Source organism: Vermiculatibacterium agrestimuris, from assembly GCF_943193085.1.
GTDB lineage: Bacteria > Bacillota > Clostridia > Oscillospirales > Oscillospiraceae > Vermiculatibacterium > Vermiculatibacterium agrestimuris.
The window spans coordinates 54,782-97,514 of record NZ_CALPCU010000005.1 but is presented as its reverse complement, the minus strand read 5'-3'; the positions used below and the strand labels follow the sequence as shown (position 1 = coordinate 97,514).

At 58.9% G+C, this 42,733-nt stretch carries 42 protein-coding genes (1 of these 42 only partly in view); 37 read left to right on the top strand and 5 right to left on the bottom strand.

Going from position 1 to position 42,733, the window contains the following annotated elements:
* Positions 1-179: 179 nt before the first annotated feature.
* Positions 180-1,574 (bottom strand): tryptophanase, encoded by a 1,395-nt coding sequence (locus NFR87_RS03035; RefSeq protein WP_251446146.1) that lies wholly within the window; start codon positions 1,572-1,574, stop codon positions 180-182.
* A 224-nt stretch (positions 1,575-1,798) separates the two neighbouring features.
* Here NFR87_RS03035 and NFR87_RS03030 point away from each other — a divergent pair, with 224 nt between their 5' ends.
* The 11 genes from NFR87_RS03030 to NFR87_RS02980 all read left to right on the top strand — a co-directional run bounded on the left by NFR87_RS03030 (position 1,799) and on the right by NFR87_RS02980 (position 13,899).
* Positions 1,799-2,704 carry a LysR family transcriptional regulator gene (locus NFR87_RS03030; protein WP_251446143.1) on the top strand — a complete coding sequence of 302 codons (906 nt, stop codon included), beginning with the start codon at positions 1,799-1,801 and terminating at the stop codon, positions 2,702-2,704.
* A gap of 28 nt (positions 2,705-2,732) precedes the next feature.
* On the top strand, positions 2,733-3,413 hold the full coding sequence (sfsA, locus tag NFR87_RS03025; RefSeq protein WP_251446140.1) for a DNA/RNA nuclease SfsA: 681 nt from the start codon (positions 2,733-2,735) through the stop codon (positions 3,411-3,413).
* A 203-nt stretch (positions 3,414-3,616) separates the two neighbouring features.
* A complete protein-coding gene (locus tag NFR87_RS03020) occupies positions 3,617-3,862 on the top strand; it encodes a ribosomal L7Ae/L30e/S12e/Gadd45 family protein (protein WP_251446137.1) in 246 nt (81 codons plus the stop codon).
* Positions 3,863-3,946: 84 nt separating this feature from the next.
* The gene (gene rpsL / locus NFR87_RS03015) at positions 3,947-4,369 is read left to right on the top strand and encodes a 30S ribosomal protein S12 (protein ID WP_251446134.1); all 423 of its coding nucleotides are present in this window, start codon (positions 3,947-3,949) and stop codon (positions 4,367-4,369) included.
* Positions 4,370-4,563: 194 nt separating this feature from the next.
* A complete protein-coding gene (rpsG, locus tag NFR87_RS03010) occupies positions 4,564-5,034 on the top strand; it encodes a 30S ribosomal protein S7 (protein WP_251446131.1) in 471 nt (156 codons plus the stop codon).
* 16 nt (positions 5,035-5,050) lie between these two features.
* Positions 5,051-7,159, top strand: a complete 2,109-nt coding sequence (gene fusA, locus NFR87_RS03005) for an elongation factor G (protein WP_251446128.1) — start codon at positions 5,051-5,053, stop codon at positions 7,157-7,159.
* Positions 7,160-7,262: 103 nt separating this feature from the next.
* The gene (gene tuf / locus NFR87_RS03000) at positions 7,263-8,465 is read left to right on the top strand and encodes an elongation factor Tu (RefSeq protein WP_251446125.1); all 1,203 of its coding nucleotides are present in this window, start codon (positions 7,263-7,265) and stop codon (positions 8,463-8,465) included.
* Between the two features lie 138 nt (positions 8,466-8,603).
* A complete protein-coding gene (locus NFR87_RS02995; RefSeq protein WP_251446122.1) occupies positions 8,604-9,812 on the top strand; it encodes a right-handed parallel beta-helix repeat-containing protein in 1,209 nt (402 codons plus the stop codon).
* Between the two features lie 141 nt (positions 9,813-9,953).
* Positions 9,954-10,787, top strand: a complete 834-nt coding sequence (locus NFR87_RS02990; protein ID WP_251446119.1) for a mechanosensitive ion channel family protein — start codon at positions 9,954-9,956, stop codon at positions 10,785-10,787.
* A gap of 257 nt (positions 10,788-11,044) precedes the next feature.
* Positions 11,045-11,905 (top strand): MerR family DNA-binding transcriptional regulator, encoded by an 861-nt coding sequence (locus NFR87_RS02985; RefSeq protein ID WP_251446116.1) that lies wholly within the window; start codon positions 11,045-11,047, stop codon positions 11,903-11,905.
* Positions 11,902-13,899: an FAD-binding protein gene (locus NFR87_RS02980; RefSeq protein WP_251446113.1), complete on the top strand. Its 1,998-nt coding sequence runs from the start codon at positions 11,902-11,904 to the stop codon at positions 13,897-13,899. Before NFR87_RS02985 ends, NFR87_RS02980 begins: the two co-directional genes overlap by 4 nt.
* Before the next feature lie 305 nt (positions 13,900-14,204).
* On the opposite strand, the gene NFR87_RS02975 is transcribed toward NFR87_RS02980, so the two are convergent.
* Positions 14,205-14,693 carry a DUF4830 domain-containing protein gene (locus NFR87_RS02975; RefSeq protein ID WP_251446111.1) on the bottom strand — a complete coding sequence of 163 codons (489 nt, stop codon included), beginning with the start codon at positions 14,691-14,693 and terminating at the stop codon, positions 14,205-14,207.
* Between the two features lie 164 nt (positions 14,694-14,857).
* Between NFR87_RS02975 and NFR87_RS02970 the strand changes: the two genes are divergently transcribed.
* The 19 genes from NFR87_RS02970 to trmFO all read left to right on the top strand — a co-directional run bounded on the left by NFR87_RS02970 (position 14,858) and on the right by trmFO (position 34,138).
* Positions 14,858-15,571: a pseudouridine synthase gene (locus NFR87_RS02970; RefSeq protein WP_251446108.1), complete on the top strand. Its 714-nt coding sequence runs from the start codon at positions 14,858-14,860 to the stop codon at positions 15,569-15,571.
* A gap of 129 nt (positions 15,572-15,700) precedes the next feature.
* Positions 15,701-16,792 (top strand): PucR family transcriptional regulator, encoded by a 1,092-nt coding sequence (locus tag NFR87_RS02965; RefSeq protein ID WP_251446105.1) that lies wholly within the window; start codon positions 15,701-15,703, stop codon positions 16,790-16,792.
* 107 nt (positions 16,793-16,899) lie between these two features.
* Entirely contained in the window at positions 16,900-17,592 is a 693-nt protein-coding gene (gene ftsE / locus NFR87_RS02960) for a cell division ATP-binding protein FtsE (RefSeq protein ID WP_251446102.1), read from the top strand.
* Positions 17,576-18,475, top strand: coding sequence for a permease-like cell division protein FtsX (ftsX, locus tag NFR87_RS02955; RefSeq protein WP_251446099.1), 900 nt, complete (start codon positions 17,576-17,578; stop codon positions 18,473-18,475). The genes ftsE and ftsX overlap by 17 nt, the downstream gene beginning before the upstream one ends.
* Positions 18,476-18,492: 17 nt before the next feature.
* Positions 18,493-19,764 (top strand): murein hydrolase activator EnvC family protein, encoded by a 1,272-nt coding sequence (locus NFR87_RS02950; protein WP_251446096.1) that lies wholly within the window; start codon positions 18,493-18,495, stop codon positions 19,762-19,764.
* A gap of 63 nt (positions 19,765-19,827) precedes the next feature.
* Positions 19,828-20,994 carry a S41 family peptidase gene (locus tag NFR87_RS02945; RefSeq protein ID WP_251446094.1) on the top strand — a complete coding sequence of 389 codons (1,167 nt, stop codon included), beginning with the start codon at positions 19,828-19,830 and terminating at the stop codon, positions 20,992-20,994.
* 71 nt (positions 20,995-21,065) lie between these two features.
* On the top strand, positions 21,066-21,758 hold the full coding sequence (locus NFR87_RS02940; RefSeq protein ID WP_251446092.1) for a hypothetical protein: 693 nt from the start codon (positions 21,066-21,068) through the stop codon (positions 21,756-21,758).
* Between the two features lie 119 nt (positions 21,759-21,877).
* On the top strand, positions 21,878-22,354 hold the full coding sequence (gene greA / locus NFR87_RS02935; RefSeq protein WP_251446090.1) for a transcription elongation factor GreA: 477 nt from the start codon (positions 21,878-21,880) through the stop codon (positions 22,352-22,354).
* 31 nt (positions 22,355-22,385) lie between these two features.
* The gene (gene lysS, locus NFR87_RS02930) at positions 22,386-23,882 is read left to right on the top strand and encodes a lysine--tRNA ligase (RefSeq protein ID WP_251446088.1); all 1,497 of its coding nucleotides are present in this window, start codon (positions 22,386-22,388) and stop codon (positions 23,880-23,882) included.
* Positions 23,883-24,197: 315 nt separating this feature from the next.
* Positions 24,198-24,665: a Panacea domain-containing protein gene (locus NFR87_RS02925; RefSeq protein WP_251446086.1), complete on the top strand. Its 468-nt coding sequence runs from the start codon at positions 24,198-24,200 to the stop codon at positions 24,663-24,665.
* Positions 24,665-25,474 carry an apolipoprotein A1/A4/E family protein gene (locus NFR87_RS02920; protein WP_251446084.1) on the top strand — a complete coding sequence of 270 codons (810 nt, stop codon included), beginning with the start codon at positions 24,665-24,667 and terminating at the stop codon, positions 25,472-25,474. The genes NFR87_RS02925 and NFR87_RS02920 overlap by 1 nt, the downstream gene beginning before the upstream one ends.
* Positions 25,475-25,511: 37 nt before the next feature.
* Positions 25,512-25,775 carry a type II toxin-antitoxin system HicA family toxin gene (locus NFR87_RS02915; protein ID WP_251446081.1) on the top strand — a complete coding sequence of 88 codons (264 nt, stop codon included), beginning with the start codon at positions 25,512-25,514 and terminating at the stop codon, positions 25,773-25,775.
* Positions 25,765-25,971, top strand: coding sequence for a type II toxin-antitoxin system HicB family antitoxin (locus tag NFR87_RS02910; RefSeq protein ID WP_251446078.1), 207 nt, complete (start codon positions 25,765-25,767; stop codon positions 25,969-25,971). Before NFR87_RS02915 ends, NFR87_RS02910 begins: the two co-directional genes overlap by 11 nt.
* A gap of 407 nt (positions 25,972-26,378) precedes the next feature.
* Positions 26,379-27,761, top strand: a complete 1,383-nt coding sequence (locus NFR87_RS02905; protein WP_251446075.1) for a TrkH family potassium uptake protein — start codon at positions 26,379-26,381, stop codon at positions 27,759-27,761.
* A 16-nt stretch (positions 27,762-27,777) separates the two neighbouring features.
* Positions 27,778-28,437, top strand: a complete 660-nt coding sequence (locus tag NFR87_RS02900; RefSeq protein WP_251446072.1) for a potassium channel family protein — start codon at positions 27,778-27,780, stop codon at positions 28,435-28,437.
* On the top strand, positions 28,437-29,189 hold the full coding sequence (locus NFR87_RS02895; protein ID WP_251446069.1) for a TrmH family RNA methyltransferase: 753 nt from the start codon (positions 28,437-28,439) through the stop codon (positions 29,187-29,189). The genes NFR87_RS02900 and NFR87_RS02895 overlap by 1 nt, the downstream gene beginning before the upstream one ends.
* Before the next feature lie 64 nt (positions 29,190-29,253).
* Positions 29,254-30,495, top strand: a complete 1,242-nt coding sequence (gene dprA, locus NFR87_RS02890; protein ID WP_251446067.1) for a DNA-processing protein DprA — start codon at positions 29,254-29,256, stop codon at positions 30,493-30,495.
* Positions 30,496-30,518: 23 nt separating this feature from the next.
* A complete protein-coding gene (gene topA, locus NFR87_RS02885) occupies positions 30,519-32,795 on the top strand; it encodes a type I DNA topoisomerase (RefSeq protein WP_251446064.1) in 2,277 nt (758 codons plus the stop codon).
* Between the two features lie 35 nt (positions 32,796-32,830).
* Complete coding sequence (gene trmFO / locus NFR87_RS02880; protein ID WP_251446061.1) at positions 32,831-34,138, top strand: methylenetetrahydrofolate--tRNA-(uracil(54)-C(5))-methyltransferase (FADH(2)-oxidizing) TrmFO; 1,308 nt, start codon at positions 32,831-32,833, stop codon at positions 34,136-34,138.
* On the opposite strand, the gene NFR87_RS02875 is transcribed toward trmFO, so the two are convergent.
* Complete coding sequence (locus tag NFR87_RS02875; RefSeq protein WP_251446058.1) at positions 34,124-34,366, bottom strand: hypothetical protein; 243 nt, start codon at positions 34,364-34,366, stop codon at positions 34,124-34,126. The two genes, trmFO and NFR87_RS02875, sit on opposite strands and share 15 nt — an antisense overlap.
* A 67-nt stretch (positions 34,367-34,433) precedes the next feature.
* Between NFR87_RS02875 and NFR87_RS02870 the strand changes: the two genes are divergently transcribed.
* The 4 genes from NFR87_RS02870 to rnc all read left to right on the top strand — a co-directional run bounded on the left by NFR87_RS02870 (position 34,434) and on the right by rnc (position 36,685).
* Positions 34,434-34,661, top strand: coding sequence for a helix-turn-helix domain-containing protein (locus tag NFR87_RS02870; protein ID WP_251446055.1), 228 nt, complete (start codon positions 34,434-34,436; stop codon positions 34,659-34,661).
* The gene (gene plsX / locus NFR87_RS02865; RefSeq protein ID WP_251446052.1) at positions 34,658-35,701 is read left to right on the top strand and encodes a phosphate acyltransferase PlsX; all 1,044 of its coding nucleotides are present in this window, start codon (positions 34,658-34,660) and stop codon (positions 35,699-35,701) included. Before NFR87_RS02870 ends, plsX begins: the two co-directional genes overlap by 4 nt.
* 76 nt (positions 35,702-35,777) lie before the next feature.
* The gene (locus NFR87_RS02860) at positions 35,778-36,011 is read left to right on the top strand and encodes an acyl carrier protein (RefSeq protein WP_251446049.1); all 234 of its coding nucleotides are present in this window, start codon (positions 35,778-35,780) and stop codon (positions 36,009-36,011) included.
* Positions 36,011-36,685 carry a ribonuclease III gene (gene rnc / locus NFR87_RS02855; protein WP_251446046.1) on the top strand — a complete coding sequence of 225 codons (675 nt, stop codon included), beginning with the start codon at positions 36,011-36,013 and terminating at the stop codon, positions 36,683-36,685. The genes NFR87_RS02860 and rnc overlap by 1 nt, the downstream gene beginning before the upstream one ends.
* 71 nt (positions 36,686-36,756) lie before the next feature.
* Here rnc and NFR87_RS02850 read toward each other — a convergent pair whose 3' ends face one another.
* A complete protein-coding gene (locus NFR87_RS02850; RefSeq protein WP_251446043.1) occupies positions 36,757-37,458 on the bottom strand; it encodes a TIGR01906 family membrane protein in 702 nt (233 codons plus the stop codon).
* Positions 37,455-38,069, bottom strand: coding sequence for a lysoplasmalogenase family protein (locus tag NFR87_RS02845; RefSeq protein ID WP_251446040.1), 615 nt, complete (start codon positions 38,067-38,069; stop codon positions 37,455-37,457). The genes NFR87_RS02850 and NFR87_RS02845 overlap by 4 nt, the downstream gene beginning before the upstream one ends.
* Positions 38,070-38,210: 141 nt before the next feature.
* Here NFR87_RS02845 and smc point away from each other — a divergent pair, with 141 nt between their 5' ends.
* The 3 genes in view from smc to ftsY are tightly spaced (at most 1 nt apart) and all read left to right on the top strand, a layout consistent with a single transcriptional unit that may run on beyond the window.
* Positions 38,211-41,822: a chromosome segregation protein SMC gene (gene smc, locus NFR87_RS02840; protein ID WP_479266839.1), complete on the top strand. Its 3,612-nt coding sequence runs from the start codon at positions 38,211-38,213 to the stop codon at positions 41,820-41,822.
* Positions 41,819-42,076, top strand: a complete 258-nt coding sequence (locus NFR87_RS02835; protein ID WP_251446036.1) for a hypothetical protein — start codon at positions 41,819-41,821, stop codon at positions 42,074-42,076. Before smc ends, NFR87_RS02835 begins: the two co-directional genes overlap by 4 nt.
* Position 42,077: 1 nt before the next feature.
* Positions 42,078-42,733, top strand: partial view of a signal recognition particle-docking protein FtsY gene (gene ftsY, locus NFR87_RS02830; RefSeq protein WP_251446034.1) — the 5' portion only. Its footprint extends 244 nt past the window's final position; only the first 656 of its 900 coding nucleotides appear in the window; it begins with the start codon at positions 42,078-42,080; the stop codon falls past the right edge of the window.

The window sequence follows — 42,733 nt, the reverse complement described above, 5'->3', positions numbered from 1 at the left end:
CAGTTAAGCTCACTTGCGCCGACGATACTTGTCTGGCAACGGACTGGTAAAATAGGTGACGCCAACACAAAGAAGAGACGGATTTTTATTCCGTCTCTTCTTTTTTATAAATAAATACAACAGGCTGGACCGCAAAACAGATTAGCCGTCCAGCCTGTTGCATGAGAGTGGTTATCTGATCACTCTGTTATAGGGGCAAGATGCGCCTGGAAATGGCGGAGAATCGGAGGCTGCCAAGTGATTTTGTATCCGTGCGTGATCTTGGGGGCCCGTTCCTTGATCGCGATCAGTGCATTGGCAACGATGTCAAGGTGGGCCTGGGTATACACCCGCCGGGGAAGGGCAAGGCGGGTAAACTCAAAATCAGCCTTTAATTGTTCGCCGGTATCGGGATCATTCCCCAACATATAGGAGCCGATATCGCAAGTGCGGATGCCAGCTTCCTTGTAAAGCTCAATGCACAACACCTGGGCGGGGAACTCATAATAGGGGATCTGGGGAAAGAGTGCGGCAGCGTCTACAAATACCCCATGTCCGCCTACCGGGGCCTGATAGGCGATTTTGGCACTATCCAGCTTTGACGCCAAATACTCGGCCTGACCAATGCGATAGCGCAGATAGTTTTCGTCAATACCTTCATACAGGCCAATGGCGAGCGTCTCCAGCTCACGTCCAGACAGACCGCCATAGGTCACAAAGCCCTCCGACACGATGCAGTTTGCTTTCAGCTCTAAGATCAAAGGAGAATTTTCATCCTTGATACCAACGAGACCGCCCATGTTGACGATGGCGTCCTTTTTGGAGGACATGGTAAACATATCGGCATAGCTGAACATTTCTCTGACAATATCCTTAATGGAAGTGTTCTGATAGCCGTCTTCATCACGCTGGATAAAATAGGCATTCTCCGCATATCGGGCGGCGTCAATGCTCAAGGGGATCCCATACTTCTTGCACACTTGAGAAACTTCTTTGAGATTTTTCATAGAAACAGGCTGCCCGCCGGCGGCATTGTTCGTAATGGTCATAACCACAAGTCCGATTTTGTCAGCCCCGTGCTTCTGGATGGCCTGCTCCATTTTTTCAATATCCATGTTTCCCTTGAAGGGAGCGCGTTTGGCAGGATCCTTGGCAATGTCGACAACGCAGTCGATCGCCCTGGCGCCGGCCAACTCCACATGGGCCCGGGTAGTGTCGAAGAACATGTTTGAAATGGCAAATTTCCCGTTGCCCAGCAAAAGGGGAAGGAGAACTTTTTCACCGGCCCGGCCTTGATGCACAGGCTGGATATAGCCATAGCCAAAGATATCTTTGCAGGCGTCTACAAGTTTGTAATAGCTCTTGGCGCCGGCGTAGGATTCATCGCCCTGCATAACGCCGGCCCACTGGGCGGAGCTCATGGCAGCTGTTCCGGAATCAGTGAGAAGATCGATGTAGACGTCATCGCTGCGCAGATTGAAGAGGTTATAATGTGCTTGTCGGATCCTTTCTTCCCGCTCTTCCCGGGTAAGCATTTTCAAGGGCTCTACAGATTTAATGCGGAAGGGCTCTGGGATGTACATTGCGGTAGACATGCTGGATACCTCCAAAATTTATTATACCCCGGTTATCTTCAGTGGAAGATGAGCGGGCAGTATTCAGGGGAATAAAGCTGATAATTAGACAGGGGATCTGCCGTTCTTGACTTCACAATATAGATTGCCTATAATTATTTTACGGGAATTTTTATGTTTCGGCCAAGTCCTTTTATTTATAAGCGACATATCAATAAAACGACTAATGATAGAGAGGGAACGCAATGCAGTTACACCAGCTGGAATATTTTGTGGTGATCGCAGACTGTAAAAGTATGAATAAGGCGGCAGAAAAGCTGTTTGTTACACAGTCAAATCTCAGCAAAGCGATGAAAAATTTGGAGGAGGAACTGGGATATCCTGTTTTGAAGCGCAGCCGTCACGGTGTTACAATGACGGAGATGGGGGAAAAACTATATTCCCATGCGAAGGTGATCTTGGAACAGAAGGGGATCATTGACAGCCTTTCGCAGGAAATTCTCTCCCGGACATTGTCTATTGCATCCTATCCCTTCTTTTCTGTTCCACGACTGCTGGGGGAACTATACAGCCAAAGTTCTGGTCACAATAATATCTCCTATCATTTGGTGGAGTGTCGCATAAAAGAGGTCATTGAACGCGTGGAAAACGGCGCTGCAGATATTGGCGTTTTGGTATATAACAGTGAGCAATGCAGGACTTTGAAGCACCAATTAAAGCAAAAAAGGCTGCAATTGACTCAACTTTTTCAAGATTCCTGGTATGTAAATGTGGGCCCCAAAAGTCCTTTGTATAATCGTGACTCTGTTGAACTTCGTGAGCTTCTCTCATACGCTCCGGTTCGGATGCCTGACGATTGCTTTTCCAATCTGACTTCCTGCGTGGAAATAGACGGCGTAAAGTTCCACCAGATAAAAAATACCGTTTTTGTGAATGGATGTGGAGCGATGATATCCTTTTTACAAGATACAACGGTTTTTCGATTGGGGCCTGGAGTCAGCCGCATGGATCTGGAGCGATTTGGGATTCGTAGCATTCCGATACAAAATTGTCAGATTGAGATCTATGTGGGGTGGATATGTAAAGAAGAAAAGGCTCTATCAGCAGATGAGAGAGCGTTTATTCATAAGCTGGAGCAATTAAAGAAATAAATGTGCCCCAGCTTGAAAGGAGACGGGGATGCGCTATCAAAATATCCATAAGGCTATCTTTTTGAGCCGGCCTAACCGCTTCATTGCCAAGGTGCTGCTGAATGGAGAGGAACTCACCGTCCATGTGAAGAACACCGGCCGGTGCAAAGAGCTGCTGGTGCCCGGCTGCACCGTCTACCTGGAGAAGTCCCCCAACCCCGCCCGGAAGACCGCCTTTGACCTGGTGACAGTGGAGAAGGGAGAGCGGCTCATTAACATGGACTCCCAGGCGCCCAACCGATTGTTTGCCGAGTGGGCCCAGGCGGGTCATTTCCTCCCCGGTCTGACCCTGCTCCGCCCCGAGACCACCTGGGGCAACTCCCGGTTCGACTTCTACTGGGAAGCGGGAGAGCGAAAGGGGTTCGTCGAGGTGAAGGGCTGCACCTTGGAGGAGGGGGGCTGGACGTACTTCCCGGACGCCCCCACGGAGCGGGGGGTGAAGCACCTGGAGGAGCTGTTGCTGGCAAAGCAGCAGGGCTACGAGGCGGCTGTATGCTTCGTGATCCAGATGGCCGGGGCGGAAGGATTTTCTCCCAATGACCGTACCCACCCCGCCTTCGGTCAGGCGCTCCGCCGGGCGGCGGAGGCCGGAGTGGAGATCCTGACGCGGGCATGCCATGTGACGCCGGAGGAGGTTTACATAACTGAATCCGTGCCCCTTCGGCTTTGAATAGGTAGTTTACATAACTCTAAAAAGGAGAGTGGGACGTCCGCCGGGGTGGAAATACCGGGCGGAACGTCCCATTTTTGCTCCAAAAGGGCCTGAAAAACGGAAAAATCCTTGACTTGCCAATCACCCTATGCTATAATTCCATTTTGCGTGGGCCTCTTCTCAAGGGAGGAGTGCGCCCATTTCCAGATAGGAGGCCACCCATGTTGACAGAGCTTTCCACACAATGTAAGGTCACGGGCGCCAAGCAGGTCAAGCGGGCGCTGGAGGCCGGCAGAGCTCTGCGGGTGTTCCTGGCACAGGACGCAGATCCCCGGATCACAGAGTCCATCGAAGCCCTCTGCGGAGAAAAGGGCGTGGAGATGGTGCGGGAGTGCTCCATGGAGGCTCTGGGCAAGGCCTGTGGGATCTCCGTGGGAGCCGCTGTGGCCGCCCTGGTGCGGGAATAAGCCCTCTGCTTTGGTTTTAGCGGGATATTTATACTGGTATCTCGTTAAAATATAGAAATCAACCGTAAAGAAAGGAGGAAAACCATGCCTACGTTCAATCAGCTCGTTCGGAAGGGCCGCAAGCAGGCGACTTACAAGTCCAACTCTCCTGCCATGCAGTTTGGCCTGAACACCCTGAAGGACAAGGAGACCGACCTGCCCTCTCCCCAGAAGAGAGGCGTGTGCACCGCCGTGCGTACCTCGACCCCGAAGAAGCCCAACTCGGCCCTTCGTAAGATCGCCCGTGTGAAGCTCACCAACGGCTATGAGGTCACCGCTTATATCCCCGGTGTCGGTCACAACCTGCAGGAGCACTCCGTGGTGATGATCCGCGGCGGCCGTGTCAAGGATCTCCCTGGCGTGCGTTACCACATCATCCGCGGCTCTCTGGATACTCAGGGCGTCTCCGGCCGGATGCAGGCCCGCAGCAAGTACGGCGCCAAGAAGCCCAAGGCCGGCAAGAAGTAAGCGGCGCTTGCTTCGAACCATCAAAAGACCCATTCGCGCGAAACGCGCAAGGCAGTTGTCCTTGCGGAAGCGCTTACCTATATATAGGGGCGTTTCCTGTGAGGCACTGGGACAAGCAGGCACTTGTCTTTACACGGACGGCAGAGCCGTTCGAGTACCTATGAAATCATTCCTATATGAAGGAGGGAAGCAAAGTGCCCAGAAGAGGAAATGTACCCAAGCGTGAGATCCTTCCGGATCCCATGTACAATTCCGTCTTGGTGACCAAGCTCATCAACAGCATCATGCTGGACGGAAAGAAGGGCGTGGCCCAGAAGGTGGTCTACGGCGCCTTTGATATCATCCAGGAGAAGCAGGGGAAGGATCCCCTGGAGGTGTTCACCGCTGGTCTGGAGAACATCATGCCGTCCCTGGAGGTCAAGGCCCGCCGCGTGGGCGGCGCCACCTATCAGGTGCCCATCGAAGTTCGTCCCGAGCGGCGGCAGACCCTGGGTCTGCGCTGGCTGACCAGCTATGCCCGTTCTCGGGGTGAGAAGACCATGAAGGAGCGGCTGGCCGGCGAGATCATGGACGCGGCCAACGGCGTCGGCGGCGCGGTGAAGAAGCGCGAGGACGTGCACAAGATGGCGCAGTCCAACCAGGCCTTCGCCCACTACCGCTGGTAATCGAGGAGTATAGACTATGCCGAGAAAAGTTTCTTTGCATGATACCCGGAATATCGGTATCATGGCCCATATCGACGCCGGCAAGACGACCACCACCGAGCGGATCCTGTACTACACCGGTGTCAACTACAAGATCGGCGAGACCCATGACGGCACTGCCACCATGGACTGGATGGCCCAGGAGCAGGAGCGGGGTATCACCATCACCTCCGCCGCCACCACCTGCTACTGGAAGGGAACCAAGAACCAGTTCCCCCAGACCCGCCTGAACATCATCGACACCCCGGGCCACGTGGACTTCACCGTGGAGGTGGAGCGCTCCCTGCGCGTGCTGGACGGCTCTGTGACCGTCATGTGCGCCAAGGGCGGCGTGGAGCCTCAGTCTGAGACCGTCTGGCGTCAGGCCGACACCTACCGCGTGCCCCGCATGATCTACGTCAATAAGATGGACATCATGGGCGCCGATTTCTACAACGTGCTGCGCATGATCCATGACCGGCTCAAGTGTAATGCCGTGCCCATCCAGCTCCCCATCGGCAAGGAAGAGACCTTCAAGGGTATCATTGACCTGGTGGAGATGGACGCCGACATCTACTACGATGAGATGGGCAAGGATATGCGGGTGGAGGAGATCCCCGCCGACATGATGGAGCTGGCTCAGGAGTACCGCAGCAAGCTGCTGGACGCCTGTGCCGACATCGACGACGAGATCATGGAGCTTGTCCTGGAGGAGAAGGACGTGCCCCAGGATATGATCCGCAAGGCCCTGCGCAAGGGCACCATCGAGAACCTGCTGGTTCCCGTGACCTGCGGAACTTCCTATAAGAACAAGGGCGTGCAGAAGCTGCTGGACGCCATCGTGGATTATATGCCCTCCCCGCTGGACATTCCGGCCATTCAGGGCGTCAATCCCGAGACTGAGGAAGAGGACGAGCGTCCCGCCGACGACAACGCCCCCTTCTCCGCTCTGGCCTTCAAGATCGCCACCGATCCCTTCGTGGGCCGGCTGAGCTTTATCCGGGTCTATTCCGGCAGCCTGACCACCGGCTCCTCGGTGCTCAACGCCACCAAGGGCCAGAAGGAGCGCATCGGCCGTATCCTGCAGATGCACGCCAACCACCGGGAGGATATCGAGGAGGTCTTCTCCGGCGATATCGCCGCCGTGGTGGGCCTGAAGAACTCCACCACCGGCGACACCCTGTGTGATGAGAAGCATCCCATCATTCTGGAGTCCATGGAGTTCCCCGACCCCGTCATCCGCGTGGCCATCGAGCCCAAGACCAAGGCCGGCCAGGAGAAGATGGGCATCGCCCTGATGAAGCTGGCTGAGGAGGATCCCACCTTTAAGACCTGGACTGATGAGGAGACCGGCCAGACCATCATCGCCGGTATGGGCGAGCTCCACCTGGAGATCATCGTGGATCGTCTGCTCCGTGAGTTCAAGGTGGAGGCCAACGTGGGCGCGCCCCAGGTGGCCTACAAGGAGACCATCAAGAAGACGGTGGAGCAGGAGACCAAGTATGCCCGTCAGTCCGGCGGTAAGGGCCAGTACGGCCATGTCCGCATCACTGTGGAGCCCAACGAGTCCGGCAAGGGCTATGAGTTCCTCAATGAGATCACCGGCGGCGTCATCCCCAAGGAGTATATCCCCGCGGTGGATCAGGGCATCCAGGGCGCCATGCTGGCCGGCGTGATGGCCGGCTATCCCGTGGTGGATGTGAAGGTGCACCTGACCTACGGCTCCTACCACGAGGTGGACTCCTCTGAGATGGCGTTCAAGATCGCCGGCTCCATGGCCTTCAAGGAGGCCATGCGCAAGGCCGATCCCATCCTGCTCGAGCCCATTATGAAGGTCTCCGTCATCGTGCCCGACGAGTATCTGGGCAACGTCATCGGCGACCTGACCGCCCGCCGGGGTATGATCCAGGGCCAGGAGGCCCGGCCCGGCGCCCAGCAGGTGGACGCGCTGGTGCCTCTGGCCAGCATGTTCGGTTACGCCACCGACCTGCGCTCTTCCACCCAGGGCCGCGGCCAGTACTCTATGGAGCCCCACAGCTACGTGGAGATCCCCAAGAGCATCGCGGATAAGATCGTGGCCGAGCGGGGCCGCAAGGACGAGGGCTAAAACGCAATTTTGTTGTTGCATTTTCCCTGTCTATACTGTAAAATAATCCTGCGTGTAAAATGTAAAAACACATTATTGTGGAAATTAAGGAGGAAATACTAACATGGCTAAGCAAAAGTTTGAGCGTACCAAGCCCCATGTCAACATCGGCACCATCGGCCACGTCGACCACGGCAAGACCACCCTGACCGCCGCCATCACCAAGTGGCTGTCCCTCCAGGGCAAGGCCCAGTTCGAGGCTTATGACGCTATCGATAAGGCTCCCGAGGAGAAGGAGCGCGGCATCACCATCAACACCGCTCACGTGGAGTATGAGACCGAGGCTCGGCACTATGCTCACGTGGACTGCCCGGGCCACGCCGACTATATCAAGAACATGATCACCGGCGCTGCTCAGATGGACGGCGCCATCCTGGTCATCGCCGCCTCCGACGGCCCCATGGCTCAGACCCGTGAGCACATCCTGCTGGCCCGCCAGGTGGGCGTGCCCGCCATCGTGGTGTTCCTGAACAAGTGCGACCAGCTGGATGATCCCGAGCTGCTGGAGCTGGTGGAGATGGAAGTGCGCGAGCTGCTCTCCAAGTACGAGTTCCCCGGCGACGACATCCCCATCATCAAGGGCTCTGCTCTGAACGCTCTGGTCAGCGATTCCAGCGATCCCGCCGCTCCCGAGTATGCCTGCATCAAGGAGCTGATGGACGCTGTCGACAGCTATATCCCCACTCCCGACCGTAAGGTCGACCAGCCCTTCCTGATGCCCGTGGAGGACGTGTTCACCATCTCTGGCCGCGGCACCGTGGCCACCGGCCGTGTGGAGCGCGGCGTCGTGAAGATGAACGACAACGTGGAGATCGTCGGCCTGATGGACGAGAGCAAGACCACCGTTATCACCGGTATCGAGATGTTCCACAAGATGATGGACGAGGCTCAGGCCGGCGACAACATCGGCACCCTGCTGCGTGGTATCGCCAAGACCGACATCGAGCGCGGCCAGGTCATTGCCAAGCCCGGCTCCATTCATCCCCACACCAAGTTCCGCGGCCAGGTCTACGTCCTGACCAAGGACGAGGGCGGCCGTCACACCCCCTTCTTCAACAACTATCGTCCTCAGTTCTACTTCCGTACCACCGACGTGACCGGCGTCATCTCCCTGCCTGCTGGCGTTGAGATGTGCATGCCCGGCGATAACGTGGAGATGGACGTGGAGCTGATCACCCCCATCGCCATCGAGGAGGGCCTCCGCTTCGCTATCCGCGAGGGCGGCCACACCGTGGGTTCCGGCGTTGTCATCAAGGTCAACGAGTAATTCACACCTCAAATAAGGAAGAGAGCCAGTCGAAAGACTGGCTCTCTTTTTTTGCGCAAGGGGCCGGAAGAGGAGGCCGGGAGACTTGCGCAAGGGTAGGCGGCGTGATAGAATGATAATAAAAGGAGGGAGTTTCCTATGAAAAAATACGGCAGATTTTTCATTGCGGCCCTTTTTTCCCTTGTGTGCCTGGCGGGAAGCACCTGGGCGGCAGAACCGGTGACAGTTCTCTGCGGCGGTTTTCCTCTGGCGCTGGAGGCGGAGGCGGAAAACGGAGTTACCATGGTTCCCCTGTCCGCCTTCTGCGATGAGACAGGAGCTGTAGCTAAGATCGAACAGGCCGTGGGAGGCGAAAATATCATCACGGTGACGCGAGGCGGTCACATGGTATCGACGTCAGTGGGATATGACGCCCTTTCCAATGAGCAAGGTGAAAAAATACCCCTGCCTTGCCCTGTGGAACGCCGGGGTGCGGTAATTTACGTTCCCCTCCGGGGCGTGGCCGAGGCGCTTGGCATCGCCGTTGGTTGGGACGGCGAGGCGGGGGCGGTGACCCTGGAGCGGCCCCAAAAGCAGGTGGAGGTCTCCACAGTCCGGGAGCTAGTGGACGCTGTCGCACCCGACACGGAGATCCTTCTGGCGCCGGGAGTCTATGATTTTTCCACCCTGGACTGGAGACAGACCATGATGATCTATGTGACGGTGGAGGACGTTCTCTCCGGTGGCGGGTTCGATGTGGTCATCCGGGACGTGACCAACCTGACCCTCCGGGGCGGGGAGGGGGTCTGTCTGGTGACGCCCTACCGTTACGCCGACGTGCTGCGTTTTCAGGACTGCACCCATGTCCGGGTGGAGGGGGTCTTTGCCAAGCATGATGTGGAGCCGGGTTATTGCCTGGGAGACGTTTTGGAGTTTGACGACTGCAAATATGTGACGGTGAAGGACTGCACCCTGGACGGCAGCGGAACCTATGGCGTGAGCACGAGGGGGACGAACTGGCTGCGGGTGGAGGACTGCGTGGTCTCCAATTGCTCCTACGGGGCCTTTGACTTTTCCGGCAGACACATCGTGGTGACCGACACCCTCGTGGAAAACTGCCGGAAATTTTCCCTGGTGAGCTTATGGGACAGCCGGGATGTGCTCTTTGAAAACTGCACCTTCCGGGAAAACGAGGTAAATGAGCTGGTGGAGTGCCGCGGCGCCCTGGACGTGCTGTTCCGCGACTGTACCTTCTCTGACAACATTGCCGGCACTGAGGTCTCCTTGGTTTGGAAAGGGGGCGGCGCGGTGTTTGAAAACTGCGTGGGACTGGAAGATGTCGCGGTAACAGAGACAGCAGGGTATTAAGAGACGGGTGGCGGTGCGGAGAGGAGCGGGGCCTTGTCCGCCGCAGGAAAATGTGGTAAGATAGCCACACTGCAAAACGCCGTGGAAGGTTTCGTACTGCGGCGGAATGACGACCCGACAAAAAGAAAAGGGGAGAGAAATATGCCCAATGTGGATACGGAAACCGCCCAGGAGACGTTAAATATCCTGGAAGAGACTGTGAAAAACTTTTCCTGGCAGACCGCCGCCATTTTGGCGTGTCTGCTGGTGGTCTCGGTAGTGGCCATACGGATCCTTGTGGGTCTGGCTGACCGGGCCATGGGCCGGATCAAGCTGGATCACGGGGTGCGCACCTTTTTGCGCTCAGGGCTGAAGGTGGCCCTGTGGCTCATTGCCATCTGCATCCTCCTGGGATATCTGGGGGTGCCCATGACAAGCCTGGTGGCCCTTCTCAGCGTGCTGGGCCTGGCCGTTTCTCTGGCCATGCAGGGAACCTTGTCCAACCTGGCGGGAGGCATCATGCTCCTCACCGCCCACCCCTTTTCCGCCGGAGACTTTGTGGAGGCCGGAGGCGTCAGCGGCACCGTTCGAGAGGTGGGCCTGGTCTATACCAAGCTGGACACCGTAGACAATAAGGTGGTTCATATCCCCAATGGGGACATCTCCGGAAAGACTATCGTCAATTACTCCGCCAACGACAAGCGGCGGGTGGATCTGAAATTCACCGTGTCCTATGACGCGACCCCGGAGACGGTGAAGGGCTGCATGGCCAAGGTGGTGGGGGAGCATCCCAAGACCTTTCCCTCGCCGGAACCCGTCATCCGGGTCAACGGTTACGGCGACAGCGCCGTGGAGTACATCCTCCGGGTCTGGTGCGCCACCGGGGACTACTGGGACGTTTACTTCGACCTGCTGGAGCAGGTGAAGGCGGCCTTTGACGGCGCGGGGGTGGAGATGACCTATCCTCACATGAACGTCCATATGGTAAAGGATTAAATGACAAAAAGAGACGCCGTACATGTGCTGAAAGCACACAAGAAATCATATGATGGCGAATGAGAGGCTTGGCAGGATAGAATGAAGGCCGGGTCATCCATCATCCAATAGGAACGGTTCGTGCCGCCCTCCGAATTCGGCGGTGGGATCTGAACATATACCCTTTGGGCAGTACACCAAATGTGTACTGCCTTTTTCCCATTTAGCTTGACATTGGAGCGCACCAAGCTTTTATACTTTAAATGTGGAGGTATTTTATGGATGGCCAATATTACAGAATCGGAGAATTTGCCCAACTCATGGGGGTCTCTCCCGACACGTTGCGGTATTTTGAGGACCGGGGGATCCTGATGCCGGAGCGAGATCCGGTAAATGGTTATCGATATTACAGCATCGACTGCTCGCCACAAATAACCCGTTTTCGTCTGCTTCGGGCCTGTGGTCTTTCCTATGAGCAAACACTGGAGCCAGCCAGCTCCATCGGCGTACCCGGCTTTCCTGCACTTCTCAATGGCCGCTTGAAAGAGATCGAACGGAGCATTGCCCGGCTGAACTGTGAACACGACGCTCTCAACGAGTACAAAGCCCTCTCTCAACGCATCCTCACCGAACCGGACTTTCTTTCCATCGAAACTATTGGGCGCACTTTTTACTGCTATCTCCAGTTTCGTAACGACGATGCTATCAACGATAAGATCCGTCAACCGATCATCCGCGCTCTCACTGCCGCCCTGCCCCTCACTTTCTTCGCAGTGCTTCCCGACCGGGCCGCCATCTTCCGGGAGGCTGAGGAAAACACTGACTTCTACGGTGCGCTGATCGACGTAAAATACATTCCCTTACTGGACGAGCCAGAGCTCTTCACCCAGCCAGATCGGATCATTCGCCTGGATAAGGTGTGCCATTTTGTCTGCACCGTAGACAACAACGCTCCTTGGCCGCCACGCTTTTTCCAGGTTCAGAAGCAGCTTGCCGCACAGGGCTATGAGGTCTCCAACGATCCCATTCTCCGTATTCTTCCTGAATATGTTCAGGCTCCCATTTCTTATATGGAAGTTTTTCTTCCCATCCAAGCATCCAAATCTCATAACACAATCGAAAAGGAGAAATCGGAATGAAAAAGAACCTTGCGCTGATTCTGGCCCTGCTCATGACCGTTAGCCTATGTGCCTGCCAGCCCACCCCAAAAGAGTCCTCAAATCCAACGGAAAGCACCCAACCTTCCGCATCCCCCGCTTCTTTGAAAGATGGAGTATACTCCCAGACAGTCTACGGCAACAGCTACTCTATGCCCTTTTCGGTGGATGTCACCATTGAAGGCGGCGGGATCAAGGCCATTGAAGTGACTGACCGGGGCGGGGAGTCCTCCGAGTACGACGACGGCATCATCGAATCCGTCATTGACAATCTGATCCCCCGCATCTTGGAGTATCAGAGTCTGTCTGTGGACTCCATCACTGGCGCCACCCTTTCCTCTGCCGGTATTAAGTCCGCCGTTTCCGATGCTATCAAAGCCGCCGGCGGCAAGCCCAGTGATTGGTATATCCCTGTGGAGAAAAAAACCGATATAGTCAGCATTGACGACTACGATGTGATCGTAGTCGGCCTGGGAGCCTCCGGTGTGGCTGCCTATCTCAGTGCGGCAGAAACTGGTGCGGCTGTATTTGGCTTAGATTCTGCAGCTAATGTAGGCGGCACCTCCGTAGTCACCAGCGGTCCTATGGCCGTCAATCCCACCTTCCCCGCCACTATGGGTGAAACGATTACCCCGGTGGATGAGGACGCCTTTATCGACCGCTGGATGGAAGATACCGCTGACGGAGCCAAAAGATCCTGTGTAGAGCTGATCGTCCGTCAGTCGGGTGATACGATAGATTGGCTGGTGGAAAATTACGGTTTTACTTTTGCCGCTCCCTCTCCCTTTTCCTACCCGGACCTGCCCGTCATGTCTTTCTATCTGACCGCTGAGCAAACGCCACGGCAAATGTATCAAAACGCATTGGAGCGTGCCAACGAATATAACGAGAAAAACCAGTATATGCTGGAGCTCAAGGGCACAGCGATCCTTACCGATGCCTCCGGCAGGGTCGCCGGTATCCGAGCGGTTCGCTACGACGGCACCACCTATGAGATCCACGCCCCAGCCGTCATCCTCTGCACCGGCGGCTTCGGCGGCAACGCCGAGCTGTGTAAGGAAATGTTCGGCTATCCTCTTCGGCTCCACGGCATGTATCAGAACGACGGCGTACTGCTTGTCGATGCCATGGACAATTTAGGCGCCGGAACTTACAGCATGGACAGCGCCGGTATGGCTCATGCCGGGCGAACTGCCTCCATCCTGCATCTGGAGGGTGTGACCCCTTCTCATAACAAGGTTCTCTCCTCTATAGCCAACAGTGCCGATCTGCTCTGCGTCAACGAAGGCGGCAAACGCTTCACGAATGAGGGCAGCGGCTTTACCCCCGCCGAAAGTTACTGGAAAGCGGGCAGCGAGTATTACTATACCATCGTGGACCAGGAGTACATGGACCATGTGAAAAACGAGGGGTTGGATTCGGTATACTTCATGACGAATACCCAGGACTTCAGCGATCCTGCGTGGTATCCCCATGGAAACCCTGCCTATGTACTCAACGCCGAGGAACCCATCTCTGATCTGGATGTTGTGATTGAGGGTGCCCTGGCAGCGGGTACGCTCTTCCGGGGTGACAGCCTGGAGGACCTGCAAAAGCAGTTGGATATGACCGGCCTGGTAGACACCTGCGCGACTTACAACGCCGCCTGCGCCGCCGGCGAGGACAAAGAGTTCGGCAAAGATCCCAGCCTGCTGATCCCTCTCCATGAAAACAGCGCCCACTACTATGCGATCAAAGCCCGGGCTTACTGCTACTCTACCAATGGCGCTTTGGATGTCAATGAAAACATCCAGGTTCTGGACACGGAAGGTAACGTGATCCCCGGTCTGTATGCCTGTGGCACCAACTCTATGGGTGTTCTCTTCACCAAGGACACCGGCTATATCGACTATGGCGGCGTAGCCCATTCCTGGAGTTTTGTCTCCGGTAAAACTGCCGGACAGGATGCTGTCCGATACGCTCAAAGCGTCAAATGAGCGTTCACCCTTTCCTTTTCCTCTCCCGGTGGGCGGTATAAACTGGACAGCGGAGCGCGACCCCAGCCTGACCTTCTCCGAATTCGGCGGCGGAGTGTGAGCCGAAAGGAGGAGCAGACCATGACCCCGGGTGGGAGACATCGCCCGGATGGAAATGCAGCAACTACTATAAAGATGCTTTTCCCCCGCCAAATGTTCCCATTGGCGGGGGAAAATTTTTATCTTTTTCTTTTCGTTGTACCCCAATATACATCCATCGGAATTCCAAAAATTTTTTCAGAGGGGCACAACAAAAGCCCTCTGCCCTAACACGGAGCCTCTTTTTGCTGCCCATCAGGCATGGAAAGACCATGGAGAAAGCCCTCTCCCAGGATCTCCCCGCCGATGACGGTGTTTTTGCACAGGAGGAGATGGGCCTGAACCCCCTCCGTTCCGCCGGGATAGTTGAGTACGTTCAAGGTGTACCGCTTGATCCGCTTGCCGGCGTATTTGGTCAGGTCGAAGCCCTGAGCGGCCTGAAGCTCCAGGTACTGGCTGTACTCTTCGCCGAAGGTCTCCGGCATCTCCAGCTCCTCCACGCTGACGGCCTCGGGTTCCACCTGCCAGCCCCAGCTCTCCAAATAGGCCGCCCGATCCTCGGCGGTCTTTACCCCCTTGGGGCTCATGGAGGCGGAGGCCTGAGCGTCTCCACCCCAGAAGACCGTGGCCGCCACCGCGGCCGCGCCCAGGATCACCGCACCCATCAGCGCCAGACCGATCTTTCGCCGGTTTACCTTTGCCGTCCAAATCAACATATTGACCGCCCCTTGCCTTTTTGACTTTGCTCCATTGATATGGAAAAAGGGCTTGTCATATGATAAAATAGCTCTGGTATTTTACCATCCTGCTGAAATGATTTTGCCCTTCGCGGCGCGCCGCCCCTGGGGGAAAATGGATCGTATCGAAAGGAGGGCCTTGCATGGAACGGTTGGAGAAGCTGCTGGCGGGCACCGGCCGCTGGTCCCGAAAAGAGGCGGCTGAGCTTATCCGCGCCGGCCGGGTAAAGGTGGAGGGGGAGGTGAAGCTCCGCCGGGAGGAGAAGTTCCCGGACACCGCCCTTCTCCAGGTGGACGGGGAGACTGTCTCCGGACAGCGGCTTGCGTACCTGATGCTCCATAAGCCCGCCGGGCTGGTCTCCGCCACGGATGATCCCCGGGAGACCACAGTGCTCTCCCTGCTGCCGGAGCACCTGCAAAGGATCGGCCTTTTCCCGGCGGGACGGCTGGACAAGGATACGGTGGGCCTCCTTCTGCTGACCAACGACGGAGCCCTGGCCCACGCCCTTCTCTCCCCCCGCCGCCATGTGGATAAGACCTATTTGGTGCGGGTGGAGGGTGTTCTGGACGAGGACGACACGGCCGCTTTCCGGGCGGGGATGACGTTGTCCGATGGGCTCCGGTGCCTCCCGGCGGAGCTGGAGCGGCGGAGCGCCAATGAGGCTCTGGTGACCCTCCGGGAGGGGAAGTACCACCAGATCAAGCGGATGTGCGCCGCCCGAGGAAAGAGCGTCGTCTTCCTCAAGCGGCTCACCTTCGGCCCCCTGACCTTGGACGAGAGCCTGGAAGAGGGGGCCTGGCGGGCGCTGACAGAGGCGGAGATAGCCGCTCTGCGGGCAGTGGAAGGGAAACAATGAGAGACTTTTCGGCATTTTCCACAAAAAAATTGTCAATTGCTATTGAAAACGGAGAAAAAAGCCGCTATAATAGAGAACAGTGAGTATAAGCTCCCGCTGTATGCGGAATTTGTGCAAGGAGGGTTCCCCATGTCGAACAGGATCTTTCAGAGTGTCGTGCTTCAGATGAAGGAAGGAACCGACCGTGTGATCGGTGTGATCGACGCAGAGGGTACGGTGGTGGCCTGTGACGAGCTCTCCCTGGTGGGAGAACGCTGGGCGGGGGTCGTGGAGAGTATCAATGCCGCCGACAGCGGCTTTGTCCAGTTTGAGGGCCGCACCTTCAAGGCTCTGAGCAGCTGGGGCACTCAGTTTGATTACGCCGGCTTTGTCCAGGGGGAGGACGACACGGCCAAGAGCCTGTGCTGCCTGGCCACCGTGGCCTTCAACGGTGCCAAACAGAACTACGAGGAAAAGCATAACAAGGGCACCTTTGTCAAGAACATCATCTCTGACAATATCCTTTTGGGCGACATCTACGTCCGGGCCAAGGAGCTCCACTTTATCTGCGACGTGCCCCGGGGCGTGTTCCTGGTGCGCCAGCCGGAGCCCGCCGACCCGGCCATGATCGATACCATTCAGGGTATCTTCCCCGACAAGCAGACCGACTTCGTCCTGTCCATCAATGAGACCGACGTGGCCGTCATCAAGCAGATGCCCGAGGGGGCGGAGGGCAAGCGTCTGGACAAGATCGCCCAACAGATCGAGGAGACCCTGGCCGCTGAGCTGGGACTGAAGACGGTGGTGGGCATCGGCACGGTGGTCACCAACATCCGGGATCTGGCCCGCTCTTACAAGGAGGCCCAGCTGGCCATCGAGGTGGGCAAGGTCTTCGACACCGAGCGCACCATCATCAACTATGACAACCTGGGCATCGGGCGGCTCATTTATCAGCTGCCCACCACCCTGTGCGAGATGTTCCTCCGGGAGGTCTTCAAGAAAAACCCCATCGATGCGTTGGATCAGGAGACCCTGTTCACCATCAACAAGTTCTTTGAGAACAACCTGAACGTCTCTGAGACCGCCCGGAAACTCTTTGTCCACCGCAATACCCTGGTCTACCGGCTGGAGAAGATCAAGAAGCTCACCGGCCTTGACCTGCGGGAATTTGACGACGCCATCACCTTCAAGGTGGCTCTGATGGTGAAGAAATACCTCATCTCCAGAGGGATCGAGGACTGAAGAAGCGGGCCGCCGGGCCCAACGACGAAATACCAATGAACGATTGACAATCAAACGCGGCGGCAAGGCCCGGGTTCGATTGTCAATCGCTTTATGAGGAGCAGGGCATGATTCAGCTTTTGGATATCCACGAAACCTATGATAACGGCACCCGGGCCCTGAAGGGCATCGACCTGCGCATCAAGGACGGGGAGTTCGTGTTCCTGGTAGGGCCGTCAGGCTCAGGAAAGTCCACCATTATCAAGCTCATCACCGGGGAGATACAGCCCACTGGAGGGCGGATCATGGTCAACGGCTACAACCTGGGCAATATCCGGCCCAGCCAGGTACCCTACATGCGCCGTACCCTGGGGGTCATCTTCCAGGACTTCCGGCTCATCGACAAGAAGACGGTGTGGGACAACCTGACCTTCGCCATGCGGGCGGTGGGCGCCTCCCCCCGGGAGATCAAGAAGCGGATCCCCTATGTGCTGGATCTGGTGGGGCTCAACTATAAGGGCGACCGCTACCCCAACCAGCTCTCCGGCGGCGAGCAGCAGCGGGTGGCCATTGCCCGGGCGCTGGTCAATAATCCCCAGATGATCATTGCCGACGAGCCCACGGGCAATCTGGATCCGGCCCGTTCCCAGGAGATCATGCTGCTGCTGGAGAAGATCAACGAGCTGGGCACCACCATGCTGGTGGTCACCCATGAAAAGGAACTTGTGAACCGCTTTTCCAAGCGGGTAGTAGCCATTGAGAACGGCCGTATCATCAGCGACGAGACAGGCGGGTACTATAAAAATGAAGAGATCATATAATTTCGGTTACTACCTCTCTGAGGGCTTCCACTCCATCTTTACCCACGGGCTCATGTCCTTTGCCGCGGTCTTTATGATCGTGGCCTGCCTCATTATCATGGGCTCCTTTTCTCTGGTGGCCCTGAACCTGGAGCAGGAACTGGGCAAGCTGGAGCAGGACAACCAGTTCCTGGCCTTTGTGGACGAGACCTACACCCGGGAGCAGGCCCTGGCGCTGAAAAGCCAGATCGAGACCATCCCCAATGTGACGGCCGTCACCTTTGAGAGCAAGGAGACGGCCCAGCAGAACTATGCCGCGAAGTACGCCAGCGACGCCAATGCCGACCTCTATTCCGAGCTTCCCCCCCAGGTGTTTCGGGATCGGTACGCCATCCACATGGAGGATCTGAGCCGGATCCAGGAGACGGTGGACGCGGTGGAGGCCGTGGAGGGGATCCAGGGCCATCAGGCCGCCCCCGAGGTGGCCGAGGGCTTCGTGCTGGTGCGCAACGTGTCCGCCGGTGTGGCGGCCATCCTCATCGTACTGCTGCTGTTTATCTCTGTGTTCATCATTTACAACACCATCCGCCTGGGTACCTTCAGCCGGCGGGAGGAGATCGCCATTATGAAGATGTGCGGCGCCACCAACGGCTTTGTCCGGGGCCCCTTTATCTTTGAGGGAATGATCCTGGGCCTTATGGGCGCGGTGCTGGCCTTCTTCTGCCAGTGGGGCATCTACGAGCTCATCACCCGGGCTATCGACACCGGGGAGACCTTCCAGCTTTTGAGCGTGGTTCCCTTTCAGGAGATCTGGCTCAAGGTGCTGGGGGTGTTCGCCGGTACCGGCCTTATCGTGGGCACCGGCGGCTCGGTCATGGCCATTCGCAAATTCCTGCAGGTGTGAGTAGGAGGGAAGAATCCTTGAAAGATAAGCCTTCACCTAAGAAGAAAAAAAACAGCCGGGCAGACTGGCGGCGGCTTTTTGTGGCCGGCCTGGCCCTGCTGATGGTGGCGGCCCTGGTTCTGCCCCTGCTGGGGAACCTGTCGGGCTTTGCCAACGCCGCCACCCAGAGCGAGCTGAAAAACCAGATCTCCGGACTAAAGGGGGACGCCGCCGACGCCACCGCCCGGCGTAAGGAGCTGGAGGATCAGCTCAAGGCCATTGAGAGCGATAAGGCCCAGGCCCTTCAACGCAAGCAGCTTTTGGATCAGGAGCTCTATGCCATTGACGCACAGCTGTCCAACACCCAGGGGCAGATCGACCTCTACAACGCCCTTATCGCCGAGCAGGAGGCCGCTCTGGCCGAGGCCCAGGCCAGGGAGGATGCGGCCTACGCACGCTTCTGCCAGCGGGCCCGCTCCATGGAGGAGTCGGGAGACATCTCCTACTGGTCGGTGCTCTTTGCCGCCAATGACTTTTCTGACCTGCTGGATCGGCTGGCCATGGTAGACCTGATCATGGAATACGACAACTCTGTGGTGGAGGCGCTGGTGGCGGCCCGCCAGGCGGTGGAGACCACCCTGGCCGAGCTCAATACCAGCAAGGGCGAGCTGGACGAGCAGAAGGCAGTTTTGGACGTGCAGCGCGCCGAGCAGGCCGCCAAAGTGGCCGAGGCCCAGGCCCTCTTCGACGAGTTGAAGACCCAGGCCGACAAGGCGGAGGCCCTGGTGGCCGCCCAGGAGGCGGAGGAGAAGGCCATCGCCACCCAGATCGCCAAGAAGGAGAAGGAACTGGAGGAGCTGATCCGGGCCGCCAACTTCACCACCGGCTCCGGCTATTACTACCCGCTGCCCAGCAGTAATACCTCCATCACCTCCAAGTTTGGCTGGCGCACCCACCCTCTGACGAAAAAGCCCAATAACCACACGGGCATCGACATCGCCGCCCCCAAGAATACCGAGATCTACGCCGTTCAGGGCGGCGTGGTCATCACCTCGGCATACGCCCCCAGCTCCTATGGCAACTATGTGGTGGTCAGCCACGGCAATGGCAGGACGACCCTCTATGCCCACATGACCTCCCGGGCGGTGAGCGAGGGCCAGGTGGTCAGCCAGGGCCAGGTGCTGGGCTATGTGGGAATGACCGGCTCCGCCAGCGGAAACCACCTCCATCTGGAGCTGAAGGTCAACGGCGTGCGGCAGGATCCCAGGGACATGTTCCCCGGTGTGAATTTCAGCTATCCCTACGGTTGATGAGAAACAGCGGGCGGAGCGGTCTCCGCCCGCTTCTCTTTTGAAAAAAAGGAGAAAAATGCCATGAAAGAGCCACGTTTTTCCAAATTGCATCTGCTTCTGGCCGGGGCAGTGGGGGCACTGCTGGCGGCCTTTGCCCTCTGTGTGACCCTATGGCTGGTCATCGGCCCCCACGGCCTGACCCTGCTGGAGGCATGGGGAGCCGCCCGCACTCAGTTTGTGGGGGAGTATGACCAGGATAAGGCTATCGACGACACCATGCGGGGACTGGTGACCGGCCTGGGCGACCGGTGGAGCTACTATCTGGACGCCGAGGGCTATGCCGCCCAGAATCAGCGCCGCACCAACACCTATGTGGGCATCGGCGTCACTGTCAGCTACACCGACGAGCGGGGCCTGCTCATCCTCACCGTCCGCTCGGACGGCCCCGCCGGCAAGGCGGGGGTGAAGACAGGAGAGGTCATCACCGCCGTGAATGGCGGCTCCTTAGCCGGAGAGGCCAGATATGAGGGGGTGGATCACATCTCCGGGGAGGAGGGAACGCGCCTCACCCTTACTGTTCTGGCCCAGACCGGGGAGGAACGGCAGGTGGAGCTGACACGGGCGGCTGTGAACAACGAAGCTGTCCACAGCCAGCTTTTGGAAAATGGATTGGGTTACATAAAACTGGACAACTTCTACACCAACAGCGCCGATTGGGTTCTCCAGGCTGCCCGGGAGCTGGAGGAGCAGGGGGCCAAGGCCCTGGTCTTCGACATGCGAAACAATGGCGGCGGCTATGTCGATGAGCTTACCAAAATGCTGGATGGCCTTCTGCCGGAGGGGCCCATCTTTCGTACCTGGAGCAAGAGCGGGCAGGAATCTGTGGTGGAGTCCGATGAAAATTATGTAAACTTGCCCATGGCCACCCTGGTCAATGCCGGCACCTATTCCGCCGCCGAGTTCTTCGCCGCCCAGCTCCAGGAGAGTGCAGGGGCCCCCATTGTGGGGGAGGAGACCTCGGGGAAGGGATATTCGCAGCAGGTGGTGCCCCTCTTTAACGGCGGGGCGCTGAATCTTTCCACCGCCCGCTATGCCACGGGGGCGGGCGTCTCTCTCGTCGGCACGGGGGTGACGCTGGACGCGCAGCTGTCCCTGGCGGAGGAGAAAGAGCTTCTCCTGGCGGCGGGCCAGCTTCCCCTGGAGGAGGACGACCAGCTCCAAAAGGCTGTGGAGCTGCTGGGATTCTAGGATACAGGAAGGGCCGGGGCGGAACATATCCGCTCCGGCCTTCGCATATTCTCCCCCGAGGGGGGAAGACCATGGTAGGCTGGCTGGATCGGGCGGAGAAATGGCGCCCTTGGCCCCGACTGACCGCAGCGGGGCCCCTGGGGTTTCCACTGCTGAAAGCCGCTCTGCCGCCGGGCCGGCCGGAGCGGCGGCTGCACCAGGGGGCGAAGGCCCTCCGCCGCCGGGGGGTGAAGAGGGTGCTGGCCTCCCCCGGCCTTGAAAGCACGCAGCTGTTGGAACGTTGGGGCCTGCGCCTGGTGGAACCCCTCCCGCTGTACCGGGCCATGGGAGGCCGAATGGCGCTTTTTCTGCTGGAGGACATGCCGCTCCGGGAGCGCCGGGTGGCACTCCGGGGGGAGGAGGCCGACGTCTGGGCCTGGACGCTGGCCCAGACCCTGTGCCCCCAGGTGGGGACGCTTTTCCTGGACTTTGACCGGGGGGAAGAGGCGCTGGGCGCCCATCTCCGCACCCGCTACGGCGCGGCGCCCATCCACCTGGGACTGGGCCCGGAACCCCAGGTCGCACTGGAGCTGTCGCCCCGGTCTGCCGTTGGGGGGAAAGCTTTGCGGCTCTGGGGCGAGCCGGCACTGGAGGGGCTGACGGTGACTCTGCCGGGCGCCCTTTTGCCCCAAGGGCTTCCGGAACTTCCTTTTTTAGAATTGCTGTGGGAGACCGGCCGGGTGAAGGTGGAGGAGCTGGCGGTGATCCCGGCGAATCGGCCTTGACAGAAAGGGAGAAAATACATATAATACTACAATAATGTAGGGAACGCGGAAGTATGGCGCTGGCCAGAACCCGCGTTTTCCGTGAAAATAGTACAAGAATGAAAGGTGACACAGACATCATGGCGAAGCAATACAAACTCACGCCCCAGCGGCTCAAGGAGCTTCAGGATGAACTGACTTATCTCAAGACCGTCCGGGAGCGGGAGGTGGCCGAGCAGATCAAGGAGGCCCGCTCCTTCGGCGATCTGAGCGAGAACAGCGAGTATGACGAGGCCAAGAACGAGCAGGGCAAGCTCTACTCCCGCATTGCGGAGGTGGAGGCCGTACTGGCCAACTATGTGATCATCGACCACCAGGAATTTGACGCCAATGCGGTGAGCCTGGGCAGCCTGGTCAAGGTGCTGGACGAGGAGTTCCAGGAGGAGCAGACCTATCACATCGTAGGCTCCCAGGAGGCCGATCCCATGGAGGGCCGCATCTCGGAGGATTCCCCCTTCGGCAAGGCTTTGCTGGGTAAGGTCGTGGGCGACGAGGTGGAGGTAGAGGCCCCCATGGGGGTGCTGCGCTACAAGGTGCTGGATATTCAAAAGAAATAAGGGAGCTCCACTCCCGTTAGGAGAGAACATCATGGCAGAGCAAGATAAGAACAACGCCCCCCAGCCCGAGCTTTCCGAGCTGCTGCGCCTGCGCCGGGAGAAGCTCACCGACCTGCAGGCCGCGGGGGAGGATCCCTTCCAGGAGACCCGGTTTGAGTGGGACGCCACCAGCCAGCAGATCAAGGACAACTTTGACGCCATGGAGGGCAAACCTGTCAAGGTGGCGGGCCGGCTCATGAGCAAGCGGGGCATGGGCAAGGTCAGCTTCTGCGATCTTCAGGATCGGGACGGCCGCATTCAGCTCTACGCCCGCCAGGATGAGATGGATGAGGCGGTCTACAAGAAGTTCAAGAAGTTTGACATCGGCGATATCGTGGGCGTCACCGGCGAGGTCTTCCGCACCCAGCGGGGGGAGATGAGCGTCCGGGCCAGGGACATCAAGCTCCTCTCCAAGTCTCTGCTGCCTCTGCCGGAGAAGTTCCACGGCCTGCAGGACAAGGAGCTGCGCTACCGCCAGCGGTATGTGGATCTCATCATGAACCCGGAGGTCAAGCGGGACTTCCTCATCCGCAGCCAGTTTATCAAGCATGTGCGGGACTTCATGGACGCAAGAGGCTTTGTGGAAGTGGAGACCCCGGTTCTGAACACCATCCAGGGCGGCGCCACCGCCCGGCCCTTTGTCACCCATCACAACACCCTGGATTTGGACATGTTCATGCGCATCGCCACCGAGCTTCCCCTGAAGCGGCTCATTGTGGGCGGCATGGATCGGGTCTATGAGATCGGCCGCATCTTCCGCAACGAGGGAATGGATCCCAAGCACAACCCGGAGTTTACCACCATCGAGCTTTACCAGGCCTATGCCGATTTTAACGATATGATGGATCTGTTTGAGGAGCTGCTGTCTTCAGCGGCGCAGAAGCTCCTCGGCACCTATGAGCTGGAGTGGCTGGGGGAGAAGGTGAACCTGACCCCCGGTTGGCCCCGTATGCCTATGCACGAGGCGGTGAAGAAATACTGCGGGATCGACTTTATGGCCATCAACTCCGATGAGGAGGCCGTTAAGGCCGCCAAGAGCATTGGGGTAGAGCTGCCCGGGACAAAAGAGCCCACCTGGGGCAACGCCCTTTACGAGTGCTTCGACCAGCGGGTGGAGGAGAAGCTGATCCAGCCCACCTTTATTACTATGCACCCGGTGGACGTCTCCCCTCTGGCCAAGCGATCCCCCAAGGATCCGCGGCTCACCGAGCGGTTTGAGCTTTTCATCTGCCACAGTGAAATGGGCAACGCTTTCTCCGAGCTCAACGATCCCATCGACCAGCGCGCCCGCTTCCAGAAAGAGGTGGAGGCCCGGGACAAGGGAGACGACGAGGCCGGCATGATGGACGAGGACTTCCTCACCGCTCTGGAGTACGGACTGCCCCCCACGGGCGGCCTGGGCATCGGTATCGACCGCTGCGTCATGCTCCTCACCGGGGCGGACACCATCCGGGACGTGATCCTTTTCCCCACCATGAAGCCCCTCTGATTTCAAAGTCTTGCAGCCCAGTCTTTTCAATGGTTTCGGGGATTGGGAAATGAGTTAATACCACACTTTTACCACATTTGCCGAAAAGTGGGATAAGTGGGAATGAATAAAAACTGGATAATATTCAAGCAAAATGTATATTTGCACCAAGACTTACAAAACTGAAAAATAAAACCAGAAGTTGATTTGGGTGTATTTTTGAGCGATAAAGAGACAATAGAGTGTGGCACAGATTTATTCTGCGCCACACTTTCTTTAGTTGCATTGACAGAAATAAAAAAAGTCCGTATAATATAATTAAAAGGGGGTAGGGCGATGAATGGTGTGCTGGATGTTTCTAAGTATATAATATCGAACTATTGGAAAAGCGGGAAAACAATTACAAATTTAAAGCTCCAGAAAGTGCTTTATTATGTTCAAGGATATACTCTGAAGCGGTGCAATGAAATTATGTTTCCAGAGGCTATATATAAGTGGCCCTACGGGCCAGTTGTAGCAGAGGCGTATTTCGCCTATAACGATGCAGGGGCGGCGCCGCTTCGGGAACCAACTGGGAGTGAACTGCAGAAATCTTTAATGCGTATAGACCGAGATCCTTTATTTAGATCCATAATAGATATTGTGGCAAAATATACTTATGACCTTACTTCGACAGAATTGGTAAGTAAGACACATAGTGAATACCCGTGGAAAAGTGTAGACGATCGCGAAATAATTTCGGTAAGGACAATTGCACATTATTTTTACGCCAATGATCCTTTAGGAATTGAGGATACAAATTGATGGCAACAATAGAGGATGTGCTTTCACGTCAGGAGAGAATTGAAAAGCTCTTTAATCAACTTGTTGATTCAATAGAGTTAAATCAGGATATGCTTGAAGAATATACTAAGGAATTATGTGATGTATATTCAGATAATTCCTTTAGACATTCTTACGCAGAAATTTCTAAAGTTTTAGAACAATATAGTCCGGATCAGCGAGATGCCCTTGCAGAGCATGTTCACACATTGCAAAAGGCTGTGTTGGATTTAAATAAGAGTCAGGATATAAATAATCGGGTACTTAAGTTATGTGATCATGTCGATTTGGAATGCATAAGGATAGGTCGAATTGACAAAGTAGAATATATAGGAAGAATGGCCACTAAAGAACTTTCTGATGCAGATGGGAAGTTGCAAGAGACAGAGAAAAGGGCGGAAGACCTAAAGGAGCGAATTGAGGGTTATCAGAATCAAAGTATTACAATACTTGGCATTTTTGCTGGCTTGGTTGTTGCATTTGCAGGAGTAACACAGTTTGTTTCTTCCGGACTAAAAGATTTATCGGATATTTCGATATTTAAAATAACATTTTTTATAGGCTTTTCTTTCTTGTTCTTATATAATATTATTTTCCTTTTATTGTACTGCGTGTCTAAAATTTCAGGAAGAAGTATCTCTGTAAATTGTAAAAAACGAAATTGCGCTGACTGCAAATCGTGCCGCACAAATTTTGGCCGGTTGCATAAAAAATATCCTTATATCTTTTGGTTCAATATAATGGGTGTATTCTTTTGTACAATTTTATGTATAATTGCTATGCGAGCATAGCGATTTACAAATCGTGTTTTGCTGAAGGAAGAAGAAAATGAGCCAGCAGGAAAAATTGATGTTTGCTATCCTGAGTGGTACGCAGGACAAAAACATTTCATTCTCCGAGCTTCAAAGCGTACTGGACCGATTGGGTTTTCAGTGCCGCATCAAAGGCGACCACTTTATCTATACTAAAGATGGTATCGAGGAGATCATCAACATCCAGCCTGTAGGGAAGATGGCAAAGCCTTATCAGGTGAAGCAGGTGAGGCAGATCATTCTAAAATATCGAATGGGAGGGACGATTCATGAAGTATGAGATCATTCTTTATTGGAGCGAGGATGACAACGCCTATATTGCCGAAGTGCCGGAGTTGGCCGGGTGTATGGCGGATGGTGCCACGGCCAAGGATGCTCTTCACAATGTGGAGCAGATTGTTAAAGAGTGGATTGAAACCGCTCAGGAGCTTGGCCGGGAGATCCCGGAGCCGAAGGGGCGTTTGCGGTACGCATAATAATGGGAAAGAGAGGCACTTGGTAAAATAATTTGCCGAGTGCCTTTTCTTTTGAGAGATAGAAAACAAAAACTGATTTGACAAAGCCATACTTACAGTATATTATAGTTAAGGTATGCCGCTGGATGCTGCTGCAAAGATATTCATTCTGAACCCACGAGTTAGTACCACAGATTTTACCACATTTGACCGTGACAGGATGGAGCGTGACAACACATGACAAAAGCAGGAAACCAGGATTACCAGTGTTTTCATCGTGTGACGAAGAGGGACGGAAGGGGTCAAAAACCTCTGGCACTCGTCCCCACCATGAAGCCCCTTTAATCAGGATCTCCACAGGCATACCGGCGGTTTTCACCGTCGGTATGCCGTTTGCGTCATGAAGCTTTCGGAAGGGGGGCAAAGCTGTGTCAGAACGGCTGGGCCGCTTTATCCAAAATCATTTTATCCGCTCCCGCCGGCTCAACTCCACCCGGCTGGTGGCGCTGTCCTTTGGGGCGCTTATTTTGGTGGGCGCCCTTCTCCTGGCGCTGCCGGTATCCGCCAGAAACGGAGAGAGCCAGGGCCTTTTTGCCGGGCTTTTCACTGCCACCTCTGCCACCTGCGTCACTGGACTGGTGGTGGCAGATACCGCCCTGACCTGGTCGCCCTTCGGCCAGGCGGTGATCCTGCTGCTCATTCAGCTGGGTGGCCTGGGCTTTATGACGGTGATGACCCTGGTGTCCCTCTGGGCCCACCGGCGTATCGGCCTTTCTGAGCGGCTTCTCATGGTCTCCACCCTGAACCTGAACGATTTGGACGGGGTGGTGCGTGTGGTGCGCCACGCCCTGATGGGCACTGCGTTTTTCGAGCTTATGGGAACTGTCCTTTTGTCCATTCGGATGATCCCCCGGTATGGATTTTTCCGGGGCCTCTGGCACGCTTTGTTCCACGCGGTCTCCGCCTTTTGCAATGCGGGCTTTGACCTCCAGGGCGCGGACACCGGGCCCTTTTCCAGCCTGGCGGCCTTTCAGGACGACCCGCTGATCCTTCTTACCACCTCGGCCCTGGTCATCATCGGCGGTCTGGGCTTTTTCGTCTGGGAGGATATTTTGAATCACCGCCGCTGGAAAAAGCTGACCCTGTACAGCAAGCTGGTGCTGGGCATCACGGCCTTCCTCCTGGCCGGCGGCACCCTGTTCTTCCTGGCCGCCGAGGGGGGCAACCCCGCCACCTTGGGGGGCATGGACACGGGGGAGAAGTGGCTCAACGCCTTTTTCCAGTCTGTGACCCTGCGCACGGCGGGCTTCAATGTCATCGACCAGGGGGCCATGACGGATAACGCCACCGTGATGAGCTGTATCCTCATGCTCATCGGCGGCTCCTCCGGCTCCACCGCCGGCGGCTTGAAGACGGTGACGGTGTGGGTGCTCTTTATGGTGCTCTTTACCAGCCTTCGGGGCCGGGAGAGCATCGTCTTCCGGGGCCGCTCCCTTCCGGTGCGGCGGTGCATGAATGCGGTGACCCTTTTCCTGATGGTGCTCTTCCTCTTTGTCACCGGCTCCATGCTCATCTCCCTGACCCACCAGACCACCTTCCTCCACGCCGCCTTTGAGACGGCGTCGGCCCTGGGCACCGTGGGGCTCACGGCGGGGCTTACCCCCACCCTGGCCCGGCCGGCGCAGCTTTTGCTCATCGTGCTCATGTATACCGGAAGAGTGGGGGTGCTGTCCGTCTCCATCGCCTTCCTGATCCGCCGCAGGGACGGCCTGGACATCAAATATCCCGAGTTCAACATCATGGTTGGATGAAAGGAGCGATACGAGGATGAAAACATTTGTCGTTATCGGCCTGGGCCGGTTCGGCACCGCGGTGGCTGCGGAGCTGTCCGCCCTGGGGCATGAGGTGCTGGCCATCGACGCCCGGGAGGAGAACGTGCAGTCCATCGCCGACCAGGTGACCCACGCCGTCACCGCCGACGCCCGGGATCCCGCCGTTCTTCGGGCCCTGGGGGTGCGCAACTATGACTGCGCCATCGTGGGCCTGGGCAGTGACGTGGGCAGTTCCGCCCTCATTACGCTCAATCTGAAGGAGCTGGGCATGAAGCGGGTCATCTGTAAGGCCCGCAGCCACGTCCACCGGAAGGTACTGGAGAAGATCGGGGCCGACCGGGTGGTCTTTCCGGAGCATGAGATGGGCACCAAGCTGGCCCAGGGTCTCAGCTCCTCCAACGTGCTCAATTTTATTGAGGTCTCCGACGACTACAGTATTTTGGAGCTGGCCGTTCCCAAGTCCTGGCGGGGCAAGACCATCCGGGAGCTGGATGTGCGCAACGCCTTCCATGTGAACCTCATCGCCGTGTGCAGGTCGGGGCAGGGCGGGCCGTTGAACGTGGCCCCCGGCGCCGACTACCGGCTGGAGCAGGGGGACAATGTGGTGGCCCTGGGCCGGAGCGAAGACATCAACCTGCTCCACGAGGTGGATTGATGGAGACCATCACCAGCCGTCAGAACCCGCTGTTTCAGAAGATACGCAAGCTGAGCGGCGATCCTTCCTTCCGCCGCCAGCAGGGCCTCTTCCTCTGCGAGGGGCCCAAGCTCCTCCGGGAGGCGCTGAAATGGGGGGCACAGCCAGAGACCGTGGTCTCTGCCCCGGGAACGCCCCTGCCCGTCCTGGAGGGGCTCCGGCGGGTGGAGACCCCCGCCGATGTGCTCAAAACCCTGGCGGACACCCAGAGCCCCCAGGGGGTGCTCTTTACCTGCCCCCTGCCTGACACCGCTCTGCCGGACAAGCTCTCCCCCGGCCGCTATCTGGTGCTGGACGGGGTGCAGGATCCCGGCAACCTGGGCACCATCTGGCGCACCGCCGACGCTTTTGGGGCGGCGGGGCTCATCCTGACCGGCCCTTGTGCCGACCCCTTCGGCCCCAAGACTGTCCGGGCCACCATGGGGGCCTGCTTCCGCCTGCCCCTATGGCGGGGGGAGCCCCAGGCGGTGAAGGCGCTGCTGGACAGCTTCGGTATTCCGCTCTATGCCACCGCCCTGCGCCGGGACACGGAGGATGTACGCCTGACGGATCTCTCTTGCGCCGCCGTGGTCATCGGCAGTGAGGGGAGGGGCGTCTCAGAGGAGATGCTCTCCCTGGCGGAAAAGACCCTGAAGATCCCCATGGAGGAAAAGTGCGAATCTCTCAACGCCGCCGTGGCCGCCGCCGTCGTCCTCTGGGAGGGCCGGCGGTAAGGCCTGGAGACCGTTTGCGCAAAACGTGACCATACCACACACCGAGAGAAAAAGAGGTGGGACTATGGCCAATCTGAAATATTTCCTCTGGCTCACCACCCGCAAGGGACTTCGGCCCGGTGAGGTGGGAGCTCTTTTGTCCTACTTCGGAACCCCGGAGGCGCTCTACTTTGCTCCGGAGGAGGAGTACGATCTGCTGGGTCTGTCCCAGGGGAAGAAGGCCACGCTGCTGGATAAGAAGCTGGATGGGGCGGAGAGGATCCTGGCCGACTGCGAGGCGCTGGGGATCCAGATCATGACCCTCCAGGACGCCGACTATCCGGAGCGGCTGGCGCAGCTGGCGGATCCGCCGGTGGTGCTCTACTGGAAAGGCAAGCCCCTCCATGTGGACGACAAGCTCACTGTGGGTGTGGTAGGCACCCGGCGCTGTACGCCCTACGGCGTAGATCTGGCCACCCGGCTGGGACTGGAGCTGGCCCGCCGGAGCGTGACTCTGGTCTCCGGCATGGCGCAGGGTATCGACGCCGCGGGCATCCGGGGCGCGCTGAAGGGCGGCGGGAACATCGTCAGTGTATTGGGCAACGGCATCGACGTGGTCTATCCCAAAGACCACCGCTGGCTCTATGAGGACGTGGCCGCCGCGGGGACGCTGGTGAGTGAATACCCGCCCGGCACTGAGCCCGCCAGCCATCATTTCCCTGTCCGCAACCGTATTTTGAGCGGCCTTTCCATGGGCGTTGCCGTGGTGGAGGCGGGCCTTCCCAGCGGCGCTATCATCACCGCCAGGCTGGCTTTGGAGCAGAACCGGGAGGTCTTTGCCTTTCCCGGCCCGGTGGGCGCCACCGCCAGCCTGGGATGCAACAAGCTCATCCAGGCGGGAGAGGCCAAGCTGGTGCTCTCGGCGGCCGACATCCTGACGGAGTTTTCCGCCATGCTCCCCAACCGGGAGGCCCTTCCGGAGCCCTTGGAGGAGGAAGAGATCCAGGCGCGGCTGGACGGCCTTCCGACGGAGGGATACAGCCCCCAAAAGGAGCGGAGGGGAAAGGAAAAAGAGGAAAAAGAGGTTGACAAGACCCCCAGTCGGGCATATATTTCTTTATCAGATGACCCTGAGGCATTCACCGACGACGAGCGGGACATCCTTCTCGCCATCGCCCAAAAGGCGCTGACAGCGGACGAGGTGTCTGAGGCCGCCCAGCTCCCGGCCCGCCGGGTGCTCTCCGCCCTGACCATGCTCCAGCTCCGGGAGCTGGTGGAGGAGCGGCCGGGGAAGCGGTTCTTCGCCAAGGTGATATTGACCGAATAAATTAACATCAGTGGAGTGATAACGTGGCAGTTAAGAAAAATGAGGCACTGGTGATCGTGGAATCACCGGCCAAGGCAAAGACGATCACCAAATATCTGGGCCCCGGCTATGAGGTCAAAGCCTCCATGGGCCACGTTCGGGATCTCCCCAAGAGCAAGATGAGCGTGGACGTGCAGCGGGACTTTGCCGTGGACTACCAGCCCATCGCGGGGAAAGAGGACGTGATCGCCGACCTGAAGCGCTCGGCCAAGCGCAGCGAGAAGGTCTACCTGGCCACCGACCCTGACCGGGAGGGGGAGGCCATCTCCTGGCATCTCAAGGAGCTTTTGGGGCTGCCTGACGAGAGCACCTACCGGGTCACCTTCAACGAGATCACCAAGAAGGTGGTCAATGAGTCCATCGCCCGGCCCCGCCAGATCGATATGGACTTGGTGGATGCCCAGCAGGCGAGAAGGGTGCTCGACCGCGTGGTGGGCTATCAGATCTCCCCCTTTCTGTGGAAGAAGATCCGCCGGGGCCTGTCCGCCGGCCGTGTGCAGTCGGTGGCCACCCGCCTGGTCTGTGAGCGGGAGGAGGAGATCCGGAACTTCCAGAGTGAGGAGTACTGGTCTCTGGACGCCGATCTGGAGCGCATCCGCCCCAACCTGGGCCGGTTTACCGCCGCCTTTTACGGCGCCGATAAACGCCAGGAGCTCCACAGCGAGGCGGAGGTCAATGCTGTCATGGAGGCGGTGAAGACCGCCCCCTTCACCGTGGCCGGGGTCAAGCGGCAGGAGAAGCAGCGCAACCCCGCGCCCCCCTTCACCACCTCCACCCTTCAGCAGGAGGCCAGCCGCAAGCTGGGCATGTCTCCCCGCCGTGCCATGGCGGTGGCCCAGCAGCTCTACGAGGGCGTGGACATCACCGGCGAGGGCACCGTGGGTCTTATCACCTATATGCGTACCGACTCCCTGCGCCTTTCCGATGAGGCTACCGCCGCGGCCAAGGACTTCATTCTGGGCCGCTACGGCAAGGAGTACTATCCCGGCAAGGCCCGGGTCTATAAGGCCAAGGCAGGAGCCCAGGACGCCCACGAGGCCATCCGGCCCTCCAACGTCCGCCTGGTTCCGGAGGAGATCAAAAAGGATCTTTCCCAGGAGCAGTACCGGCTCTATAAGCTCATCTGGGGCCGCTTTGTGGCCTGCCAGATGTCCTCTGCCGTCTATGACAGCGTCACCATCGAGGCCGACAGCGCCAATTACCGCTTCCGGGCCACCCATACCGCCCTCAAGTTTGCCGGCTACACCGCGGTCTATGTGGAGGGTAAGGATGAGGACGAGGAGGCGGCCCAGTCCCCCCTGCCCGATTTGAAGGAGGGGGAGGGTCTGGAGCTGAAGGGCCTCAAGCCCCAGCAGCACTTCACCCAGCCCCCCGCCCGCTACACTGAGGCCACCCTGATCAAGGCCCTGGAGGAAAAGGGCATCGGCCGGCCCTCCACCTACGCCCCCACCATCTCCACCATTGAGGGGCGGGAGTATGTGGTCAAGGAGGGCAAGTACCTGCGCTCCACCCCCCTGGGGGAGACGGTGAATATGGTCATGCGGGATAAATTCCCCGATATCGTGGACTATGATTTCACCGCCCAGATGGAGGAGAAGCTGGACGAGGTGGAGCGGGGCAAGGAGAAGTGGAAGGATCTGATGAAGGACTTCTACAGTGACTTTTCCAAGGAGCTGGAGAAGGCGGAGAGCGATGTGGGCGAGCGTATCAAGGTGCCGGACGAGGTCTCCGAGGAGGTCTGCCCCGTGTGTGGACGGCACCTGGTATATAAGTCCGGCCGGTTTGGCCGGTTCCTGGCCTGCCCCGGCTTCCCTGAGTGCACCTACACCCAGCCCATTGTGGAGCAGATGCCCGGGAAGTGTCCCCGCTGCGGCGGCCGGCTGATGAAGCGCACCGGCAAGAGCCGCCGCACCGGCAAGCAGTACACCTACTACGGCTGTGAGTACAATATCATCCGGGAGGGCAACCCCCACGAAAAGTGCGAGTTCATGACCTTTGACGTGCCCGTGGAGCAGACCTGTCCCTCCTGCGGACACACCATGTTCAAGCTCTCCGGCCGGGGCGCCCGGAAGCCCTTCTGCATCAACGAGGCCTGTCCCAGCTTCCTGCCTGAGGACAAGCGGGGCTACTACAAGAAGAAGGAAGACGGGGAGAAGACCGCCGCCAAGAAGACCGCTACAAAGAAGACGGCGGCGAAAAAGACCGCCGCCAAAAAGACCACGGCAAAGAAGACCGCCGCCAAAAAGACGGCGAAGAAATAAGCCCTCCAGAGGGGCAGAGAAAGGGGGATGCGGCTATGGAGCCTGTCACCGTCATCGGCGCAGGCCTTGCCGGGTGCGAGGCGGCCTGGCAGCTGGCAAAGCGGGGCGTCCCCGTGAAGCTGCAGGAGATGAAGCCGCAAAAGACCACCCCGGCCCACCAAAGCCCGGATTTTGCCGAGCTGGTGTGCTCCAACTCTCTGCGCTCCGACCAGCTGGAAAACGCCGTGGGCCTTCTCAAGGAGGAGCTGCGGCGGCTTCAAAGCGTCATTCTCTCCTGCGCCGACGCCCACCGGGTGGAGGCGGGGGCCGCGCTGGCGGTAGACCGCCATGGCTTCTCCGCCGCCGTCACCGAAACAATAAGAAGCCACCCCCTCATTACTGTGGTGGAGGGGGAGGTGGCCACCCTTCCCGACGGCCCCGTTATCGTGGCCGCCGGGCCTTTGGCCTCCGACGGCCTGGTCGCGGCCATCCGGGCCCGGTTCCCCCACAGCGCCACCCTCAGCTTCTATGACGCCGCCGCGCCCCTGGTAAGCTTTGAGAGCATCGACATGGACAAGGCTTGGTTCGCCTCCCGTTACGACAAAGGGGATCCGGATTATGTAAACTGCGCCCTCTCCCAGGAGGAGTATCTGGCCTTCTGGCAGGAGCTGCGCACGGCCCAGGAGGCGGAAGTCCACGGCTTTGAGGACGCCGGGGTCTTCGAGGGCTGTATGCCCGTGGAGGTCATGGCCCGGCGGGGGGAGGACACCCTGCGCTACGGGCCCCTGAAGCCCAAGGGCCTCCGGGATCCCAAAACGGGCCAGACGCCTTACGCGGTGGTGCAGCTGCGCAAGGACAACGCCCAGGGCAGCGTCTACAACCTGGTGGGCTTCCAGACACACCTGAAATGGCCGGAGCAGAGGCGGGTGTTCTCCATGATCCCCGCCCTGAAAAACGCGGAGTTTCTCCGCTACGGGGTCATGCACCGCAACACCTATTTGAAGTCCCCCGGCTTTTTGAACCGCTATTACCAGGTGATAGAGGCCCCCGACGTGATGTTCGCCGGGCAGATCACCGGGGTGGAGGGATATGTGGAGTCGGCCGCCAGCGGGTGCCTGTGCGCCATCGAGCTGGCCAGAAGGCTCCAGGGGCAGAGCCCGGTGGATTTCCCCGCCGAGACCGCCATCGGGGCGCTGGCTCTGTACATCTCCAACGAGAGCGTTACCAATTTCCAGCCTATGAACGTGAATTTCGGCATCATGCCCCCCTGGCCTGAGCGGGTGAAGGGCGGCAAGCGGGAGAAGAACGCCCTCATCGCCCAGCGGGCCTTGGAGGCCCTGGCAGGGAGCTTACAGGTCGAGTAGGGCTGTTCCCAGGCGAAGCCCGCAGAGGAAGGAAAACGTCCGGTCTACGTCCATACGCTCCAATTGGGCCTCTGTCAGCTTATCCACCAGCTCTTCGCTGGTAAGGGCGGCGAGCTGCTTTAGCAGATGGCCCTCCCGGCGGTGGAGCTGGGCGTAATCCCTGTCGGTCTGTATGGCGGCGTCTAGGCATTGGGCCAGGAGTTGAGAGATCAATTCCAGGAAATCCACATCATCACCTCACTAATAAGATGAAAATAGAATATCATCTTATTGGTGAAAAGTCAAGGGGGTTTCTATGACCACCAAAGAAATATTTGCTCAGCGTATGCGGGAACTTCGTAAAGAGACCGGCCAGCCGCAAAAGGTGCTGGCGGAACTGTTGGGTGTGAGCATCAACCAAATCAGCGAGATGGAAAAGGGCACTCGGATGACCACTCTGGAAAGACTGCCGATCATCTGTCGGCATTACCACGTCTCCGCCGATTATCTGCTGGGACTGAGTGACAGGAGGGAAGCGCCATGAAGATCATTGTAGACGCCATGGGAGGGGACAATGCCCCCCGCTGTAACGTAGAGGGCGCCGTCGAGGCCGTCCGGGAGCTGGGGGTAGAGACCGTCCTGGTGGGCCGGGGCTATGAGATCATGGATATCCTCAAGGAGCTGGGCCTGAGCGAGCCCCCTCCCGGCGTGGAGATCGTCCACGCCGACCAGGTGGTGGACATGGAGGACAACGCCGCCACCGCCTTCAAGGAGAAGAAGGACTCCTCCCTCACGGTGGGGCTGAACCTGCTCAAGGAGGGCAAGGGGGACGCCTTCGTCTCCGCCGGCTCCACCGGCGCCCTGCTCTCCGGGGCCACCCTGGTGACCAAGCGCATCCGGGGCATCCGCCGGGCTGCCCTGGCTCCCAAGCTGCCCGTTCCCGGCGGGGCCATCCTCATCGACGCCGGAGCCACCGCCGAGTGCACCCCGGAGTACCTGCTCCAGTTCGCCTTCATGGGCTCCTATTATGCCGAGCACTTCCTGGGCAAGCCGGAGCCCCGGGTGGGCCTTTTGAACATCGGGGCCGAGGAGAGCAAGGGCACGGCCCTCCAGCGGGAGACCTACGCCCTTTTGAAGGAGGCGGACAGCGAGGGCCGCATCCATTTCGTGGGCAATGTGGAGGCCCGGGAGGCCGTGCTGGGGGCGGTGGACGTGATCGTCTGCGACGGCTACGCCGGGAACATCTTTCTCAAGACTCTGGAGGGCACCGCCCTGTACCTGTCCGGGGAGATGAAGAAGATGTTCAAGAAAAACGCCCTGACCAAGCTCTCGGCAGTGATGGTCTCCGGCGGGATCCGGGACTTCAAAAAACTGCTGGACTCCCGTGAGGTGGGGGGCACCGCCCTGCTGGGCATCTCCAGGCCGGTGATCAAGGCCCACGGCTCCTCCGACGGCTACGCCATCAAAAACGCCATTGCCCAGGCGGCAAAATTCGCCTCCTCCGGCATCATTGAGAGCATTACGGAGAATATGGAGTATATGAAGCTGCCGGCGAAGCCGGCCGCGGCGGAGGAAAAAATTTGAATTCCCCCTTGACAGGGTGGCGAATATTGCCTATTATCAAGGGGAATTGAAATACCGTGAAAGGAAGTTCGATGGTATGATTTTTGAAAAAGTCGTGAAGCTGCTCGCTGAGCAGTTCGGCGTGGAGTCCAGTGAGATCACCGAGGAGACCAGCTTTGAAGATCTGGGCGCCGATTCCGTGGATATTGTGGAGCTTTCCATGAGCCTGGAGGAGGAGTTCAATGTGGAGGAGCTGGGCGAGGAAGATCTGAGCGCCATCCACACTGTGGGCGATCTGGTGAACTGCCTGCAGAATATGCTGGGCGAGTGATGGAATCACTGGAGGCCAAGCTGGGCTACTCCTTCCATGACCGGGCCCTGCTGGAAAACGCCCTGACCCACTCCTCCTACGCCAACGAGAACCACTCCCCCATGGGGAGCAACGAGCGGCTGGAGTTTTTGGGAGATTCCATTCTGGGCATGGTGACGGCGGACTATCTGTTTCAGACCCATCCCGACCTGCCCGAGGGGGATCTGACCCGCACCCGGGCCGCCCTGGTGTGTGAGGAGAGCCTGGCCGAGGTGGCCGACCGGCTGGCCCTGGGGGAGCATTTGAAGCTGGGCCGGGGAGAGGCCGCCGGCGGCGGCCGGGAGCGGCCCTCTATCCGGGCCGACGCGGTGGAGGCCATTCTGGCGGCAGTCTATCTGGACGGAGGTCTGGAGGCGTGCGCCAAGATCATCCGCCGGTTCATTCTGGACAAGGAGCGGGAAAAGAGCGCCAGCCGGGACTACAAAACAGCTCTCCAGGAGCTGGTACAGCGTCACAGTGGTCAGGCGCTGGCCTACCACATGACCGGAGAGAGCGGCCCCGACCACGCCAAGCGTTTCACCGTGGAGGTGACCCTTAACGGGGCGAGCGTCGGCCAGGGTGAGGGCCACAGCAAAAAAGAGGCCGAGCAGATGGCCGCCAAAGCCGCCATGGAAAAGCTGGGCGGGGAGGCTTGAACGCCGGGCCGGACGAACAGGGAAATAAAAATGCCGGGAACATTACGTTCCCGGCATTTTTTGCCTCTTTTTCAGCGGCGGCTCCGGCGCTTGAGCAGCTGCTGGTAGATGCTCTTGGGGGTGAGAAGGCGGCGGAAGAAGGACAGGAGCAGGGCCAGAAGGGCCTCCAGCGCCACGGCAACCACGCCCACCAGTGCGGCGGTGCGGGCCCAGAACTGCTCGGGCAGGATGAGAATGATCTCGTCAGTGCGCCAGTCAAAGATCCAGTTGGTCTTGCCGGGAAAGCACAGGGTATGGAAGGCGGTGAAGAGTCCCTCAAAGTCCATGAGGGCCCAGACGGCGAAGGCGGCGAAGAGGAGCAGGGTGAGGCAAAGGGCCAAAAGGGGCGCAGAGGCGGCGAACTTCTCCCGAAAGCCGGTGGAGAACAGGGCGATGAGGGCCAGGAGCAGAAGAAGGGCGCCGCTGACGGCCAGAACCAGAAAGTCCAGGCGGAAGAGGACTTTGCAGTCGGCAAAGTGGGCCGCGCCGCTCTCCGACCACAGAAGAGACCCGGTGGAGAAGGGAGCGTCCTTCACTAGGAAGTCCATAACGGCGTCGAAGGCGCCCCGGATGACCCCCTCGGAGTAGCCGGTCTGCTCCACCAGGCGCAGGGAGGCGATCTGGCTGTAGTACCAGCCCCGCCACAGGATGGGCAGGGCCACGGCGGCGGTGAGGGAAAATACAGCGGTGATAAGGGCGGCGAAAAGGGTGAGGAGCTTGGAGGGCTTTCTCATGGAGCATCCCCGCTTTCTGTTTCTTGGGATAGGACGATGAGGACTTGGGAGGGCAGGTAGAACAGCCAGGAGCCCCACCAGGTAAAGGCGGTGAACAGGCCCAGGTTATAGGCCCCCACGCAGATATCACAGAGGATGAACAGCAATAGGCCCCAGGCAAAGATCCGCTTTTTCAGGGCAAGGGCCTGGGCGGCGTTGACGCACAGGTTGATAAAATAGACCGCGGCGCACCAGAGAGGGAACAGGGTAAACCCCACCAAAAGGCAGGACAGGGCCACCCGGGCCCGGAACAGGGCGGGAGACCCGCTCCCCAGACGGCACAGCCGCCAGCCGTAGAGGAGCTGGACAATAAGAAACAGGCAGATGCCAAGGACATAATGGTCGTTGCGCACCAGGAGGAACCAGTCTGCTCCCACGGTGAAGCACAGGGCCAGGGCCACCAGCTTTCCGTCGGCGGTCTTGCACCCCAAAAAGGCGGTGAGGCAGCACAGGCAGATGGCGGCGAATTTCACCCAGGTAGAGTCCGCCATATTTGTCAGATCCAGAAAGAGAAAGACCAGCCACAGTCCCTCGGCCAGGGCGGGGAAGACCTTTTTGCGGTAAAAGTCCATATCTTCGCCCCCTTTTGCCCGGATTTCTGCCTCTATGATACCACTTGACAGGACAAAGGGCAAGTGGAGGTTTTCCGAAGAGAAAGAGGCAGAAAAGCATTTGCAATCCTTGTCCAAAATTGGTATAATAAACTACTTAAAATGTATTCCTATGTCCATTGGAATGATGAGGTGACGAGCGTGTACTTAAAAGCGCTGGAGATCCAAGGCTTCAAGTCCTTCCCCGACAAGACCGTCCTCTCCTTTGGAGAGGACATCACGGCCATCGTGGGCCCCAACGGGTCGGGAAAATCAAATATTTCCGACGCCATCCGCTGGGTCATGGGGGAGCAGTCCACCCGGGCCCTCCGGGGGGGCAAGATGGAGGACGTGATCTTTGGTGGAACAGCCAAGCGCAAGCAGCTGGGATTCGCCGAGGTCTCCCTTGTGCTGGACAATACCGAGCATCTCTTCCCCAACATGGAGGAGAGCGAGGTCATGGTCACCCGGCGGTATTACCGCTCCGGGGAGAGCGAGTACTACATCAACCGCCGCTCGGTGCGTCTGAAGGACGTCAATGAGCTGTTTATGGACACCGGTCTGGGCCGGGAGGGCTACTCCATTATCGGCCAGGGCAAGATCGACGAGATATTGTCCATCCGCAGCGAAGACCGCCGGGAGATCTTCGAGGAGGCGGCGGGCATCTCCCGGTTCCGCCACCGGAAGGAGGAGGCCCAGCGGAAGCTGGAGCGCACCGAGGAGAACCTGGTGCGGGTCAACGATAAGATCGACGAGCTGGAGCTCCAGGTGGAGCCCCTGCGCCTCTCTGCGGAGAAGGCCAAGAAGTTCCTCATCCTCCGGGATGAGCTGCGGGGGCTGGAGATCTCCCTGTGGCTGGAGCAGCTGGAGCGCATCCGCACCGGGGCCATCAAGGTGCAGTCGGACTACGAAAACGCCCTGCGCCAGAAGACGCAGGCCCAGGCGGAGGTGGAGCGGCTCTACGCCCAGGCCGAGGCCATCGGCGCCCAAATGCGCCAGAAGGAGATGGACGCCGAGGGCATCCGCTTTGAGATGATGGGCCGCCAGACCGACGCCAACGAGTGTGAAAACGCCATCGCCGTTTTGAAGACCAACATGGAGAACAACGCGGCCAACGTCCAGCAGCTCCAGCAGGAGCTGGAGGCCCAGGAGGGCCGGGCCGGCTCCATTGAGGGGCAGATCGAGGCGCGGCAGAGCCGGCTGGATGAGATAAGCCGGGAGATGGCCGCCCTGGACGAGCAGATGACCGCCCAGCAGACCCAGGCCGACGAACTGGGCAGAAGCGCCGGCACCCTGGCCGGGGAGATGGAGGCCCTGCGGGAGAAGGAGGCCATGGAGACCGCCTCCGCCGTGGAGGCCAAGGCCCTTCTCTCCGCCTTGGCCGCCGCCGCCCAGGAGATCATGGATCGGGACGCCGCCCTGCGCCAGGAGCTCTCCGCCGGGGAGGAGCGGCTGGGGGCCGCCCGGGCTGAGCGGGAGGCTGCCCAGAAGGATCTGGAGCAGGCCAAGGAGGACAGGGACTCTATCAAGAATATCATCAGCGGTTATGCCCTGCGCCTGTCCAGCCGCTACAATAAGCTGAAGGAGACAGAGGATAAGCACGTGAAACTCCAGATGGAGCAGGGCGCCCTCCAGAGCCGCATCCACATGCTCACCGAGATGGAAAAGCTCTACGAGGGCTATTCCAAGGCGGTCAAGCAGGTGATGGGAGAGTCCGAGCGGGGCCAGCTCAAGGGCGTTTTAGGCCCGGTGGCGGGCCTTCTCCGAGTCGGCGGGGAGTACACCGTGGCCATTGAGACCGCCCTGGGCTCCGCCATGCAGAACATCGTGGTGGAGCGGGAGGAGGACGGCAAGGCCGCCATTCAATATCTGAAGAGAAGGGACGGGGGGCGGTGCACCTTCCTGCCCCTCAACGCCATCCAGCCCCAGGAGTTCAAGGAGACCGGGGTGGAGGATGAGAAGGGCTTTGTGGGCATGGGCGACGCGCTCATCGAGTGCGAGAAGAAGTACCGGAAGGTCTTTGCCTCCCTGCTGGGCCGGACGGTCATCGCCGAGGATCTGGATACGGCCATCGCCATGGCCCGGAAATATAAGCACCGGCTGAAGATCGTCACCCTGGACGGCCAGGTGCTCAATCCCGGCGGCGCCATGACCGGCGGCTCCGCCTCCAAGACGGCGGGCATTTTGTCCCGCCAGGGAGAGCTGGAGCGGCTTCGGGAACAGGAGGCGGGCCTGAATGAGAAGCTTGCCGCCCTGGGTAAGGAGCTGGACGAGGCCAAGCGGGAGGTCACCGGCGCCCAGTATGAGATGGACGCCGCCCAGGCCCAGCAGCGCCAGCACGAGGACGACATTCTGAAGCTGGCTGAGCGGGTGACCCACTTAGAGCAGGCTGAGGGCGACCAGGTGCGCCAGCGGGACGAGTGGAAGCGGGAGCTGGAACAGCTCTCCCAGCGCGCCCAGCGCACCGAGGAGGACACCCAGAGCGCCCGGAAGCGCATCGAGGAGCTGGAGGGCTCCGCCGCCGCCCTGCGCTCTGAGGCCGAGGGCAAGGCCAAGGGGCAGAACGACCTGCGGGAGAAAATGGACGCCATCGCCGGCGAGATCGCCACCCTGGGGGCAAGGAAGGCCGCCTTTGAGGCGGAGGAGCTGGCCTCCCGCCAGTCCCTTCGGGAGCTGGAGGACTTGCGCTCCGACATGGCCGGCGACCGGGAAGACCGGGCCCGGCGCATCCGGGAGCTGGGAGAGCAGAACCTGGAGCTGGAGCGGCAGATCCAGGAAAAGGAAAACCTTCTCCAGACCATCCGCATGGAGAACACCGAGCGGCAGAAGGAGCTGGCCCGGCTCAACCAGGCCCGGCTCGACCTGGAGGGGGAGCGTACCCGCGCGGACAAGGCCAGCCGGGACAAGAACAACGAGCTGCTGGCCATGGAGCGGGAGGTCTCTGTTCTGGAGCAGAGAAAGACCACCGCTGAACTGGAGGAAAAGCAGATCCTGGACAGGCTCTGGGAGACCTATGAGCTCAGCCATGAGGCCGCCAAGGCCCAGCGGGTGGAGCTGGAGAGCGTGCCCAAGGCCCAGCGCCGGGTGGGGGAGCTGAAGCGCTCCATCTCCGGCCTGGGGAACATCAATCTGGACGCCATTGAGGAGTTCGCCAGGGTCAACGAGCGGTACACCTACTTCATCGACCAGCGGGACGATGTGCGCAAGGCCAAGGGGGAGCTGGAGAAGGTCATCGCCGATGTGACGGCCGAGATGGAGAAGATCTTCTCCGAGCAGTTTGCCAAGATCAGCGAGGCCTTCCAGGAGACCTTCCTGGAGCTTTTTGGCGGCGGCAAGGCCACTTTGGAGCTGGAGAATCCGGAGGATATCCTCAACTGCGGCATTGAGATCAAGGTACAGCCCCCGGGGAAGAGCCTGAAGATCATCACCCTCCTCTCCGGCGGCGAAAAGGCCTTTGTGGCCATCGCCCTTTACTTTGCCATTTTGAAGGTGCGTCCCACTCCCTTCGTGGTCATGGATGAGATCGAGGCCGCCCTGGACGACCCCAATGTGGTGCGCTTTGCCCGGTATATGCGCCAGATGAGCGAGAAGACCCAGTTCATCGTCATCACCCACCGCCGGGGCACCATGGAGGAGGCCGACGCCCTCTACGGCGTGACCATGCAGGAGCAGGGGGTCACACGGGTGCTGACCATCAACCTCAACGATGTGGAGAAGGAACTGAACATCAAATGAAAATGAATTTGAAAAAAAGCCTGCAATTACAGATTTTCAGCATCCTGCTGATGCTGGTGCCCTTTGTGGAGGGACGCATCCGCACGGAGCGGGAGAAGGTGTGTATGGTACTCTCGGCGCTGGGCCTGCTGGCGCTGATCGTCCTGCGTACCAAGTTTTGGAACTGCCCCCACTGCGGGAAGAACCTGGGCGCGCTCTATGAGCCGCTGAGCAACTGCCCCAACTGCGGACATACCATTGGGCCGGAGGACTGACATGGGATTTATTGAGAAGATACGCCAGGGGCTGAGCCGCACCAAAGAGAATATCGGCCACTCCTTTTCGGAGCTTTTCGCCGGAGAGCTGAACGACGAGTTTTACGACCAGCTGGAGGAGACCCTCATCCTCTCCGACATGGGCGTGGATACCGCCCTGGAGGTCAGCGAGAGCCTGCGGGGGCGGTGCAGGGAGGCGCATGTGAAGACCGCCGGAGAAGCCCGGGAGGTCTTAAAGACCATTTTGGTGGAGATGCTCTCGGTGGGTCAGCCGGAGCTGGAGCTGTCCAAGGCCCCCGCCGTGGTTCTTTTCATCGGGGTCAACGGAGTGGGGAAGACCACCACCATCGGCAAGCTGGCCAGCAGACTCAAAAGCGAGGGTAAGCGGGTGCTGCTGTGCGCCGGAGATACCTTCCGGGCCGCCGCCGCCGACCAGCTCACCATCTGGAGCGAACGGGCCGGGGTGGAGATCGTCAAGCAGCACGAGGGGGCCGACCCCGCCGCCGTGGTCTTCGACGCTCTCTCCGCCGCAAAGGCCCGCCGGGTCGATGTGGTGCTGGTGGACACCGCCGGCCGGCTCCACAACAAGCAGAATCTGATGAACGAGCTGAGCAAAATAAGCCGGGTCATCGACCGGGAGGCCCCCGACGCCAGCCG

What these genes read in the sequence shown, in the direction of transcription:
- NFR87_RS03035 (WP_251446146.1), bottom strand. Translation starts at nt 1,574, where the DNA reads ATGTCTACCGCAATGTACATCCCAGAGCCCTTCCGCATTAAATCTGTA.
- NFR87_RS03030 (WP_251446143.1), top strand. Translation starts at nt 1,799, where the DNA reads ATGCAGTTACACCAGCTGGAATATTTTGTGGTGATCGCAGACTGTAAA.
- sfsA (WP_251446140.1), top strand. Translation starts at nt 2,733, where the DNA reads ATGCGCTATCAAAATATCCATAAGGCTATCTTTTTGAGCCGGCCTAAC.
- NFR87_RS03020 (WP_251446137.1), top strand. Translation starts at nt 3,617, where the DNA reads ATGTTGACAGAGCTTTCCACACAATGTAAGGTCACGGGCGCCAAGCAG.
- rpsL (WP_251446134.1), top strand. Translation starts at nt 3,947, where the DNA reads ATGCCTACGTTCAATCAGCTCGTTCGGAAGGGCCGCAAGCAGGCGACT.
- fusA (WP_251446128.1), top strand. Translation starts at nt 5,051, where the DNA reads ATGCCGAGAAAAGTTTCTTTGCATGATACCCGGAATATCGGTATCATG.
- tuf (WP_251446125.1), top strand. Translation starts at nt 7,263, where the DNA reads ATGGCTAAGCAAAAGTTTGAGCGTACCAAGCCCCATGTCAACATCGGC.
- NFR87_RS02995 (WP_251446122.1), top strand. Translation starts at nt 8,604, where the DNA reads ATGAAAAAATACGGCAGATTTTTCATTGCGGCCCTTTTTTCCCTTGTG.
- NFR87_RS02990 (WP_251446119.1), top strand. Translation starts at nt 9,954, where the DNA reads ATGCCCAATGTGGATACGGAAACCGCCCAGGAGACGTTAAATATCCTG.
- NFR87_RS02985 (WP_251446116.1), top strand. Translation starts at nt 11,045, where the DNA reads ATGGATGGCCAATATTACAGAATCGGAGAATTTGCCCAACTCATGGGG.
- NFR87_RS02980 (WP_251446113.1), top strand. Translation starts at nt 11,902, where the DNA reads ATGAAAAAGAACCTTGCGCTGATTCTGGCCCTGCTCATGACCGTTAGC.
- NFR87_RS02975 (WP_251446111.1), bottom strand. Translation starts at nt 14,693, where the DNA reads ATGTTGATTTGGACGGCAAAGGTAAACCGGCGAAAGATCGGTCTGGCG.
- NFR87_RS02970 (WP_251446108.1), top strand. Translation starts at nt 14,858, where the DNA reads ATGGAACGGTTGGAGAAGCTGCTGGCGGGCACCGGCCGCTGGTCCCGA.
- NFR87_RS02965 (WP_251446105.1), top strand. Translation starts at nt 15,701, where the DNA reads ATGTCGAACAGGATCTTTCAGAGTGTCGTGCTTCAGATGAAGGAAGGA.
- ftsE (WP_251446102.1), top strand. Translation starts at nt 16,900, where the DNA reads ATGATTCAGCTTTTGGATATCCACGAAACCTATGATAACGGCACCCGG.
- ftsX (WP_251446099.1), top strand. Translation starts at nt 17,576, where the DNA reads ATGAAGAGATCATATAATTTCGGTTACTACCTCTCTGAGGGCTTCCAC.
- NFR87_RS02945 (WP_251446094.1), top strand. Translation starts at nt 19,828, where the DNA reads ATGAAAGAGCCACGTTTTTCCAAATTGCATCTGCTTCTGGCCGGGGCA.
- NFR87_RS02940 (WP_251446092.1), top strand. Translation starts at nt 21,066, where the DNA reads ATGGTAGGCTGGCTGGATCGGGCGGAGAAATGGCGCCCTTGGCCCCGA.
- greA (WP_251446090.1), top strand. Translation starts at nt 21,878, where the DNA reads ATGGCGAAGCAATACAAACTCACGCCCCAGCGGCTCAAGGAGCTTCAG.
- lysS (WP_251446088.1), top strand. Translation starts at nt 22,386, where the DNA reads ATGGCAGAGCAAGATAAGAACAACGCCCCCCAGCCCGAGCTTTCCGAG.
- NFR87_RS02925 (WP_251446086.1), top strand. Translation starts at nt 24,198, where the DNA reads ATGAATGGTGTGCTGGATGTTTCTAAGTATATAATATCGAACTATTGG.
- NFR87_RS02920 (WP_251446084.1), top strand. Translation starts at nt 24,665, where the DNA reads ATGGCAACAATAGAGGATGTGCTTTCACGTCAGGAGAGAATTGAAAAG.
- NFR87_RS02915 (WP_251446081.1), top strand. Translation starts at nt 25,512, where the DNA reads ATGAGCCAGCAGGAAAAATTGATGTTTGCTATCCTGAGTGGTACGCAG.
- NFR87_RS02910 (WP_251446078.1), top strand. Translation starts at nt 25,765, where the DNA reads ATGAAGTATGAGATCATTCTTTATTGGAGCGAGGATGACAACGCCTAT.
- NFR87_RS02900 (WP_251446072.1), top strand. Translation starts at nt 27,778, where the DNA reads ATGAAAACATTTGTCGTTATCGGCCTGGGCCGGTTCGGCACCGCGGTG.
- NFR87_RS02895 (WP_251446069.1), top strand. Translation starts at nt 28,437, where the DNA reads ATGGAGACCATCACCAGCCGTCAGAACCCGCTGTTTCAGAAGATACGC.
- dprA (WP_251446067.1), top strand. Translation starts at nt 29,254, where the DNA reads ATGGCCAATCTGAAATATTTCCTCTGGCTCACCACCCGCAAGGGACTT.
- trmFO (WP_251446061.1), top strand. Translation starts at nt 32,831, where the DNA reads ATGGAGCCTGTCACCGTCATCGGCGCAGGCCTTGCCGGGTGCGAGGCG.
- NFR87_RS02870 (WP_251446055.1), top strand. Translation starts at nt 34,434, where the DNA reads ATGACCACCAAAGAAATATTTGCTCAGCGTATGCGGGAACTTCGTAAA.
- plsX (WP_251446052.1), top strand. Translation starts at nt 34,658, where the DNA reads ATGAAGATCATTGTAGACGCCATGGGAGGGGACAATGCCCCCCGCTGT.
- NFR87_RS02860 (WP_251446049.1), top strand. Translation starts at nt 35,778, where the DNA reads ATGATTTTTGAAAAAGTCGTGAAGCTGCTCGCTGAGCAGTTCGGCGTG.
- rnc (WP_251446046.1), top strand. Translation starts at nt 36,011, where the DNA reads ATGGAATCACTGGAGGCCAAGCTGGGCTACTCCTTCCATGACCGGGCC.
- NFR87_RS02850 (WP_251446043.1), bottom strand. Translation starts at nt 37,458, where the DNA reads ATGAGAAAGCCCTCCAAGCTCCTCACCCTTTTCGCCGCCCTTATCACC.
- NFR87_RS02845 (WP_251446040.1), bottom strand. Translation starts at nt 38,069, where the DNA reads ATGGACTTTTACCGCAAAAAGGTCTTCCCCGCCCTGGCCGAGGGACTG.
- smc (WP_479266839.1), top strand. Translation starts at nt 38,211, where the DNA reads ATGTATTCCTATGTCCATTGGAATGATGAGGTGACGAGCGTGTACTTA.
- NFR87_RS02835 (WP_251446036.1), top strand. Translation starts at nt 41,819, where the DNA reads ATGAAAATGAATTTGAAAAAAAGCCTGCAATTACAGATTTTCAGCATC.